This window comes from Paenibacillus polymyxa M1 (genome assembly GCF_000237325.1).
GTDB lineage: Bacteria > Bacillota > Bacilli > Paenibacillales > Paenibacillaceae > Paenibacillus > Paenibacillus polymyxa_C.
In genome coordinates, this window is record NC_017542.1 from 1,225,857 (window position 1) to 1,283,527 (window position 57,671).

General features: G+C 45.6%; 56 protein-coding genes, 1 pseudogene and 1 other annotated feature (2 of these 58 cut by a window edge). Of the genes and pseudogenes, 34 read left to right on the forward strand and 23 right to left on the reverse strand.

All coding sequences use genetic code 11. The annotated features are described in order from the left end of the window. Nucleotides 1-387 carry the end of an aldo/keto reductase gene (locus PPM_RS05250; protein WP_013369691.1) on the forward strand. Its footprint begins 477 nt before the window's first position, so only the last 387 of its 864 coding nucleotides appear in the window; its start codon lies beyond the left edge, outside the window; it ends in the stop codon at nt 385-387. 15 nt (nt 388-402) lie between these two features. Further along, nucleotides 403-939: a mismatch-specific DNA-glycosylase gene (locus tag PPM_RS05255; protein WP_013369692.1), complete on the forward strand. Its 537-nt coding sequence runs from the start codon at nt 403-405 to the stop codon at nt 937-939. A 95-nt stretch (nt 940-1,034) separates the two neighbouring features. Here the strand turns inward: PPM_RS05255 and ald are convergent, their stop codons facing one another. Continuing rightward, nucleotides 1,035-2,165: an alanine dehydrogenase gene (gene ald, locus PPM_RS05260; RefSeq protein ID WP_013369693.1), complete on the reverse strand. Its 1,131-nt coding sequence runs from the start codon at nt 2,163-2,165 to the stop codon at nt 1,035-1,037. 380 nt (nt 2,166-2,545) lie between these two features. Between ald and PPM_RS05265 the strand changes: the two genes are divergently transcribed. From PPM_RS05265 to PPM_RS05295, 7 genes are all read left to right on the forward strand, one after another. Then, nucleotides 2,546-4,210, forward strand: a complete 1,665-nt coding sequence (locus PPM_RS05265) for a PucR family transcriptional regulator (protein ID WP_013369694.1) — start codon at nt 2,546-2,548, stop codon at nt 4,208-4,210. A 101-nt stretch (nt 4,211-4,311) separates the two neighbouring features. Next, a complete protein-coding gene (locus tag PPM_RS05270; protein ID WP_013369695.1) occupies nt 4,312-5,835 on the forward strand; it encodes a copper amine oxidase N-terminal domain-containing protein in 1,524 nt (507 codons plus the stop codon). Between the two features lie 245 nt (nt 5,836-6,080). Beyond that, nucleotides 6,081-7,391, forward strand: a complete 1,311-nt coding sequence (locus tag PPM_RS05275) for a galactokinase (protein WP_013369696.1) — start codon at nt 6,081-6,083, stop codon at nt 7,389-7,391. A gap of 113 nt (nt 7,392-7,504) precedes the next feature. Then, entirely contained in the window at nt 7,505-8,422 is a 918-nt protein-coding gene (locus PPM_RS05280) for a PD-(D/E)XK nuclease family protein (protein ID WP_013369697.1), read from the forward strand. Between the two features lie 177 nt (nt 8,423-8,599). Then, nucleotides 8,600-9,274: an SGNH/GDSL hydrolase family protein gene (locus tag PPM_RS05285; RefSeq protein WP_013369698.1), complete on the forward strand. Its 675-nt coding sequence runs from the start codon at nt 8,600-8,602 to the stop codon at nt 9,272-9,274. A gap of 127 nt (nt 9,275-9,401) precedes the next feature. Continuing rightward, on the forward strand, nt 9,402-10,745 hold the full coding sequence (locus PPM_RS05290; protein WP_013369700.1) for a hemolysin family protein: 1,344 nt from the start codon (nt 9,402-9,404) through the stop codon (nt 10,743-10,745). Between the two features lie 261 nt (nt 10,746-11,006). Then, a complete protein-coding gene (locus PPM_RS05295) occupies nt 11,007-12,281 on the forward strand; it encodes a methyl-accepting chemotaxis protein (RefSeq protein WP_013369701.1) in 1,275 nt (424 codons plus the stop codon). 89 nt (nt 12,282-12,370) lie between these two features. On the opposite strand, the gene PPM_RS05300 is transcribed toward PPM_RS05295, so the two are convergent. After that, the gene (locus PPM_RS05300) at nt 12,371-12,583 is read right to left on the reverse strand and encodes a hypothetical protein (RefSeq protein ID WP_013369702.1); all 213 of its coding nucleotides are present in this window, start codon (nt 12,581-12,583) and stop codon (nt 12,371-12,373) included. Between the two features lie 140 nt (nt 12,584-12,723). On the opposite strand from PPM_RS05300, the gene PPM_RS05305 reads away from it, so the two are divergent. Further along, nucleotides 12,724-13,506, forward strand: a complete 783-nt coding sequence (locus PPM_RS05305) for a TIGR02206 family membrane protein (protein WP_013369703.1) — start codon at nt 12,724-12,726, stop codon at nt 13,504-13,506. Nucleotides 13,507-13,629: 123 nt separating this feature from the next. Here the strand turns inward: PPM_RS05305 and PPM_RS05310 are convergent, their stop codons facing one another. Further along, nucleotides 13,630-14,421, reverse strand: a complete 792-nt coding sequence (locus PPM_RS05310; RefSeq protein WP_013369705.1) for an SDR family oxidoreductase — start codon at nt 14,419-14,421, stop codon at nt 13,630-13,632. A gap of 203 nt (nt 14,422-14,624) precedes the next feature. Here PPM_RS05310 and PPM_RS05315 point away from each other — a divergent pair, with 203 nt between their 5' ends. Both PPM_RS05315 and PPM_RS05320 read left to right on the forward strand, forming a co-directional pair. Further along, the gene (locus PPM_RS05315) at nt 14,625-16,058 is read left to right on the forward strand and encodes a hypothetical protein (RefSeq protein WP_014599522.1); all 1,434 of its coding nucleotides are present in this window, start codon (nt 14,625-14,627) and stop codon (nt 16,056-16,058) included. A 117-nt stretch (nt 16,059-16,175) separates the two neighbouring features. Continuing rightward, nucleotides 16,176-16,847 carry an MgtC/SapB family protein gene (locus PPM_RS05320; RefSeq protein ID WP_013369708.1) on the forward strand — a complete coding sequence of 224 codons (672 nt, stop codon included), beginning with the start codon at nt 16,176-16,178 and terminating at the stop codon, nt 16,845-16,847. Nucleotides 16,848-17,063: 216 nt separating this feature from the next. Here the strand turns inward: PPM_RS05320 and PPM_RS05325 are convergent, their stop codons facing one another. Then, on the reverse strand, nt 17,064-17,741 hold the full coding sequence (locus PPM_RS05325) for a peptidylprolyl isomerase (protein WP_013369710.1): 678 nt from the start codon (nt 17,739-17,741) through the stop codon (nt 17,064-17,066). A 330-nt stretch (nt 17,742-18,071) separates the two neighbouring features. Beyond that, complete coding sequence (locus tag PPM_RS05330) at nt 18,072-18,329, reverse strand: YqkE family protein (protein ID WP_013369713.1); 258 nt, start codon at nt 18,327-18,329, stop codon at nt 18,072-18,074. A 131-nt stretch (nt 18,330-18,460) separates the two neighbouring features. Between PPM_RS05330 and PPM_RS05335 the strand changes: the two genes are divergently transcribed. After that, on the forward strand, nt 18,461-19,693 hold the full coding sequence (locus PPM_RS05335; protein ID WP_013369714.1) for an MFS transporter: 1,233 nt from the start codon (nt 18,461-18,463) through the stop codon (nt 19,691-19,693). An 87-nt stretch (nt 19,694-19,780) separates the two neighbouring features. Continuing rightward, the gene (locus PPM_RS05340) at nt 19,781-19,960 is read left to right on the forward strand and encodes an aspartyl-phosphate phosphatase Spo0E family protein (protein ID WP_013369715.1); all 180 of its coding nucleotides are present in this window, start codon (nt 19,781-19,783) and stop codon (nt 19,958-19,960) included. A 67-nt stretch (nt 19,961-20,027) separates the two neighbouring features. On the opposite strand, the gene PPM_RS05345 is transcribed toward PPM_RS05340, so the two are convergent. Beyond that, nucleotides 20,028-20,930, reverse strand: a complete 903-nt coding sequence (locus PPM_RS05345; protein ID WP_013369716.1) for a DMT family transporter — start codon at nt 20,928-20,930, stop codon at nt 20,028-20,030. Nucleotides 20,931-21,085: 155 nt separating this feature from the next. On the opposite strand from PPM_RS05345, the gene PPM_RS05350 reads away from it, so the two are divergent. After that, on the forward strand, nt 21,086-21,946 hold the full coding sequence (locus PPM_RS05350; protein WP_013369717.1) for a TrmB family transcriptional regulator: 861 nt from the start codon (nt 21,086-21,088) through the stop codon (nt 21,944-21,946). Nucleotides 21,947-22,085: 139 nt separating this feature from the next. Here the strand turns inward: PPM_RS05350 and PPM_RS05355 are convergent, their stop codons facing one another. Both PPM_RS05355 and PPM_RS05365 read right to left on the reverse strand, forming a co-directional pair. Then, nucleotides 22,086-23,168, reverse strand: coding sequence for a bifunctional 3-deoxy-7-phosphoheptulonate synthase/chorismate mutase (locus PPM_RS05355; RefSeq protein WP_013369718.1), 1,083 nt, complete (start codon nt 23,166-23,168; stop codon nt 22,086-22,088). Between the two features lie 83 nt (nt 23,169-23,251). Next, nucleotides 23,252-23,525: a binding site (T-box leader), on the reverse strand. A gap of 371 nt (nt 23,526-23,896) precedes the next feature. Continuing rightward, nucleotides 23,897-24,157, reverse strand: coding sequence for a hypothetical protein (locus PPM_RS05365; RefSeq protein ID WP_013369720.1), 261 nt, complete (start codon nt 24,155-24,157; stop codon nt 23,897-23,899). 183 nt (nt 24,158-24,340) lie between these two features. On the opposite strand from PPM_RS05365, the gene PPM_RS05370 reads away from it, so the two are divergent. Together PPM_RS05370 and PPM_RS05375 are read left to right on the forward strand one after the other, a co-directional pair. Continuing rightward, nucleotides 24,341-24,628: a hypothetical protein gene (locus PPM_RS05370; RefSeq protein WP_013369721.1), complete on the forward strand. Its 288-nt coding sequence runs from the start codon at nt 24,341-24,343 to the stop codon at nt 24,626-24,628. 131 nt (nt 24,629-24,759) lie between these two features. Then, a complete protein-coding gene (locus tag PPM_RS05375) occupies nt 24,760-26,649 on the forward strand; it encodes an ATP-binding protein (RefSeq protein WP_013369722.1) in 1,890 nt (629 codons plus the stop codon). 99 nt (nt 26,650-26,748) lie between these two features. Here the strand turns inward: PPM_RS05375 and PPM_RS05380 are convergent, their stop codons facing one another. The 4 genes and pseudogenes from PPM_RS05380 to PPM_RS29875 all read right to left on the reverse strand — a co-directional run. Further along, nucleotides 26,749-26,985 (reverse strand): NHLP leader peptide family RiPP precursor, encoded by a 237-nt coding sequence (locus PPM_RS05380; protein WP_013369723.1) that lies wholly within the window; start codon nt 26,983-26,985, stop codon nt 26,749-26,751. 75 nt (nt 26,986-27,060) lie between these two features. Then, nucleotides 27,061-27,996 (reverse strand): hypothetical protein, encoded by a 936-nt coding sequence (locus PPM_RS05385; RefSeq protein ID WP_013369724.1) that lies wholly within the window; start codon nt 27,994-27,996, stop codon nt 27,061-27,063. A gap of 178 nt (nt 27,997-28,174) precedes the next feature. Further along, nucleotides 28,175-29,248, reverse strand: a complete 1,074-nt coding sequence (locus PPM_RS05390) for a polysaccharide deacetylase family protein (RefSeq protein WP_013369725.1) — start codon at nt 29,246-29,248, stop codon at nt 28,175-28,177. 118 nt (nt 29,249-29,366) lie between these two features. Further along, nucleotides 29,367-29,486: pseudogene (locus PPM_RS29875) on the reverse strand (1,4-beta-xylanase); the annotation flags it as partial. A 333-nt stretch (nt 29,487-29,819) separates the two neighbouring features. Between PPM_RS29875 and PPM_RS05395 the strand changes: the two are divergent. Next, entirely contained in the window at nt 29,820-30,296 is a 477-nt protein-coding gene (locus PPM_RS05395; RefSeq protein ID WP_013369726.1) for a hypothetical protein, read from the forward strand. 50 nt (nt 30,297-30,346) lie between these two features. On the opposite strand, the gene PPM_RS05400 is transcribed toward PPM_RS05395, so the two are convergent. The 3 genes from PPM_RS05400 to PPM_RS05410 all read right to left on the reverse strand — a co-directional run bounded on the left by PPM_RS05400 (nt 30,347) and on the right by PPM_RS05410 (nt 32,131). Continuing rightward, nucleotides 30,347-30,841, reverse strand: a complete 495-nt coding sequence (locus tag PPM_RS05400) for a PepSY domain-containing protein (protein ID WP_013369727.1) — start codon at nt 30,839-30,841, stop codon at nt 30,347-30,349. A gap of 86 nt (nt 30,842-30,927) precedes the next feature. Beyond that, a complete protein-coding gene (locus PPM_RS05405; RefSeq protein ID WP_013369728.1) occupies nt 30,928-31,434 on the reverse strand; it encodes a DJ-1/PfpI family protein in 507 nt (168 codons plus the stop codon). Between the two features lie 247 nt (nt 31,435-31,681). Beyond that, complete coding sequence (locus PPM_RS05410; protein ID WP_043885890.1) at nt 31,682-32,131, reverse strand: AbrB/MazE/SpoVT family DNA-binding domain-containing protein; 450 nt, start codon at nt 32,129-32,131, stop codon at nt 31,682-31,684. A 202-nt stretch (nt 32,132-32,333) separates the two neighbouring features. Here PPM_RS05410 and PPM_RS05415 point away from each other — a divergent pair, with 202 nt between their 5' ends. Both PPM_RS05415 and PPM_RS05420 read left to right on the forward strand, forming a co-directional pair. Further along, nucleotides 32,334-33,734 carry a helix-turn-helix domain-containing protein gene (locus tag PPM_RS05415; RefSeq protein ID WP_013369730.1) on the forward strand — a complete coding sequence of 467 codons (1,401 nt, stop codon included), beginning with the start codon at nt 32,334-32,336 and terminating at the stop codon, nt 33,732-33,734. 226 nt (nt 33,735-33,960) lie between these two features. Further along, complete coding sequence (locus tag PPM_RS05420; RefSeq protein ID WP_013369731.1) at nt 33,961-34,215, forward strand: aspartyl-phosphate phosphatase Spo0E family protein; 255 nt, start codon at nt 33,961-33,963, stop codon at nt 34,213-34,215. Between the two features lie 201 nt (nt 34,216-34,416). On the opposite strand, the gene PPM_RS05425 is transcribed toward PPM_RS05420, so the two are convergent. Continuing rightward, the gene (locus PPM_RS05425; protein ID WP_013369732.1) at nt 34,417-35,640 is read right to left on the reverse strand and encodes an acyltransferase; all 1,224 of its coding nucleotides are present in this window, start codon (nt 35,638-35,640) and stop codon (nt 34,417-34,419) included. A 218-nt stretch (nt 35,641-35,858) separates the two neighbouring features. Here PPM_RS05425 and PPM_RS05430 point away from each other — a divergent pair, with 218 nt between their 5' ends. The 4 genes from PPM_RS05430 (at nt 35,859) to hcp (ending at nt 41,589) form a co-directional block, all read left to right on the forward strand. Then, nucleotides 35,859-36,866, forward strand: coding sequence for a substrate-binding domain-containing protein (locus tag PPM_RS05430; RefSeq protein WP_013369733.1), 1,008 nt, complete (start codon nt 35,859-35,861; stop codon nt 36,864-36,866). A gap of 34 nt (nt 36,867-36,900) precedes the next feature. Beyond that, entirely contained in the window at nt 36,901-38,901 is a 2,001-nt protein-coding gene (locus PPM_RS05435) for a cache domain-containing sensor histidine kinase (protein ID WP_013369734.1), read from the forward strand. Further along, nucleotides 38,852-40,153, forward strand: coding sequence for a response regulator (locus PPM_RS05440; protein ID WP_013369735.1), 1,302 nt, complete (start codon nt 38,852-38,854; stop codon nt 40,151-40,153). Before PPM_RS05435 ends, PPM_RS05440 begins: the two co-directional genes overlap by 50 nt. Before the next feature lie 143 nt (nt 40,154-40,296). Next, a complete protein-coding gene (hcp, locus tag PPM_RS05445; RefSeq protein WP_013369736.1) occupies nt 40,297-41,589 on the forward strand; it encodes a hydroxylamine reductase in 1,293 nt (430 codons plus the stop codon). Nucleotides 41,590-41,632: 43 nt separating this feature from the next. Here the strand turns inward: hcp and PPM_RS05450 are convergent, their stop codons facing one another. Beyond that, the gene (locus PPM_RS05450; protein WP_013369737.1) at nt 41,633-41,980 is read right to left on the reverse strand and encodes a helix-turn-helix domain-containing protein; all 348 of its coding nucleotides are present in this window, start codon (nt 41,978-41,980) and stop codon (nt 41,633-41,635) included. Between the two features lie 210 nt (nt 41,981-42,190). On the opposite strand from PPM_RS05450, the gene PPM_RS05455 reads away from it, so the two are divergent. The 5 genes from PPM_RS05455 (at nt 42,191) to mmsB (ending at nt 47,264) form a co-directional block, all read left to right on the forward strand. Continuing rightward, nucleotides 42,191-42,694, forward strand: coding sequence for a hypothetical protein (locus tag PPM_RS05455; RefSeq protein ID WP_014599524.1), 504 nt, complete (start codon nt 42,191-42,193; stop codon nt 42,692-42,694). Between the two features lie 46 nt (nt 42,695-42,740). Then, nucleotides 42,741-43,067, forward strand: coding sequence for a nucleoside triphosphate pyrophosphohydrolase (locus PPM_RS05460; RefSeq protein ID WP_013369740.1), 327 nt, complete (start codon nt 42,741-42,743; stop codon nt 43,065-43,067). Nucleotides 43,068-43,448: 381 nt separating this feature from the next. Beyond that, nucleotides 43,449-44,534, forward strand: a complete 1,086-nt coding sequence (gene chvE / locus PPM_RS05465; protein WP_013369741.1) for a multiple monosaccharide ABC transporter substrate-binding protein — start codon at nt 43,449-43,451, stop codon at nt 44,532-44,534. Nucleotides 44,535-44,566: 32 nt separating this feature from the next. Then, nucleotides 44,567-46,117 carry a multiple monosaccharide ABC transporter ATP-binding protein gene (mmsA, locus tag PPM_RS05470; protein WP_013369742.1) on the forward strand — a complete coding sequence of 517 codons (1,551 nt, stop codon included), beginning with the start codon at nt 44,567-44,569 and terminating at the stop codon, nt 46,115-46,117. Beyond that, nucleotides 46,101-47,264: a multiple monosaccharide ABC transporter permease gene (mmsB, locus tag PPM_RS05475; protein WP_013369743.1), complete on the forward strand. Its 1,164-nt coding sequence runs from the start codon at nt 46,101-46,103 to the stop codon at nt 47,262-47,264. The genes mmsA and mmsB overlap by 17 nt, the downstream gene beginning before the upstream one ends. Nucleotides 47,265-47,368: 104 nt before the next feature. Here mmsB and PPM_RS05480 read toward each other — a convergent pair whose 3' ends face one another. Together PPM_RS05480 and PPM_RS05485 are read right to left on the reverse strand one after the other, a co-directional pair. Then, the gene (locus tag PPM_RS05480; RefSeq protein ID WP_013369744.1) at nt 47,369-48,274 is read right to left on the reverse strand and encodes a glucose 1-dehydrogenase; all 906 of its coding nucleotides are present in this window, start codon (nt 48,272-48,274) and stop codon (nt 47,369-47,371) included. Nucleotides 48,275-48,353: 79 nt separating this feature from the next. Continuing rightward, nucleotides 48,354-49,106, reverse strand: coding sequence for an MBL fold metallo-hydrolase (locus PPM_RS05485; protein ID WP_013369745.1), 753 nt, complete (start codon nt 49,104-49,106; stop codon nt 48,354-48,356). Between the two features lie 158 nt (nt 49,107-49,264). On the opposite strand from PPM_RS05485, the gene PPM_RS05490 reads away from it, so the two are divergent. Beyond that, a complete protein-coding gene (locus tag PPM_RS05490) occupies nt 49,265-49,690 on the forward strand; it encodes an Lrp/AsnC family transcriptional regulator (protein WP_013369747.1) in 426 nt (141 codons plus the stop codon). 62 nt (nt 49,691-49,752) lie between these two features. On the opposite strand, the gene PPM_RS05495 is transcribed toward PPM_RS05490, so the two are convergent. After that, nucleotides 49,753-50,229, reverse strand: a complete 477-nt coding sequence (locus PPM_RS05495) for a GNAT family N-acetyltransferase (RefSeq protein ID WP_013369748.1) — start codon at nt 50,227-50,229, stop codon at nt 49,753-49,755. A gap of 130 nt (nt 50,230-50,359) precedes the next feature. On the opposite strand from PPM_RS05495, the gene PPM_RS05500 reads away from it, so the two are divergent. Beyond that, nucleotides 50,360-51,283 (forward strand): EcsC family protein, encoded by a 924-nt coding sequence (locus tag PPM_RS05500; RefSeq protein WP_013369749.1) that lies wholly within the window; start codon nt 50,360-50,362, stop codon nt 51,281-51,283. Between the two features lie 112 nt (nt 51,284-51,395). Here PPM_RS05500 and PPM_RS05505 read toward each other — a convergent pair whose 3' ends face one another. The 3 genes from PPM_RS05505 to PPM_RS29885 form a co-directional block, all read right to left on the reverse strand. Then, entirely contained in the window at nt 51,396-52,664 is a 1,269-nt protein-coding gene (locus tag PPM_RS05505) for an MFS transporter (RefSeq protein ID WP_013369750.1), read from the reverse strand. A 207-nt stretch (nt 52,665-52,871) separates the two neighbouring features. Next, nucleotides 52,872-53,153: a hypothetical protein gene (locus PPM_RS29880; protein WP_228392887.1), complete on the reverse strand. Its 282-nt coding sequence runs from the start codon at nt 53,151-53,153 to the stop codon at nt 52,872-52,874. Further along, on the reverse strand, nt 53,150-53,563 hold the full coding sequence (locus tag PPM_RS29885; protein WP_014599526.1) for a hypothetical protein: 414 nt from the start codon (nt 53,561-53,563) through the stop codon (nt 53,150-53,152). Before PPM_RS29885 ends, PPM_RS29880 begins: the two co-directional genes overlap by 4 nt. 287 nt (nt 53,564-53,850) lie before the next feature. Here PPM_RS29885 and PPM_RS05525 point away from each other — a divergent pair, with 287 nt between their 5' ends. From PPM_RS05525 to bglX, 3 genes are all read left to right on the forward strand, one after another. After that, nucleotides 53,851-55,620 (forward strand): acid phosphatase, encoded by a 1,770-nt coding sequence (locus PPM_RS05525; protein WP_013369752.1) that lies wholly within the window; start codon nt 53,851-53,853, stop codon nt 55,618-55,620. 276 nt (nt 55,621-55,896) lie between these two features. After that, the gene (locus PPM_RS05530; protein ID WP_013369753.1) at nt 55,897-57,303 is read left to right on the forward strand and encodes a sucrose-specific PTS transporter subunit IIBC; all 1,407 of its coding nucleotides are present in this window, start codon (nt 55,897-55,899) and stop codon (nt 57,301-57,303) included. 18 nt (nt 57,304-57,321) lie between these two features. Beyond that, nucleotides 57,322-57,671: the beginning of a beta-glucosidase BglX gene (gene bglX / locus PPM_RS05535; RefSeq protein WP_013369754.1), read on the forward strand. 1,909 nt of this gene lie beyond the right edge of the window; the window shows 350 of its 2,259 coding nt (coding positions 1-350); the start codon lies at nt 57,322-57,324; the stop codon falls past the right edge of the window.

Here is a 57,671-nt window from a genome sequence, read left to right on the forward strand (position 1 = left end):
AATGGCGAAGCCTGTGCTGTCAACCAAGTGCTGTATCACGCGGCTTCACGAGGTATCGAATATGATCTGCTTCCTTGGAGCCGTACGCATGGTGTACCTGTAATGGTCTATTGCCCGATTGCTCAAGGGGGACGCCTGCGTCGAGGACTGCTGGACCATCCTGTTATGGTAGACATTGCTGCCAGCCACGGAGTAACTCCATCGCAAATCGCACTCGCATGGGTCATACGGGACGGTGATGTATGGGCAATTCCCAAGGCGGTACAAGAATCGCATGTACGAGAAAATGCAGCGGCGGCGAGCATTCAGCTCACCCCTGAACAACTTCAACAAATAGACGAAGCTTTTCCTCCACCAACGAGGAAGCAGCCGCTGGATATGGTTTGAGGAAGGAGGGGCCCGATGACAGAACCAGAGACAGAACTACACGAGGTAGATGATCATCTCGACTATGGATTATCCGTTGTATTTATCGGCTTTAATCCCAGCTTGAAATCAGGCGAGGTAGGACATCATTACGCTAATCCGCGCAACCGCTTTTGGCGCATACTGGAGGGGGCCGGCTTGACGCCTCGCTTATACGATCCATCGGAAGATCGAGAGCTGCTAAAGCTAGGCTACGGTTTTACCAACATTGTCTCTCGTCCCACTAGGGGAGTGGAGGACATCACACGAGAGGAGTACGCCGAAGGACGTCTGAAGCTGCATGCGAAGCTAATGGAGTACCGCCCGAAGGTCGCTTGCTTTGTCGGCAAAGGCGTGTACACCGAATATAGTAAAAAATCCAAAGCAGATTGGGGATTCCAGCCTGAACCGCTAATCCCCGAAATGCATGAATTTGTGGCACCTTCGTCTAGTGGACTGGTGCGCATGTCGTTGGAAGAAATCACGGATATTTATCGCCGTCTCCAAATGTTCCTTTCGTCAGAAGCCGTCTAAATGCGGTTAAATATGTTAGATGTAGTTAGCATACAAAGAACCATACACTTCAATCCCTACTGGGAAAAGTGTATGGTTCTTTGTGCTGCTTTTTTCTATTGTAAGGTTTTGGTCTGCCATGCCTGTTCCACAGGAACATAAGGATACCCCAGATCACGGGCGACTGCTTCGTAGGTGATATGTCCATTCAGGACATTGGCACCGCTAAGCAGCGGCTTGCTTCTGCGAAGCGCCTCTTGCACACCAAGATCTGCAAGTTGGAGAGCAAAGGGGAGCGTTGCGTTGGTCAGAGCGAGCGTAGAGGTTTGCGGTACCGCGCCTGGCATGTTCGCCACTGCATAGTGAATGACGCCATGCTTTACATAGGTTGGCTGATCATGTGTCGTGATGTGGTCAATCGTCTCAACAATGCCACCTTGGTCAATGGCGACATCGACGATGACTGAACCGGGTTGCATCGTCTGCACCATGGCCTCTGTGACAAGCCGCGGGGCTTTGGCACCGGTAATCAGGACAGCACCGATCAGCAAATCACTTTGCGCCACGGCTTCAGCAATGTTGGAGGGGGTGGACACCAGCGTATGGAGCTGATTGCCAAAAATATCGTCCAGTTGGCGCAATCTTGGCAGGCTCAGATCGATTAGTGTCACATCTGCCCCGAGACCGATAGCGACCTTGGCAGCATTGGTGCCGACCACCCCTCCCCCAATAATAGTCACTTTACCGCGTTTGACCCCCGGCACACCTGCCAGTAGGATGCCTTTACCGCCTTTTGGTTTTTCCAACAGCTGTGCTCCGATTTGTACAGCCATTCGGCCTGCAACCTCGCTCATGGGGGTAAGTAGCGGTAAGCTTCCTTCCACATCTAGCGTCTCATAGGAAATGGCGGCTACGCCGTTGTCTGTTAAAGCCCGGGCCAGTGCGGGCTCGGCAGCCAGATGCAGATAGGTGAACAAAATCAAACCTGGCCGAAAATACCCGTATTCAGAGGGGAGCGGCTCTTTTACTTTGATAATCAGATCCGCCTGGGACCACACATCTGCGGCTTGCTGCACCAGGGTAGCACCCGCAGTGGCATAATCTCCGTCTGTAAAGCCGCTTTCAACCCCTGCATGGCTTTCTACAAACACTTGATGTCCGTGTTGAATCATTTGAGCAGCACCCGCAGGTGTCAGAGCGACACGATTTTCATTGTTTTTAATCTCTTTCGGAACCCCAATTCTCATTCGTCTCACCTCTCCTAAAAATAATTGTTATCCAACGGCAAATGATTGTTTTTAGGGCAGCTACGCTGCAGAATCAATGTTTGTTGATCGTGTTATCCAACAGCCAAGCATTGTTCTAGGGCAGCTATGTCTGCTATGTTTTAGTGTTGGATACGACCAAACGAGTGCAGAAAATGGCACTATCATTTGTGCAGTCTGCTGATTAGTTACATGGACTCAAGCCGATAAATGCAATTCGTGTTAGATTAGGTACAGTTTACAAGGGGAGCGACTCCTTCGCATCATACATTTTGTCGGATTATCTGACTTAAAGGCTCGACTTTTTGATGAATATATGTCATATAAAATGACATAGAAACATACACATAAGGAGAATGCCGATGAAAGGTAAAAAAACATTTACCATTGCGGATGTGCTGGAACGTCCTGTTTTCCGGCGGGCGAAGCTGGCAGCGGGGGAACAGGGCGTAAATCGCCGTGTGGGTTGGGTTCATGTGCTAGAAATCACAAATGTATCCCCCTTTGTGAGCCGTCATGACCTGATTTTGACGACCGGCCTGTGGTTAATCCGGAAGGGGGAAGAGCGCGCCGAGTATATGGAGCAGCTGATCCGCTCGGAAGCCGCGGGATTGTGTGTGGAGCTGGGCACGAGCATCTATGAGATCCCCCCTGAAATACTGGAGTTGGCGGAACAGCATCACTTCCCGGTCATCGTATTTGAGCAGCCGGTGCGTTTTGTTGAAATTACACAAGATATTCACTCTCTACTTATTAACCGACATCATGAACTATTAAAAGATCTGGAGCGATTTTCACGTCAGCTTCAGCAGGAAACCCTACGCAGCACCGATATGAACGCCCTCTTGCGTGTGCTTCATGACTATGCTGCCCGGCAGGTCATCTACATGTCCTCCATTGATACCAATCGATTTGTACCCTCCGTCCAGCCGGATGTGGCAGACCATATTGCAGATTTTTATGCCCATGAAGTGGAAACAAGTATGACTGCCGATCGTGAAGGGCACCTGCTGTTTCACCTGAATGAATCCACTGCTGTCTTGTTTCAGCCTGTTGTATGCTTCGGTCAGGTGTTTTCCGCTGTAGGTGTAGTACTGCATAATGAAATGCCGACGGAAGAAATGTCGCTGCTCATTGATTACACAGCCAAGGCAGCTGCTACATTGGTACTGAGAACACAGTTTCTTGAAGACCGATTGCTACGTAATCAAAATGAACTGATTCAGGATGTATTGAACGGCCAGCTTCCCAATGAAGAACAGGCCCAGACCCGGATGGGACTGCGATTGTTAACGAAGGGGCGGTATTTATTTTGGGCAGGAGTCATCGAGGTAGAGCATCAGGACAAGGACGCAAGTCAGGTGCGCAAGGAATCCATCAATCAGGATGTATTAGTGCTGCTTCGTTCTCTGTTGAAAAAAGAAGCGTTGCACAATCTGTTGATGATGAAGGGAAGTCAATGCTACATCCTTTGTGCAAAGGAGGAATTAACGCTGCGTTCCATAGCGCAGATGAAAAAAGTGCTGGCCCATACGGTTCAATATATTCAGAACTATGCCGCAGGACAGCTTGATAAAGTGCGCATTCATGCAGGCTTTGGTAAGGTAAGGCACCGCATGACAGGGACGGACCGCAGTTTTGAAGAGGCATATCAGGTCATTGAAGTCGCGCGAAGCGTCCCGGTCATGAAGGATCGGCTATTTTACGACAGCATCGGAATCTATCAATTGTTGAAGGCGGTGCCTCGAATTCCTTTTCTACAAGAATTTGTACAGGACCATTTGGGTGAGTTGATTGCGCATGATCGTGAGCATCATATGCAGCTTCTGGATACCCTGGATGCCTACTTTCAATGCCATGGCTCCAAGCGTGATACCGCCGGAATTTTGTATATTCATAGGCAGACTCTTTATAATCGGCTGGATAAAATTAATGAAATCGTAGAAGGGAATTTGGCAGACTCTGACAAACGTCGCTGTCTGGAAATGGCACTTCTGGCTTACCGGATGCTTCAGGCTGAAAATTGATCCTAAATAACTAGCTCTATTTTCCATTCTACTCATTTACAATGCGTATCAACACTGAGATAATAGAAGAGATAACGGAAATATCTTGAAAGGGGATTAATATGAATATAAAAAAATGGATTGCCGTCCCTCTTATTCTGTTAATGGTAGCTTTGACAGGTTGCCAGGCAGTAGGCGGATTTGATGTAAGTAAAAATTTATTGGGAACACTTGATGTGAAATCCCAGCAGTCAACGGAGAAAATTTCTCTTAAGTTGACTCCAAAAGAAGGTATCACGCAAGGAGATCAACAAATCATAGATTTGATTAATTCGATTTCGGTGACTGTAGATGAAGCCAAGGTACAATCGGAGGAAGTTGCTTCCGCCAAGGGTACTTTGCATATTGATAAGTATAATTTGCCATTTGAGCTTGCTTTGGATCGCCAAGGTATGGCTATTCATCTGGAAGGTGCCAAAAAACCTTATTACATATCTTTGAACTCGCAAGAGAGTTTGAGTGGTCTGCCTGCCGGGTTTGATCCGTATGTATATTCCAAAGACGTGAGAGATCTGACCAAAACAGCCGCTGCACTTATGCTCAAGCATGCCCCTAACCCTTCGACCATTTCTGCAACGTCTGTAACCGAAGAAGTATACGGTGAAAAAGACAAGGTGAAACTGACTCGTCTCCATACAGAACTGCGCGGTGATGAACTGGTTGCATTGGTAAAACCATTCCTGGCGAATCTGGCCAAGGATGAAGCTGGCTTAAAAGAATTGATCGGTCAAGCTATTGATATGACTAAAACTATCGCTTCCAGCATAGCAATTGAGGGTAGTGATAAAGTAACAACAGAACTGAATGAAAACAAAGAAAAGCTGGTCAACGAGGCTTACACTGAGGTTAAAAAGTATTTGGACTTGGCTGTGGCACAGTATGATGTAGGAGTCAGCACTATGTATGCAGAGGCACCTGAAATCAAAACAGTTCTGAGTGCAAACACTGTGCTGAAAAGCGACATGTATTTTGATGAAAAAGGAAATGTTCGCAAAGCGCTGACAGACCTGACAGTTGCATTGCCAGATGTAGACGATCTTCCGGTGAAGTCCTTTACCGTTCTGACCGAGACCCAATCATGGAACGTCAATGGTAGTGTAACGGCCGATAAAGTAGATCTTTCTAACGGCGTTATTGACTTGAATGCACAAGCTGAATTAACACCGGGAGCGACACTGCGCAATTTTGAAGCGAATTCTCCGATCTACAACATTTTAAAAAATGATTTGGAAATTACAAAAGTAGAAACAATTTTCGATCCTAAAGACGATTACTACGTATTGGAGAATCGTGGAGGTACGGCTTTCATCCCATTGCGTGAACTGACAGGCGAATTGAGCTCAGAATTAAAATGGGATGCGGCTGCCAAACAAACAACTGTAATTGATGATATTACTGGTAAGACGATTAAGCTAAAAAGTGGCTCCAAGCAGGCTGTACTGGAAGGAAGCACATTGACGTTGCCGCAAGCTCCATATACGGATGAATATGGCACATTGTATGTTCCTTTCAAATCTGTTGCAGAGGCACTTGGCGCTACTGTAACTCGTAACAATGCTGGAGAATATGTGCTGAAACGCGATTAAAAAAGAAATCCAGAACACCATTCTTCTTCTTAACGGTTAGTGTATGGAATGAATCAGGTGTAAATACAGGAACCAGCCCGGATTAGGGGCTGGTTCTTTTTTAGTTATATTGGTAAAATGCTCATAAAAGCGATTAAAATAAGCGCTTACAGATTAAAATTGTGCCATACTTTTACACACGGAAAATTGAGATAATTAAAGCATCATTCTGCGTGGAAACAGACATACAAGTAGGGGGATATACGATGAAAGATATGGAGCTATTGAATTCTAGCGAGGGACAGATTGTTCTCGCACGGATGTACGGCCAACAACAAATTTCCGAGCAAACCTCTCGATATCAATCACTTATACAGGCGTATCAGGAGCATTTTGGTGTAGGGGATATTGAATTGTTTAGTGCTCCGGGGCGCTGCGAAATTGGAGGGAATCATACAGACCACAACCACGGGAAGGTGCTGGCAGGCAGTATTACACTTGATACGATCGCTGTAGCTGCTAAAGTAGAGGAATCCGTTATAACATTCTTTTCTGAAGGCTACAAAACGAAATACGTCATTGATTTAAACGACTTGGCGCCAAAACCGGAGGATGACGGTACGATGTTGCTGATCCGTGGTATTGCAGCTGGTTTGCTTGAATTCGGGTATCGTATCGGAGGCTTCCAAGCTTATATATCAAGTAATGTATTCTCTGCTTCAGGATTAAGCTCTTCCGCTTCGTTTGAAATGTTGATATGCACGATATTAAATCATTTTTATAACGAGGGAGCGTTAGATACTGTTGCTAAATCCAAAATTGGTCAGTATGCGGAAAACGTCTATTGGAACAAGCCTTCAGGGCTGCTCGATCAGATGGCTTGCGCATATGGCGGTTTGATTTCCATTGATTTTGAAAATCCCAAGGAACCGATCATCAATCCAGTCCATTGGAATTTTGAACAAAATGGCTACTCCCTGGTTATTGTAAATACAGGTGGAAATCATGCTGATTTAACCGATGATTACGCAGCGGTGCCGAACGAAATGCGTGCAGTGGCTCAGTCTTTGGGCGCTTCGGTTTGCCGTGACTTATCGCCTGAGAATCTGTATGACAATCTCAAGATGGTCAGGGAAAAAGCTGGGGATCGGGCAGTGCTTCGTGCTTTGCATTTTTTTGAAGAAAATAAGCGTGTGGATGAGCAGGTGAAATCGCTGGAGGAAGGGCGCTTTTCTGATTTCTTAAAGCTCATCACCGAATCCGGTAATTCTTCATGGAAATGGCTACAGAATGTATATAGAAGTGGGATTGATCGGGAACAAGACGTATCGGTTGCCCTGGCTTTAACGGAAATGTATTTAAAATCAATTGATAATAGCGCATGCAGGGTACATGGTGGTGGCTTTGCTGGTGTGATTTTGACGATTCTTCCCAATGATCATGTGGATGATTACAAGGAGTGGATTAGCGGAATGCTGGGAACTCCAGTACTCGTAGTCAACGTCCGTGAGGATGGTGCTGTTAATGTAAGTGAATTGATCAATGCTGAACGGACTCGTAGCGAGAATACTAACTAGTCAGTCAAAGACTTTAACCTATGGGTTAAAGTCTTTTGTCGTTTTTATGACCGATACAGCTTAGGCATGCGTTATAATAAAGAGATGGAAGTTCTAATGAAGGAGGGCCTGTCATGGCAATATATCCGTCCTGGTCCTATTCACAATCGAGGGCCCAAACGTTCGACGAATGCTTACGCAAATACTATTATCATTATTACGGCTCGCATAATGGCTGGAATTCGGCACAGGGCACTGAAGAACAAGTTACGTTGTATCGGCTTAAGCAACTGAGCAACTTATATATTTTATTCGGGAATATTACACACCAAATGTGTGAATCGGTCATACGCGGGTGGATGGAAAAAGGGGCTGTCCCGCGTACAGCATTTCTGGAGACCGCTATGAAGAACATGTTGAATGACAGCTACAAGGAATCGTTGCACCGTGAGCTATGGCTGCAAGATCCCAAAAATCGGGTCATGCTGGCAGAGATTTATTATGATGATGAAGTGCTTCCGGAACGGATTGCCCGGATTAAGGAGCGGCAGCACGCGGTGGTACACAATTTGTACCGTACCGCGGTTTGGCGTGAGCTGCAACAGGGCCAAGCCCGAATTGTTGAGGTGGAAAAATGGGATACGATGCTCCTACATGAGACAAAAGTATATGTCAAAATGGATTTGCTCTATCGTAGAGACAACGGAGACATGGTTATTGTAGATTGGAAAACAGGTAAGGAAGGCGACTTCTCCGACCAGTTATTTTTGTATGCTTCCTATGTGCAGGAGCATTATCAGCTTCCTTTGGAGAAGATTGAGGTACGGGTAGAGTATTTGATGACAGGAGAGCATGAAGTATATCGCCCCACACCAGAGGATATCGAAAAGGTAGTTGGCAATGTAGGACGTTACATCGAGGAAATGAAGTCCTGCCTTGATGACGATTACTATAATCGACCCAAGCCCGAGTCTTTCTTCACACCGATGCCTTCTCGCAGAGTATGCGGGGGCTGCAATTTTCGCGAGGTGTGTAAGTACCGAGCGGTCTGAAATCGAAAAATCAACATAAAAACGGAGTAGGTGGAATGGTGCTGTACAAGCAATGGAAAGCACCATTCCACCTGAGTAGTAGCTATAACTCTCCCAATTCCTGAAACCGCTTTCCAATTCGGAAAATACGAGGTATGATAAGGGTATTATTGGAAATTACGAGGAGGACAATCGAAAATGTCGAGTACAGGACACACACGTATTCTTTTTCAAGGAGATTCCATTACAGACGGAGGAAGGGGACGGAATGAGGACGCGAACCATTGGCTGGGTCAGAGCTATGTGTATCTGATCGCTGGGGCACTTGGGAGTCGACTGGCTGATACACAGCCGGAATTTGTCAACCGGGGAGTTTCGGGGGATCGGGTTTCGGATTTGTATGCACGTTGGAATGAAGACACGTTTAGTCTACAGCCGAACTTGCTGAGTATTCTAATCGGAGTGAACGATGCCTGGCGGATTGTGGAGCAGGAGCCGTCCGGGGTGACGGACCGATTTGAACGAGCCTATTGCCACCTGCTGGAGGAGACACGTGAAGTGATGCCTGATACCGGGCTGGTGCTGTGTGAGCCGTTTATTTTGAAAACGGGAGCTACCGAGGCGCGCTGGGACATTTGGCAAGAAAAAATAACGGGCTACCAGCGTATTGTACGTCAACTTGCCGACAAATATGGGGCCGTATTTGTGCCGCTCCAGAGCATGTTGAACGAAGCTGCTACCAAAGCGGACGCCTCCTATTGGCTGCATGACGGGGTTCATCCGACAGCGGTTGGGCATCAGTTGATAGCTGATCAATGGATAGATATTGTGCAAAAGAGTCCACTGGCGATTCGTCAACCAAGTCGTACATAGTCTACATCCTTGTCATTTTTGGGTAATACACGATTATGGACATCATTACTCTTGTTATGATTCCATCCAAAAATGAATGTCAAAGGGGGTGCTTCTTGCTTCGTCATCAACGGAGTAAGAGAGGGCTATGGAAACGATAAATATCATTCTAGTTATTTTACTTATCACCTTAACTGCTTTTTTTGTGGCCTCAGAGTATTCCATTATTCGTGTGCGGGTATCTCGTATCAATCAATTGGCCTCAGAGGGTAATAAAAACGCGAAAGCCGTTAAAAATATTCTGTCTCGGCTTGATGAGTACTTATCCGCTTGTCAGCTTGGTACAACACTAACTTCAATGGCGCTAGGCTGGTTAGGGGAATCTACAGTTGAGAAGCTGCTACATCCCCTGTTTGTGTTGGCGCATATTCCGGCTGGACTAACGGGAGTACTCTCCTTTTTGCTGGCTTTTCTGATTTTGACCTATTTCGAGGTGGTCGTCGGGGAACTGGTACCCAAAACCTTTGCCATACAAATTGCCGAACCGATGGCATTGTTTTTTGCCCGTCCGATTACGGTATTCTATAAAATAACGTATCCCCTGAACTGGGTGCTCAGTCGTTCTTCACGTGTCATTACGGGGCTTTTTGGGCTGAAAAAGGTATCTGAAGAAGATGCAGCACTCAGTGAAGCTGAGCTTCGACTAGCGTTATCTGAAGGCTTTCGTAGTGGTGAAATTACACCGACAGAATATCGATACCTGAATAATGTATTTGATTTTGATGACCGTGCGGCGCAGGAAATTATGGTACCACGCATCCACATCCGTTCCATCTCTCATCAGGCAACAGTAGCCGAGTTTATGGAGCTGATCGAGGACAAGGTCTACAATTTTCTGCCTGTAGCTGAACATGGGGACCGGGATCGTATTATCGGGATGATTCGCGTTAAGGAAGCTCTGCATGATTTGGCCCGTGGGCATAGCACAGGAAATACAACGATGGCTTCTTACATTCATCCGGTACTTCAGGTGATTGAGACGGTGCAGGCTCGGGATCTGCTGATTCAGATGCAAAAACGACGTATTCCAGTAGCGGTGCTGGTGGATGAATATGGTGGAACGTCGGGGCTTGTCACCCTAGAGGACATTATGGAAGAGATTGTTGGAGACATTCCTTCCTATACGGATACCGAAACCCCCGCAGCGCTAACACCACTCATTACAAAAACAGATGATCATCGTTACATACTCAAATCACAGGCGCTTATCCATGAGGTCAATCGGCGCTTGGAGACAGATATTGAGGCCGGGGACGTATATACGATTGGCGGTTGGATGCTTTCAGAACGTTTTGATATCCAGCAAGGAGACAAGCTGACCAGCGGATCATGGGAGTTTACTGTACTGGAAAAAAACAGTCACCAAATAGACACAATTGAAGCGGTTAAAAAGGCAGTTGTTAAACAAAAGGATGACAGTTATTCTCAATGATGGAAAATGAGATTACAAAGAAATAGATCGATTTAGATGTGACGAATGGCCTGAACGTAAGCGGCAGCGCGATTCGTCCACTTTTTTTGACGCAGTTTGCTGCCTGAATAGCATGTTGTTTTTGTAGTTAGGTCAGGGGACTTAAGGCTCTGCATCTTTATGCTTATAAATATAGGTGTCTGTGAAAAATACTACTAGAAATGTAGCAATTTTATGGTAAAATGGAATCAAATTTGAGTTTTTTGGGGTGGGCTACAGTACATGAAGATGTCACTAGGTACGAAAATGGTTACTGCATTTGTCTCAATTTCAGCAATAACCTATGGAACAAGCGCTTTTTTTATTTTTGTACTCAAGGACTGGCTTGCTCATGGTACACAGGAATGGGTATACACCTCGATCATTTTGTTATTGGGTGTCCTGTGGAGTGGCATTTTGGGCTGGTTGATCTCAAAATTACTTACACGGCCAATTGTTAGATTGGCCAAGGCGGCAGAGGAAGCTTCGTCGGGCAACCTGTCTGTCGTAATTCCAGAGCGCCGTTCAGATGATGAAATCAAAGTGTTGTACGATGCATTTCGGCATCTGATGCTGAACATTAAAGATATGTTCAATGAGATCTCGTATAGCACCAGAACAACTTCGCAAAGTGCAGAAAATCTGAGCTTGGCTATTGTACAAGCTACGGCGCAAATCGAGTCCATGTCTACGGTGGTAGAAGATATTTTGGATGGCGTGGAGCAGCAAAAGCAAGCATCTGCCCAATCAATTAAAACAGCGGATCGAATGCTGGGCGATTTTAAAATGATGCGTAGCAAATCGGGACATATGCTGGAATTGTCAGGCCATATGGAGCATTCAGTGGATTCGACGCAGACTGTATTTTCATCCCTGATGGATGGAATGGGAGAGCTGACAGCTTCACATAGTCGTTCCCAGCAGGTGATTGCACGACTGGAAAAAGAAGCTTCACAAATTGAAGCGATTACAAGCACCGTGAAGGATATTGCCGAACAGACCCATCTGTTGGCGCTGAATGCTTCCATAGAAGCGGCACGTGCGGGAGAAGAAGGGAACGGCTTTGCTGTAGTAGCACACCAAATTCGCGCACTTGCCGCCCAAAGTACGGAGTCTGTACAGCAAATTAATGCTATCGTTAGCCGTGTACAGTCACAAATCGTAGAGACTGTGGAGTTGATGCATCAGCAAACGTCTTTGGTCAGTGCTGAGGCGGAACGGACAAGCTCTGTCGATCAGACGCTGAACCGTTTGAACGCTATTGTACGTGAATTTGTCGAAAGCATTCGTACTATGGAAGAAGCTGTAACAGAGCAGACGAATCGGGTGGATCAAACCTTTGAGCAGATTCATCGTATTCAGCAAATGTCAGGGGCGTTCTCTGAAGGTGCTCACAAAATTTATACGGCTGCTCATGAGGAGACGGCTATTATGCAGGAAATTTCATCCTCTTCCGAGGACTTGAAAGTGCTTACGAATAAACTCATGATGAAAACACGTGGAATCAACTATAACTAAAACCGTCATGTGAGACATGATGCATACCCATAAAACTTAGCCGCTACACACCGGAAAACGAAGCAAACGGGTTCTCCGGTGCGTGGTGGCTATTTTCTAATTTCAAAAAACTCACATTGTTTTCTGGGATGGTAAGCCAGATCACTGACGCTAGACTGCACAACGATGGTTTGATCGTCAAAACGGATTATAGTCCCGCCTGAGCCAATCAATTGGTCATCTTGAAATACCCGGATACGAAGATGACGTTCCAGTGCCTCGCTGAAATCCTGATCTGTAATTAGTCGGCGATTAATCGGCATGAGTGTTCTCCTTTGAATATAATATCTTTTATCATAAAGGTTAAGGTATTGAACAAGCAAGAAAGATGGCTAGAACATATTCGACTATTTGGTATAAAATAGAAGGTGCGAAAAAAGAAAGAGATCGAAGGGGGCATTCTATGGACTGGCTATGGTCAGGGTCTTGGTTCGATGCGTACGCGCCGGAAGGGTTCGAGGCTTTTACTCCGTCACATGGTTTGGCTATACTGGGACTCATTGTATGCGCTGTGTTGCTGTGGCTAACGCGGGGCTGGATTCGGTCGAATAAGCCTGTAAGTAAGGGAATTCGCTGGCTATTAATTACGGTCCTCGTTCTCTCAGAGGTGACTTTGAATATATGGTATGTGGCACAGCATATTTGGGATGTCCAGACATCATTGCCCTTAGAGCTGTGCAGTGTGACACTGCTGTTGTCCATCCTCATGCTTATTTTCCGCAGCCGCTGGTTATACCCGGTGGTCCTTTTTGCCGGAATTGGAGGAGCGCTTCAAGCCGTACTCACGCCTAATTTGGCTTATGCCTTTCCTCACTATCGTTTTATCCATTTTTTCGTAGCTCATAGTGCTATTATTTTGGCTGCCCTATATATGACCTGGATCGCAGGGCTCCGACCGACGTGGAAGGGTGTAAGGAAAGTTATGCTATTTCTCAATGGCTTGGCGTTGATGGTGTGGATTGTAGACCGTGCTCTCGGTGCCAACTACATGTTTCTGACCGGAAAGCCGTCGACACCATCGATACTGGATGTTTTGGGACCATACCCTGTTTATATTTTGGCAGAAGAGGCCATTGCACTGCTGTTCTTTTCTCTTCTGATGTTGTTGTTTGAGGTGCTGCCAGGAGGGAGATTGTATGTCCGCCTTCGCAAAGGAGCTGTGCATGGTGCTGACAGGGCGCTATAGAATTGTTGTGAAACGATGCACAAGTCATGCAAAAGCAGCCTTTTCCACTAGTAATGACTTGGGATAAGGCTGCTAGGAATGCCTAAACAGTAGTTTATATGGGGACAACGATCCCCTTTATGCTTAGCGCAGCAGCGATTCTGCTCCGTCTACATAGATCTCCGTACCCGATACATGAGATGATTCATCTGAGGCGAGAAACAGAACCAGATTGGCGACTTGCTCTGGCTCACCGGGAGCATCCTCCAGCGGATGCTCTCCGCCCTTCGGAAATTCGACTGGAATTTGTACCTTCTTCAAGTCTTCGGTAGGGTACGTGTTATCATCAATTTTCGTGTCGATGGCTCCTGGGCATATCGCGTTAACCCGAATTTTGTAACGTGCCAGCTCCAGCGCTGCCATTTTCATAAAAGCAACCTGAGCCGCTTTGGTGGAAGCGTAAGCTGAGAACCCAATACCCGAAAAGGTTCGGTTACCGTTGATGGAGCTGGTGATGATAATGCTGCCGCCGCGTTCCTTCAGGTATGGAACGGCATATTTAACGGTAGCGAAGGTGCCGCGTAGATTAATGTTCATCGTGTGGTCCCATTCTTCCAGCTCCATGGTCTCAATAGGGGCCATGGTGCCATTAATGCCTGCGTTGGCGAATACGATATCCAGCTTCCCGTATGTCTCCGCGACTTTAGCGAACCCCTGCTGAATCATGTCTGGCTTGGAAATATCACATTCCAGCACAAGTGCTTCACCGCCAACCTGTTCAATGATTGCTTTGGTTTCCTCTGCATGCTCGGGTGTCCGATCCAGCAAGACCACCTTGGCGCCTTGTTCTGCAAAACGAATTGCGGTTGCTTTACCGATTCCTGAACCTCCACCGCTGACCACTGCTATCTTTCCTTGCAATCTCTGCTCTGCCATTGACTATTCCTCCCATTCCGTTCATAAGCTAAACCTGACTCGTTATTCCAATACCTCTGAACGCTAATGATGAAACAGTAGCTGCTGCATTTCACCCCATTTGCGAAATATGGTAACATAGGCGAACCATTAGGAACATATAGCCCAAACCTGTAGATTCTGAGCAAGTATCGGAAAAACGTGAGTGACGGAGGTGGATCGAATTGGACAATAAGAGAGATGAGCGATCCGAATCGACAGACTCTATAGCACAAATCGGAAAAATGAAACCCTGGGCTCTGAACGGTCCCAGTATTCAAATTGATCCGTTGTTTCCCTATTACGCCAATCGGTCGCGGGATAGCATAGCGGATGAGATCGCCCTTGCGGGCTACCAGACCGTGCATTATTTTGTTGTACGTGAAAATGAAGTGGATGGAGCGCTTGTTGCTGCTTTTCAGCGCAGAGGCATCGCGGTGTGGGCGATGGTGCTGGGCAACGGTTCTTTTGGCGTGTCCCAGCTGCCGCCAGCGTGGAAGGAATGGCGTATGGAGTTGCTGCGCGAGCCCAACGACGGCTTTCAGCGGCTTTCGCATTTTGCCCACGAATATGTGGAATGGAAAAAGAAAGCCGCTGCCCGGCTCGTCACCGATATTCCGTTTGACGGCTTTGAGGTGGCGGAGCCTTATTTCCCCGAATGGAACGGGCTGCGCAGTGGAGTGTACGGGGATATTGGGCCACATGCACAGCGTGCCTTCCGTGCACGCTGCGGTGAGAACATTCCAAATTTCCGCGATAAGCATGCGCGGAATTACTACCGGAAGGTCCCCAATCTGTACGCGCAGTGGGTCGATCTGCGCGTTAACGCCGTGAATGGGCTCATCCATGAGCTGGTGAACGGCGCAGGCGGTGTGCGTGATGTCCGGCCGGACATCTGCGTGGCGACATGGTCGCTCGCTGTGAGTGGGCGTGGCGATATTCCCGGTCAGCTGCGGGAATGGCAGGGCCTGGATGCGGTAGCCATGATCGGGAGCGTAGCTCCGGATATGCACGTACTCCAGACCCATTGGCCGGACTGGATGCGCCGCCGTCTGCCGCCACAGTATATTCACGGCTATGCTCGTATCGCGCAGTCCATACGCGCCGCTTATCCGGACCTGTCCCTCGGAGTGCAGGCAGATATCGGTTCACTTGCGCGGATGGTTCGAGACCGCAAGTGGACGCGACAGTTCGGGGCTACCGCCCTGGAGGGCGACTACAACGCCTGGACTGCCTATGAATATCATCTGGGAGGCTACATGTACGATGAGCCTCCAATACCTCTTAGGGCGGAACGTTCAGCCGAAGATGAGGTGGTTATTTCTTTCAGCAAGCGAATTACTACGCCGTCTTTAGATGAGCTGCGTATTTGGAGCCGTGAGGACAACGCAGATTCAACTCCCGCTTTGAACCGCAAGCTAACAAATGATTCACTAACACTACTAGAGCTTGTGGATGCAGCAGCAGACGGAAACCGTCTATTGCTCCGTATACGCAATTTACCATCGAGGGCATTTAGTATGCGAGTAGATGGTGTACAGGATACACCAGAGTTGTGGCTACTCAAGGGGAGAAAGGCACATCGCAATCTTCCCGAACATGAAGTGAAGGTTCCTTAAAATTTGGGTAATAACAAAATAACAGCTGTATAACGGCTCATTTGCCGGTGCATCATGAATTATATATATTAAGGCAACATCTTTTCATAACTTAAACAATAGTGGAGTGAAAAAGGTATGTGGGATTGGGATTACCTGATTCGGGTCATGTTTGCCGGATTGTGCGGCGCGTTAATCGGCTATGAACGCAAAAGTCGGATGAAGGAGGCCGGCATTCGCACACATTTCATTGTCGGGATCGGGGCGTCACTTATGATGGTGGTATCCAAATACGGTTTTCAGGATCAGACTGTATGGTCCAACCTGTCGCTGGACCCTTCCAGAATAGCAGCACAGGTTATAAGTGGAGTCGGTTTTATCGGCGCAGGAATGATTTTTACACAAAAAAATAGAATCAAAGGGCTTACCACCGCTGCGGGCATCTGGACTACCGCCGGGATTGGTATTGCTGTCGGTGCAGGAATGTATGGGCTTGGCGCGGGTGTAACGCTGTTTATTTTGGCGGCTCAGTCCTTGCTCCATAGTCGTTTTTATCAGATGGCTACCCCGTCCACACGGCAAGTAGTTGTTCAGGTTGAAAATGAGCCGGGCGTACTGAATCAAATTAAAGAACTGCTGGAGAACAGAAAGCTGACCATTCACAGCTTTCACGCCGAGCGTATCAATAACGGTGAGCAGTTGATGGTTCATATGCTTCTAAAGCTGTCCCGGTCAGAGGGAGTGGAGGAATTGTTGTCACTGCTGCAAGAGATGGAAGGTATCCGTTCAGTCGAGACCAAATCCAATTAGACGACTTTACGGCTCATTTAGTATCTTTTTGTCGAACGCTGACAGACTCATTTAACAGTAAAATACTTTAAAAATAATGATTGAAAACGCTTCCTTTTGTGTATATACTCTTACTACATCACAGAGTCAGCAGCTTAGAAAGCATCAGGGGATAAGCAACAACGACCTCATGCGTATGCACAAGGTCGTTGCTGTTATCCCGTTTTGAAAGACAGGTTATTTTACTTTGACGGGTTCTGGATATTTTTTACCTAGCGTATCTACAGTAACTTTTTTCATTGTAGCTGGTTTGGTAGGTTTGTCATTGCTATCCCGTTTGGAGTTGACGATAGCGTCGACCACGTCCATTCCGGACGTTACTTTACCGAAAGCGGCATATTGACCGTCGAGGTAGTCCGCATCGGCAACCATGATAAAAAATTGCGATCCGGCCGAATCCAGATCCGCCGAGCGGGCCATGGATAATACGCCACGTGTATGTTTGAGTGTATTGTTAACGCCGTTGCTCTTGAATTCCCCTTTGATACTGTAGCCGGGGCCGCCTGTACCGTTACCTTGCGGATCACCACCCTGAATCATAAAGCCTGGGATGACGCGGTGGAAAATGGTACCGTTATAAGCTCCCTTTTGCACCAAGGAGATGAAATTGTTAACCGTGTTCGGTGCTACTTCCGGATACAGCTCAAGCTTGATTTTCTTGCCATCGTTCATGACAATCGTGACAACTGGATGTGAAACAGTCTTGCTTTTGTCTTTAGTTGCAGCGGGCGTTGTAGTGCTTGTCCGGCTTGCGGCTTCCACATCGGCCGCTTTTGTGCCACATCCGGCAACCAGCACGAGCATGATGGCCAGCAGGCACAATGTGTACCATGGGCGTATCGATTTTCGGTTCATTAATATTCCTCCTGAAAGGTTGGATGGTGTAACATCCTAATTTATAGTTTGGGGACAGCGCAGAACACTTTTCCATTTACTATCATACCTTTTTTGTTGGGGATAAGGAAATACGGGTTTGAAAGCCGTATTCTTGACCCATACTGCTGCTATTCCCAAGGAAAGGGGCAGGATCATGATGGAGGTAGACAAAAAACTGGCTAAAGGTCTCATATGGGGTATGGCGTTCAGTCTGCCGGTTTGGGTAGGGGTGCTGTATTCAGTACAACATATTCGTGACTGGCTATAACATAAAGTGTAAAGATAGGCCAAAACCGCAATGGTTTTGGCTTATTTATATTTGTGCCAGTCCAAATCGCTGTTATTCAACAGGTGTTCAAAGTTGTTGTCCAGCTTCTTTTGTTCAGCTTTTTTTGCTTCGAGGGCACGTTGCCGTTCGTCTTCTTTACGCTTGTCCTGTTCTGCTTGCGCTTCATTGGCTTGAGCCTTAAGCTTGTTCAGCACGTCCTGACTCAACAGATCCTTTAACGTAGCAGGTTTGTCCTGAGCCGCAGGAGCAGCGAAAGACGAATTTCTCTTTTTAGCCATGTCATCATCTCCATTCCATTCGATTATATCAGCTTCTTCGTGGTTGTTCCACGATGAAAGGCTAAGGTCTACGGTAGACTTTTCTAATTTAGAGGGTAATAATGGAATGAACAGAAGGGACGTGTGGCAGCATGCATCTATATTGGAAGCGAAACCTGATTGTTTTGTGGATCGGAGTATTGTTTTGCAGCATGGCCTATTCCGTGTCGATTCCGTTTTTACCTATTTTTCTGAATACGGAATTGGGTGTTAACGATCACCTGGAACTATGGTCGGGGATTGCCTTTGGAGTTACTTTTTTAGCGAGCGCGTTGATTGCTCCGTTTTGGGGTTCGCTGGCAGATAAGTATGGGCGTAAGCCGATGTTGATTCGATCAGGCTTCAGCCTGGCTGTATTGTATCTGGTATGTGCTTTGGTGACAGACCCATATGTATTTGTAGGAGTTCGCTTGTTTCAAGGACTCCTCTCCGGATTTATTCCTGCGGCGATTGCGCTGGTCGGGACGGGCTCGCCTGAAGAAAAAACGGGCTACGCCCTTGGCATTATGGCGACTGCTGGAGCGACGGGCAGCATTATAGGGCCGCTGATTGGCGGTGTGGTGAGCCATTATTATGGCAATCGGAATGCCTTTTATTTCTCTGCGGCACTTGTATTGGTATCTGCGTTCATCGCGACGTTTGGCGCTAGAGAGGATAGCTTCAAGGGCACCAGTACCCGCTCGCATGTTCGTGATGATATCAAAGAGGCTATTGCTAATCGTCCGTTGTACTTTTTGCTTATTCTGGCTGGATTAAGTACCTTTTCCGTCATGATCTTGGAACCGTTAATTACGGTGTATGTGCTTGAAATGGGCGTGGATCGCAGCCATGCGTCTTTAAGTTCCGGGATTGTATTCTCAGCTGTAGGCATTGCGGCGGTGCTGATGGCTCCCCGATGGGGCCGGATTGGAGGGAAAATCGGCTTCGCCCAAGTGCTGCTGATTGGACTGATCGGTTCGGGAATCGGGAACATCTTGCAGTTTTTTGTAACCAACTTTGTTGGTTTTGGTGCGCTTCGGTTTGGATATGGATTGTTTTATGCGTCTGTCATGCCGGCGATCAATGCAATGACTGTGGAAGTCACCAAGCCGGAGTTTCGCGGACGAGCCTTTAGCCTGAATCAATCAGCTACCCAGCTCGCGACGATGGCGGGACCGCTGATTGGCGGCATGCTTGGCAGTTGGATGCCCATTCGCTGGATCTTCGTATTAAACAGTGGCATCTTGCTGGTTGCAGCGTTGTTGCTATGGGCGAAGGGAAAAAACGTTTTCCCGATTTCAGCCCAAAATAACGCAACGGATCAGAATATTCATTCTGCCGGATAGGCCAATTAGATAATTATCCCAAACCCTTATTTTTAGTATATTATTCATAACCCTTTACACTGATCATATGACAGGGAGGGATATATTATGATAAGAGACGACATTTTGCGTCAACAGCTTGAGAATGCTCGTCAAAAGCTGTATATTTTGCAAGCAAAACATGGTTTTAATCATGCTAGTGTGCTCAAACAGTCTGTAATTATGGATAACCTCATCAATCAATATAACCACCTTTTTTATATAAAAGAAAAAAAGCCGACTGCCTAGATATAGCCGACTGGGCGAGAACTTTTAGAAAGGCCACTCGCCCTAGTATTGTAGGACTGCAATATCTTTAGGTACGGCTTGTTTGGTGTGCACTCATCAAGACCCCTAGAATAACGACCAAACCGCCAATGATTTGGCGCCATGTAATCGTTTCGTGCAATAGTAAGACAGAGAACAACACCCCAAATATCGGAACCAAGTTCATTAAAGAAACGGAACTGCTCGGTGACAGCTTGATTAATCCGTAATTATAAAGCAAAAATGCGATAACAGAGCAGAACACACCCAGATACATGAGCAACATAAACGATCCCGTTGTCGGAGCCTGCCAACTATCCTTTTCCAATAAGGCTAACGGTATGAAAAAGATACTACCTGCAACGGTTTGATAAAAAGATAACGTCACCGGCGGATATTTGTCCACAACCTTACGCGTCATGAAAGTGTAAAACGCCCACGCAAATCCAGTTCCAATCAAGATTAAATTTCCGATGAGTTGATTCTTACCATCCGAGCTTTCGCCAACGGAGGTTAAGAAATATACCCCGATCATGGCCAGTGCTATGCCGCAGATTTTATATTTGGATAATTTAACTTTATACAAAATAAATTCAAGCAGCGATGTAATTGCCGGATACGATGCGACAATTAATGCTGCGTTGGAAGCGGTTGTCAGGCTAACCCCTATATTCTCCATTGAGAAATAAAGAGTGATTCCAAGAACCCCACTAAACGAAATCGTAGCCAAATCCTTTGGCTTTACTTTGACATGTTCTTTTTTGATTAGCAAAACGATACCTAGTACGATGGAAGCTATGATAAATCTGGATAGACCCAAGGTAAGAGGAGGGAACGTCGTATAGGCTGCTTTGGTGGCAATAAACGATGTGCTCCAGATCAATAAGGCTAGAATCGTAGAAGTATAGTAAATCCGGTTGCTTTCGCTGTGATGAGCTATGACTTTGTTCAAGTTGTATCCTCCCTGAGTTCATCCCCTATGAAAGTATCATAGTAGCTACTATAGTTACTACTATGAAAATACTACTAAAAAGATAGTTTGTATATCAGTTTTTGTCAAGGGGAAGTGATATAGTAAGGAAGAACATGAATTGAGGAGAAGACGTCATGAAATCAAAACCAAACATATTAGAAATTCTACGTGATTTGAATTTTAGTGAATATGAAGCCAAGGCTTATGTGACTTTATTGGAAAGCTCTCCACTTTCGGGATATGCCGTTTCATTGAACTCTGGAGTACCGAGATCCAAAATTTATGAGGTTTTGTCGGGGATGGTCAACCGTGGGGACATCATGGTAAGTCAAGAAAATACACCTCTGTATGTGCCGCTTCCTCCACATGAATTGATTGCCCAGAGAAAACGCAAAGCAGAACAGATTTTTAATGTGGCGCAAGAGAGTTTGGAGCAGTACACAGCATCGTTTCAAAATAGAGAGAATATTTGGAATATTTCGGGTTATGAAGCCATTATCAATCGCATCAACGAAGGTGTGAAGGGAGCAAAACACCGAATTTTACTGGAAATTTGGAAAGAGGATGCCGAGGTGTTCCGGGATGCCTTAGAGCAAGCTGCTCAGCAAGGAATTGAGGTGATCCTTGTAGCATATGGTGATCTTAACTTTGATTTTGCTACTGTTTACCGTCATGATATGAGTGAGGAGATTACGTCCGAAATCGGTGGTCGGTGGATTGTGCTTAGCGTGGATGACCGGGAGGTTGTAGCTGGCATACTTTCACTTGGTGATGACAGCCGCGCTGCATGGACGCTACACCCAGGCCTTGTAATGCCGATTACGGAAGTGATTATTCATGATATTTATATCATGGAAATCCTATATGAGTTCCGTGAAGAATTGGAGGCAAAATTTGGCCCTAATCTAATCCATCTTCGCAATAAATTTGCTATGGGTCCGAATGGAAAAGGATATTATGTTCCTTTGACTGAAAAGAGCATTAAACGTGTATAGAGATTGTCCGAGGTCCGTTGTGCAAAAATAAAAGGCCCATGGAATATGATTCCATGAGCCTAATTTATTGAATGCTGTGTTTAGGATGATAACCACTTAGGCATTCTTTTTATTGAAGGTTTTAGGCATAAAACTAGTTTTACGCTTTGAATAAACCGGATTCTTTGACTTCAGACAGGAAGTTGTGGAACTCAGGTATGTTCAGCTGTTGCTGAGCATCGGACAAAGCGACTGCCGGGTTCGGGTGAACTTCTACCATGATGCCGTCGGCACCAGCTGCCAGGGCAGCCTTGGCGCAAGGAGCCAGGATGTCCTTACGTCCTGTAGAGTGAGTTACGTCCACCAGTACAGGCAGATGGCTTTCCTTTTTCAAAATCGGAACAGCGGAAATATCCAGCGTGTTACGTGTCCATTTTTCATACGTACGAATACCGCGTTCAATCAACATGACTTGTGTATTGCCACGGGAAACGATGTATTCAGCAGCATGAAGGAACTCTTCCATTGTGGCAGCCAATCCGCGTTTGAGCAGAACCGGAGTTCTGGTTTCACCCGCAGCTTTAAGCAATTCAAAGTTGTGCATGTTGCGCGCGCCAATTTGAATGATATCGATGTATGGGATGGCTTCCTCCAAATGTCTTGGATCGACGATCTCACTGATTGTAGCCAGCCCGAACTCGTCGCCAACGCGTTTGAGAATTTGCAGGCCTTCAATACCCAGCCCTTGGAAATCATACGGAGATGTACGCGGTTTGAACGCGCCACCACGCAGAATCGGCACACCGGCTTCCTTGAGAGCCGCACCTACCTCGCGAGTTTGTTGGTAGCTTTCCACCGAGCAAGGACCTGCAACCATGATGGAGGCTTTGCCGCCCACCAGTGTATCTTTAACCTTGATAACCGTGCTATCCGGCTGATTTTTGCGGCTGACAATCAGATGTTTTTTGTGTTCTTCTTTTTGATAGTTCAGAGAAGCCTTGAAAATATTTTTGAACAGCTGGCGAATCGTAGCATCGTCGAAAGGTCCGCGATTAGCTGCGATCAGCTTGTCCAGCATTTGTTGCTCACGCACTGGATCAAAGTCAGGTACTCCTTGAGCTTCTTTCAATTTTCCTAGCTGTCCTGCCAGTTCAGCGCGTTGGGACAGCAGCTCCAGCAATTGCAAGTTTGTAGCATCGAGCTGTTCCCGCAACAGCTCCAAAGAATTTTCATTGGTTGACATACAGTACACCCTTCCCGATTTAAAAATTGTTTTTCTTTCAGCCCATAGACTTTTGCAGAAAATAACACAAAAAGGCACTCGTCGCAAGGGACGAATGCCGTGGTACCACCCTAATTACAGAAGTATACATGCAAGTCGTCAACGTCATTCAATCGACGGCAGTAACCTCTGAGCTTGATGCCCGTAACGGGGGCTTCCGGAAACCTCTACTGCGGTCAAAGGAATGAATCCTTCTGTCGTCGGTTCAAGGCTCGACTCGGGAGTGAATTTCAACGCGGGATTGCGGTACGCTCTCAGCAATACGTACCTTTCTGTGGGAATCCGATGACGCTTACTTGTCTCCGTCTATGTCTTTGTTCATGGTATTCAAAAGATTTGACCTTATTTTAAACAAAGTGGATGCAGAAGGCAAGCCCTGATTTCCGATTCTAGTTTTTGCATTCCCTATCTGTGCTATCATCTTGCTTGATCTCTAGGTTCGGGCTTCGCTGATGCGACTCCTCGTGGGTTATCTTCGGCTATGCCATCGTCCGTATGAGTTTTGTCCGCAGTCCTGCGGTCATCCTCTTCTACAGGATTCAAGGTTTTATAGCGTTTGTACTCCATATCAGCTTGAGACATCGGATCTTTATACATAGGAGATTAGTCAACTCCTTTCGGTATATACACTTCATTACCCGCATAGCAAGATGAGAAACCGCTTTCTTATCTCCTATAACATGCAGTAATTAATCCAGAATATCGTCACTGTCCAGTTGCTCTTCTTCATCCCCATCGGTACCATTCAGCAAATCTGTACCATGCAGGAATTCAGCAGGCGCAGAGGGATCAACAGGACTGTTCGGTGTCAGTTCATCGGCATCAGGTACGTCCTCCAGAGGAGTATCAGGCCCCTCGATCAGATTCTCCCAGTTTGTTTCTGCATTTTGCAGGGAAGGCTCAAAATCATGATCCTGTAGCTCAGTCTTTTGATTGTCGCGATTTGCCATCTAACTCAGCTCCTTTGCTTTTTGTTGCTTATTTCGACCTTACCCAAACCGCAGAACGGCTAAACTTAGAGTTAGTGTGTCTGTAAAAAGTTAAAATCATGCGAATAGGGATATGCTCTTTCCCAATAAGCGTTTTTTTGGTAACTGCTGTGATATGATAAAGAGGAGTTGGAGGGATATGAATTGGAATGGTACATGTTTGGTCCGATGATTAGCCGGATCCGAGTAGGTCAAAAGGCATCTACTCCAGGCTATTCGCGTACCGTTATTCGGCGTCCGGATGGTTTATACTGGACAGACGGCGGACAGGCCGGAAAAATAGTAGAAATACGCGATTATTTATTCTCCGATATTTGGACGATCTATGAGGATGAAGAATGTGAACCTTGGATAGGGCTTAGAGAGCAGATGGAGCAACGCGAACAGGAAATGATCATTAACCAATATGAAGATTTTACAAATAATGATTAAAAAGAACATGATACCCTTATTTTGAAGAAGGTATGAACATCATCGTATAGAATAATATAGTTTCAGGAAGATAAAATGTTAAAACATATACAAATTTGTAAATCCTACTACGTAACTTTGAGGTGCTTAATATGAGGCATGTGCCCAAAGCTGTCGCCGCTCTGCTAGCGGTCATTGTGATACTATTGTCGCTGGACCACATCGGCTATGCGGCCAAAATGACCCCGGAAAGGGAGTATAAGATACCCTCCTGGGATATGAGATGGGGAGCAGAAGACGAGGATGGCTCTTTAGATGAGGTAACTGATCACAGTAAGGTCTGGATGCATATTGAAGATGATACACAGCTGCTCAAGCAGCCAGGCAATAGAGGCACCGCCTGGATTCGTATTAAGCTACCTTCGTTAAATGATGAAACACCAGCGGTGCTTTTTGAAAATATTTATGGCAGGCACATTACACTGTATAAGGATGGCACCAATTTTTATGAATCGTACCGTGGCTATAATTATGAGAATAATCGTATTCTGATTCCGCTGAAGCCAGAAGACAGTGGTAAAACATTATACATATGGACGGAAAGCAGTAAGAATAGACTGGGCATTATCGGAAATGTGATGACTGGTGATTATCGTGACTTGTTGGGAAACTTGGTCAGAATGGATGTCTTGGATATTGTACTGGGCAGTACATTTATCTTTATCGCCCTGGTGCTATTGATCTGCTCGTTTTTCCTGTTCCGTCCAAGTATGGCCATGTGGTTGTCCCTAAGTGCGATTGTATTGTCGATCGGTCTGATGATTGTAACGTATTCACCGTTTTTATATACGTTCTATCGAGGCTATGGCAAGCTGTATTTACAACTTTTTGATGTGGCGCTATTTATTCTGTTGCCTTCATTAGCCTTCTTTTTTGAGCAAAATATCAATTCAATTTTACTGATTCGGAAATTCAGAAAATTGTTAACCGCCTACTCTTTGTTCTGCTTCATCATCATGATTGTGAATTTAGGAGCACAGGAGCGACTCAACGATGTATATTATTTCTTCAGTGTAATCGTCCTCGGTATATTGCTCGTAGCTTTGATGGTACTTTTGGTATTTGCTTCGATTCGCATGGCGCTTAAGGGAGACCACGAAGCGATCATTTTATCGACAGGCTTTGCATTTTTTGCAGTCATCACGATCGCAGAACTCAGCTGGTTCTTTATCCGGGACGGACACTACAATATGTTTTTATGGAAATGGGGCGTGTTCGGTTTTGTCCTGGCATTGATTGCGATCTTGGGCAGAAGGCTGGCGGAAAAGCACAAGCAGGTGGTTCGGTATTCCAGAGAACTGGAGATGTTCAATAATGAGCTTCAACGTTCAGAGAAAATGGAGATTATTAGCGATTTGGCTGCATCTGTAGCTCATGAGGTACGCAATCCGCTTCAGGTTACACGTGGATTTCTTCAGTTGATGAGCAAGCAGGAGGATGGTAAGAACAAAGACTATCTGCATATCGCTCTGGAGGAGTTGGATCGAGCGTCCGCGATTATTACTGATTTTCTGACTTTTGCCAAGCCGGAGTTTGACCATACCAAAACGTTGACCATATTGGATGAGTTCAAACATATAGAAGGAATTATCAGTCCAATGGCAAATCTGCAAGGTGGTAAAATTTCGCTGGATATTCCCCAGGAAATCAAAGTGCGCGGGAATTCCTCCAAATTCAAGCAGGCATTTATCAATATTATCAAAAACAGTATTGAAGCGTTGCGAGAACAGGGACATATTCATATATGGGCTTATGTGGACAATGGAGAAGCAGTCATTCATATTCGGGATAATGGTGAAGGGATGGATGCTCAGACCTTATCCAGACTAGGTGAGCCTTATTTTTCGAATAAGACTAAAGGCACGGGTTTGGGGATGATGGTGACCTTTCGGATTATTGAAACGATGAATGGTAAAATATCTTTTACAAGTGCAAAAGGGGTGGGAACAGAAGCGACCATCCGCTTCCCCGTAGCCGGATAACATCCGGCTTTTTTGCGTTCGGAGAAAACGGAGGGAAGCTTGCTGAGCCCACCCGCTTGAGATTAAAAAGTATAGATTAAATAAGCTACAAGAACCAATCTACCACATCGCGCGAGGTTTCTGGGATGTAGCGAGCACGCCTGAAGGGTTTGGAGGGATAACCAGATAAAATTGATCAGACGTTTCCTCTACCGTTTTGATTTGGATATGATCGGGGATCACGACTCCTAACACATCACGAATTGCAGATTTGGGATCTGCCATCAGTTTCTCTCTGAAACTGGCATCCTCCCAAGCTTTTTGAATGACTTGTGTTTGAAGAACTTCAGTAGCCATCAAAAATCACCCTCTCATTCAATTGGTTATAATTACCTAGTCAGTATACCACGTAAGACTCAGAAAAATCTAGCATTATTTCATATTTTTGGAGAGCCAATAATCAAGCCCGCCTCTTCGCAAATGTGAGCGTCCGCCTTCAATTTCTGCTGCCTCTTCGCTGAGCTCTGTTGCGATGGAATGTGCGAACCTATACAGACCGTGGATGGAAGGCTCCATCGTCTCTAGCTCCTGGACTGATTGATTCGCAATGTTCGCATAGCTGGCGAGCGCCCCGCGTACATAAATCGCTTCCTGAATTTGTTGTGGTCCTAGTCCTTCACAGTACGCCGTCTTTTGTTCGGCGCTGATATGGGACAATAGGCAGTTATAGCTATGTTCCACCAAGTCTTCTGACCAATCTGCCCAATCATCCGACATTTGGAGCACGAGCAAGCTCAAATCTGTCATATGGGTAACAGTCTGGATCAGATCGGCATGATCTGCGAGCAATAAGGCACCCGTTCCGGCCATTTTTAATGGGCTGGCTTTTAGTGCGACCTTATTTCTTTCACCTTGAAAATAGTCCTCTGTTCCTTCGGATATCACACTAACGGCCCATTCGTCCACATACGTCCTGGCATATGACCAAAAAGGAGAGGTTGCCGGAAAAAGCTCCTGATAAATGTTTAGACACTCGGTATAGAAAAGCTGACTTAAGGCAAGTTGCGTTTTACGGTTGTCTGCTGCTGTGTCCATCACGTCGTCTTGAATTAAATAATGAGCCATGACGAACACGTTGCCGAGTGACAGCTTGCGACATGTTTCGGGAGACAGTCCGGTCAGTTCCTGCAGCCAAAATGGAAGCAAATAGCATATGTAATTACGCGTACTGTCTTCCCGCAACGGATTAAACCGCGCCAGGTAGTCTAACCCCTCTTGCTGAAAGGGAACCGGAAATGTGGCCGTCCGTTCCTCCGCTTGGCGGAATACCTTTTCCAATTCTTCTTTGTATGCAAAATACCATTCCATGGCTACCACCCGCATCTCTTATAAATGTTTTTGTAGCGACTTATAGTTGTTATCCGCCATTATATAAGAGGTTGCGATATTGCAATATTATGTTATTTTTACATTGAGAATTATGTGAAAAAGATATCAACAAAAATCCCGGTCGGGAAGATCCCGCCGGGATTTTGTTTTTTTAAAATTAGATGATCTCCAAATAGTCAAGATAAGCATCCCATGTCCCATCATCGGCTGTTACAACAAGCTCAATCTTTTGATTTCCGGTGCCATGGTTGACATTTTTTAAAGTATAGACCGCAGGACTGCTCCCGCCGAAGTAGAAGGTACCCTTCGTTTGTCCACCAATTTTCAAGTCAACTTTGGCCATGTTGGAATTATTTGAAGCACCCCGGAGTGAAAAACTATGGGTACCGCTGGTGAAATTCTGTGTGAATTTCACCGAATCATTGTTCGTGTATAAAGCCACTCCGTTGAACGGCGAGCTGATATTTGAAGTGTACTGACCGCTCTTCGTCATATTTACTGCTTCGATTTTTGTGCTCGTGTTTGGCGGTGTTTCGTTGTTTTTGCCGTCAGGCGCTACCGCCCGGCCATTGCTTGGAGAGATCATACCAGAGCAAAGGTTGCGGTTTTTGAGATTCTGTGCGATTTGTGGGATCGCTTGGAGTGTAGTCTGATACTGATCATGCATAAGGATCACATCGCCGTTTTTAAGTCTGCTTGCGGCAGCTACGATCTGTGCGGTGGAGGCGCCGTTCCAGTCCTGGGAGTCAACGTTCCATAACACTTCGGTAAGACCGTTTTGGTTCTCAATGGATTTGAGGGTTCCATTGGTCTCGCCATACGGAGGACGGAACAACTTTGGTGCCGTGCCAGTAATAGACTGTATTGTTTGCTGTGTGCGTGTAATTTCCGATGACATCTGTGATGCGCTCAGTTGCGTCATATGCGGATGTGACCATGAATGGTTACCGATCCACATGCCTGCTGCTTGTTGTTCACGTACGAGCGAAGAATTATTCTGCGCGTTTTGTCCAAGATTAAAGAGCGTTGCGCGTAATCCGTTTTGCTTCAGGGCACTAAGCAGTGCTCTGGTATTAGAGGGATTGGGGCCATCGTCAAAGGTTAACGCTACATAACCGTTCGAGCAATCAGCCGCATGCGCCTGATTGTTGGAGATTACCAGCGACCCTGTGAATAAAGACACGGTGATTGACATAATCGCCGTCCATTTTCCTAATTTAGCTATAGACAAGGTTCTTCCTCCTAACAATTTTAATAAACAGTAAGGTTAGTTGATTTTAGAGTCGTTCCGCCCTTAGGATTATCTGTCGTTAATCGTAATGGTATTATTAGTTACATTGGCACTGCCGTACGCATAAATAAGAATTACCATTTGGTTGGTAGTTGGCGCTGTAGTTTACAGAAATATTTCCGATTTGCTGGTGTGTCTTGGTTTCGTCGAATTTCTTGCCTTTACGGAATAATGCTGACTGTGATGCAATGCATTCTGTAGTAGCTTGATACAACATTTATTTCCAAAAATATAGTTGTAATCGATTACAAATTAATATTATCATGTTACCCTTCATATTTAACCTGAAAAACTTCAAGTTATATTGTAGAAAGTTTAGTTGTTTATTTTTGCTCACTCTACACGATAGTGTTCTCAAGGAGCGCGTGAAGATCGAAGGTTGGGTGTAATTGTGATAGCAATGCTCATGAGCTCTTTTTCCCGTCTTATGGTTACTTAACAGGCGAAATACGAATAAAAAAAGCTGAAAGAGAAAATATAGATGAAAAAGGGTGAAAGGAGGGTCCACAACATGAAAAAACAATGGAAATTGACCGCTGCTATCCTATATGGAGGAGTAATGATGTTTGGTGCTACAAGTGCCGCAGGAGCATACAGTATGGAATCAGAGCATTCGTTGCAAGCTCTCACTCCCAATAATTCAGTCCAAGGGGAAGCCCAACAGTGGAATGTTGAACCACAGGACGATGACGGGCACGGACATGTGCACAGACATAGACACGGTAAAAGACCTGGCGGCTTGAATCACCATCTCAACGAGAAAGTAGCTAGGCTGCTGGGCATCACTCCTGTCCAGTTAGAGAAAGAGCTGGGACAGGGGAAATCGTTGGCCGAGGTTGCTAAAAGCAAAGGAATTCAAGAGGATCAGCTCATTGATAAATTGAAGAACGAAATGACCGTGGATTTGAAACGGCTTGTGAACCGTAAAGGTCCGATTACATTTGACCGTAAATCTGGAACTTCGAATGAAGCTCAATTGAAGCAATAGTCTGGGAGTAAAATTGTTTTACAATAAAAAAGGATGGGGAGAACCCATCCTTATATTTCAACTTCCTTATCATTTACGATGTCATATTTAGTTACTTTACCAGTGTATTTGTCTACGTAATAGAATCCATAAGTTGCAATGTGATCAGGGAAATCTTCGAAAGCTCTTAAAGAGTATTTTGTTCCTTCGATCCCTTCAACCATTACGTGTAAATTATATTTAGTAGCTTCGTTTTTTATTTTATCCAAAAGAATATCGAGTGCTTGATTTTCTGTAATAATATTTTGCTGTTTCCCTAAATAGAGTTTATTACTCTTGATGCTGATTGGTCTGCTTTCGGCAGTTCCAATATCCTTAACAGAGATGTACGTGTTTCCGTTGTAAATTAAGCCCTCGGCAGTGTTCTTTTTTGTACCCTCTAAAAATACATCAAACTTTTTCACAACAGCATTTACACTTGTTCCAGACGCAGCCATTGCGGTTGCACCCGTAATCATCATCCCTACGGTTAAGCCCACGAATAGCCCCTTTAATTTGTCATTCATTCTAATTACCCCTTTTATGTATGTAAATTTATTTATTAATAATATCCCAAATATCACCATACATAAAGTGATTGTTGTGAGGAGAGTCAGCTATCTTTAAAAAGCTTAAAAAAGTCTATCGTTTCATTAAAATCATCATCATCCGTATAAATGTTCATGACCTTGCCTATTTCGATTGCAAAATCTACATACTTATTGGGTTTAGCAGATATGATATTCTTGTGTATCTCCAGACCCGATGGATGACTCACATGATTTTTAGGAGAAACACCTGCTAGCTCCAATAGTTCCGTGGCAGAACAAATGGTCGCGATCACTTTATGATCATTATTCAGTGCTTTAATGAGAGCTAGAAGTTGCTTGTTTGTCTTTAATTGAGTGTTATCTCCACCAGGTATAATTAGGAGTTGGATGTCCTCCGCAGACACTTCATCAAGGGCTACCGCAGGCGTAACTTTAAAATCCTCATAGGAAATGACAGGATCTTTGGATACTCCAATCGTAACAATATCCCCTTTGGTTTTCATAAAATAGGTTGCTAGCATAATTTCAAAACTAACATACCCATCATAAATTAGAACATGTGACTTCATTTATACACCCACTAACCATTTTTCTGTTTTAAGTCCGTTAAAAGCGTTTTTAGGAAGTTTACATATAGTCAGAATATATCATCTTAAAGAGTTTAAATCCATATTTTACAGCAATATCATTTGGAAGTTTTGGAATCTAATTTATTAAATTTTGGTCATTATGGTTTCGAAGTTAAAAAATAACCAGTCGCCTTGAGATAAACAGCGACTGGTAATTGGAGTTTACTGGGATCAAGTTAATCAACACCTATAATAGCTTTTTAAGCTGAGATATACGGCTTTGTGACACGCCAAGCCATTCAGCATATTCGCCTTGCTGGGCTGTTGGATACTCACGCATAAGTCTTCTTAGATGTTCAACCAAATGTTGCGACGATGATCGTTTTATGCTTTTCTCACTATCTCCAGCTTCCTTAACAGCAAGAGCAGGTATTGGACAATCCTCGATGTTTCCCTTCAAATCTTGTATGCATTTCTTACATAAAAATGAATGTCTGAAATAGCTTAAATCCTGGACCGAATGGCATATGTGGCAGCAGACTCCAATATACTTCCGCATACTTAACAATCCGGTTTCAACATCCAAATAAAATTCTAAAGACTCGCCAGCTTGAATACCCATAGAGGTTCGCAATTCCTTTGGAATAACAATCCGGCCTAACGTGTCCAAGGGACGTGTCATACCTGTATTTTTCAAGTGACCTTCTCCTATCATAATAATCTATCATCCAATGATCTCCTAATAAAAATATAAAAATCTATAAAGTAAAAGTATTTATTGATGTTCCAAAAGATGGTATTATCATGAATGAAAAAACAGTAATTATACTATTTGTTTCAAAACTATATGAATTATTGAAAATGGGAATCTATGAAGATGCTGAAAGGGTGGTTTATCCATGGAAATCACACCTACGATACAGGCAGAAGTTCAAACCTATCTGAAACGAAAAGGCTTAACCATGACCGAGTTTGGTCACACGATCGATTTGAATGTAGGTACAGTTAGTGGTATTGTGACGGGCAACCGGTCTATGTCTGTTCACCAACTGGATAGTATTACTGCGGGAATGAATTTACCACCGGATTATTTTTACGAACGATACATTGAAGAATGCATTGAAGAATGTCCGCTAAACTGGAAAAAAATCAGTCCGTTCCTGTACCGATGCATTGAGCTAGGGCGATTGGACTGCTTGCAGCGAGTTGTCATTCTGTTATTGGATAACCCTAATTATCTGCCATCGCTCTTTGAAGTCGCCGAAAATGTATACCAAGACGGTTACAACGAAGCAGCCGCTTACTTATACAAAAAGGTAGCTGAAAGTGAGAAGCAGCAGCATTCAGAGCGATTGGCGATCTGCCAATATCGCTTGTTCCAAATCAACGTCGGACAGGATCGGGCTGTAAACCTTCAGGCTGCCATCGAATTTGCCCCTTTTGTGGATCGTTTAGACGAGATAGAGCAGTTGGATGCTTTAAAAGATTTGGCAAATGTCTATAGGTCATTAAGTATGTGGGACAAGGTGTATGAATTTGCACATCGGATGGGTCAGTTAGGACAACTCCAATATCATTTGGTTCACAATTCCAAGCGAAAAGGAACAGAGCCACGAAAAAAGCTAAGCAGACCATTGTTTGTATACATAGCCTACGCCGAATTGATGTGTGCTAATGCTTGTGATGCAAAAGGCGATCATGCACAAGCATTAGCACATCTTCGTGGTTATTCCGATCTAAGCTGGGTGAAGGAAAATGATCCAGATACACTCCATTGGCTAGAAAAATTTGAGCATTGGGCAAAAATTAATACCTGTGTTAATAAGCTTATGTCTGGAGATATTAGTGTGCTGCCAGATTACGTTGAACATATATCTGGAGAGCAACATATATTTGCAGAACTTTTAAATGTCATAGAAGTAGCTAATCGTTACAACATCGATATTGATCATATTCTTCAGCAGTTTGAACCCCAAATTACAGTCTATCGTGATCAAGAATATACGAGTACATTAACAGAGCAGCAAGTCATACTCGAAGAAACTGTACGATTCTGGTATAAGTTAGCTAAATACAACCTATATAAAGGGAGATACCTTTATGGGTTTAAATGCTTAATAGAAGCTTTGAAAAAAGCTGGTATAATTAACCACGCACTACTTATTTCCAATTGTGCAGGCTTATTTTTCTGTTTCAGTGAGCTTGCTACTCCTGAAATGCAGGCACAATTTTATTCTGCTTATAAGGAGGTGTGGGAAAAAAATGATCAAGAAGACAGTTTTAATTTTGGCAACAATTAGCTTTTTACTGGTAGTTGGATTACCAGTTCCAACTGAAATCCCAAGCGCTAACACAGTCCAAGTTCAAGGACATATTGGCACAGCTTAGTCGATTTTTTTGTTTTTTTCATTGGCCAGCTTATTGCTGGTCTCTTTTTGTATTATTTTGTAATTTTTTGCTTCAAAATTGATCCTGACGTATTTGTACATCCCTTCTTAAAATGAGATTCAGTAGGAGGTATGTAGGATGAACAAAGATGAAACGGTAACGTTAACTCAACAAATCGAACATGCCAGACAACACTTGCTTGATCTTTACGCAGAGTATGGCTTAGGACATGCTTGTGTACTGGAGCAGTCTATGCTTTTGGATGAACTAATTAATCAGTTCAACCGTATGTTTCAGACCAGGAAGCAGCCTCACCCGGTTTTGGACCAGATCCTTAACAACGACGATGGTATGTTCAGTTTATCCCCCCATTCTTTTTATGCAAAACTGTGACTTCTCCCACGTAATGCTTATAATTATTCTATATAATGACTTATTTTAAAACAAAATACATATCCATGTCATAAAATGTTAATCAGTTACGGACATGATTCAGCATGCTTAGACAACAAAAAAAGCAGAGCTCAATACGTGAGCCCTGCGAAAGTCCTTGAGGGTGTTCGAATCCCCCATATTGAACGCTGAAGCAGAAGATTAGCTAAGCTCCTGTGTGCTTTTGGAAGCACGTTTGGAGGAGAGGAACTGAAAATTAGGCCGCCAGTTCAATCGCTGTCTGCCTTTGGAGCCAACAATCCAGTTGCCGCCAGGCAGATGGGCAAAGAACCAACTGATGCCCAGGGAAACACTTGCCACGACGACAAACGTAATGAGCGTAGCTGTAAAATGATGATCACCCAGTGCAAGCGGACGAGTGTAATAGGATATGAAGGATAGCACGAGTGCATGGGCCAGATATCCTCCGAAGGAGTAGCGTCCAATCCAGTTAAGCATACGGCGAAACGGCTCGGTACGCGGGTCTTTTTGCAAATGAAGCAGCAGTCCGTACAACAAAAGCAACTGCGAGACAATCAGCACGAAGGTGCTTGGCTTTAAATAGGTAGAAATATTGAGATTGATCGTATCGCCAGACTGGATCAGCATCGTGTGACCCATGAGCATGAACAGACCAATAAAAACAAATACATTCCATGGCAACGTCTGCTGGGCCAATCCCCGCCAGGTGTCCGTCATATAGGCGCACACTGCGCCCAGCATAAAATAGAAAAAATACATAACAAAGTTATAAGTGCGGTAATCTAACAAAGTCTGCCCAAAGGACGGCAACCAAGCGCTCCATGCAGACATGTCATAGTAGGACCATTGTAACAGCAACGCATAAGCCGCAGCAGCAATCAGCATCACAGCCAAAACAAGCTGCTTGCGCTTTTTGGTGCTATAACGACGTAGAAACGTTCGAATCTGCTCGGTTGCTTTTGCAAATAAAGGAAACCAAATATAAAACTGAAAGATCATGACCACAAACCATAGATGATATCCGCTGACAGGGATGATCATTTCCTCGAACATACCTTTGTAAAAGGATAAATTTCCCCACTGCGCGGTTGACCAGTTCTGAGTACACACCCAATAGACAACCGTCCAGCAGAGAAAAGGAACATAAATATCTCGAAACCGTCTGCCAATATAACGGGAATAGCCAATCGGTTTGTTACCATTATAAAATAACAGCGTCGCAGACAGGAAAACGAACGTCGGTGTGCCAAAACGTGTCAAATGGTACAGCATCGCGAGCATAACGGAATCCGGCTGTTGGATGTCGCTGCGATAAATATATTCGCCAATGCAATGCTGAAGCACGACAGCGAGGTAGGCAAGACCCCGTAGTTCTGTCCACTCTGCGATACGCGGCTTGCTCATCCATATCACTCCTTTTCCTCAAGATTCGCACATGTTTTTCCTAGCACAATTGTAGGTATTGTACCGTAGGAACATTAGTGCAGGATTAACGCCACCTGAAAGTAAGAAGAGTGAAGTAGTTCCAATTTAATATGATTGCGTTTACAATCTAAGTGAAACCAGAATAAATTAAAGTGAATTTATAACTTAAGGATACGCACAGGAAGAGGAGAGGAAGGATGAAGAAAACGCTGCTGGTGTACATGCTGCTGATTGCAGCCTTTGCTCTCTATGTGTTCAGATATGAACAAACCGGGCGGTTGAATGGAGCTTGGGAGGAAAAAGGGCTACGAGGCAGTATCGGAGAAACGTATATGATGATTACGTTCCAGTCCGGTTTGGAGTATTGGAAAAGCGGGCTCAAGGGCTTCGAGGATGCTGGGGATGCCTTGGGGGTAACGGTGGAGTATCGGGGGGCTACCCGGTATGATGCACAGGAGCAGACGACGGTCATTGAGCAGGCGATTGCCCGTAAACCCGCAGGCATTGCCATATCAGCGATTGATCCCCACTCCCTGATCCCGGTCATTAATAAGGCACTGGATGCCGACATCCCTGTAGTGCTGTTTGACGCCGGAGCGCCGGGGAGCCGGGCATATACTTTTTTGGGCACAGATAATTATAAGGCAGGCGTGACCGCTGCGGAAAAAATGGCAGAGCTGTTGGGACGTGAAGGCCAAGTCGCTGTTCTCACACTGCCCGGGCAGCAAAATCATGAGGAACGCTCGCGCGGCTTTCGCGATACCATTCAGCGGCAGTATCCTGCCATGAAGGTGGTGGAAGTGGTAGATGGTCGTGCTGACGTGATGGTGTCTAGGGATGAATCGCAAAGGCTAATGAAAGCTTATCCGAAACTGGCGGGTATTTTTGTGACCGAAGCCACCGGAGGAACAGGTGTGGGTGAGGCAGCACTGAGCCAAAAAAGCAGTCATCCGCTGAAGATTATTTCTTTTGATACGAATAAAGCGACACTGGATATGATTCGTGATGGGACCATCTCGGCAACGATTGCCCAAGGGACATGGAATATGGGCTATTGGTCACTTCAATATCTGTTCCATCTGCATCATCATTTGACGATTCCTGCACCTTCTTCGTCTGGAGATAACACCCCGCTGCCCGTGCGGGTGGATACTGGGATTTCCGTCGTCACCCGAGCGAATGTAGATGATTATTATGCAAAATAAATATTGGAAGCGCATCCACTTAAGGATGCATCAAATGATGCCGAGGTTACGCTTGCGCAATATGCCTTTACGCTATCAGCTCATGGTGCTGTTCTTGCTGTTTGGCATCGTGCCTTCGCTGGGACTAGGCCTGCTGGTGAATTGGACGGTGGAACGGATTATTGAGCGGCAGGTGGAAAATCATACGATGCAGTTGATTGGCAAGGTGAACGAAGCACTGGATACCAAAATGGAAAATTTGCAGAACATGACGTATCTGGTTGCCTTTAATCCTGATATTGGGGAGTTTTGGAAAGGGCGGACGCTGGCCGATGGCCACGCGGGTCATACAAGTGGTGCAACGCCAGAAAATCAAGGGAAGCAAGCACAGCAGCCTCTCCTTAACCAGGCACCTGGCTCCAAGCAGGCAGTAAGTTCCGTACAGGAGCAGGATACCCTATATGAAATGAAGCAATTTTTGCAGGGCTTTACCACCTTATATCCTGAAATTGCAGGGATTCTGATCGTGAACGAAAAAGGCGATTATATCAGCAATGAAATGTATGCTCGAAGCACGCGTAGCCTAACGGAAGAAGACTGGTACACACAGGCGGCGCAGCATGCAGGTATATTCACGGTGCTGGGACAGCCAAGTCACCGTAATGTGACCACTCATGTCCGGTATAAGGACAGTGAAATTGTCTCTGTCGTTCGCTCGGTCACGGACCCAGAGACAGGACATGTACTGGGTGTGATTATGATCGATCTCAAGCTGCGGGCTGTGTCGCAAGCCGCCAGAGATGTAACCTTGGGCAAAAGCGGGTATGTCATGGTGACAGATGCCAAGGGACGCAGTGTATATATGCCAGATATGCCTTTGATTGAGCGCATTCCGCCGCAATGGTTCGGGACAGAGGATAGCGGAATGTTTACCCGTGAAGCCGGAGGTAGGGAATTGCTCTTCATGTTCCAGGCTTCCGAGTTCACGGGCTGGAGAACAGTGGGAGTATTCCCGGCACGCGAATCTACACTGGAAGTGCGGCAAATTCAGTTCTACGTCGTCTGTTTTGTTTTCATTGTATGTCTGTTTGGTTTAACGGCATCCTTGCGATTGTCCAGTTCCATCGCGCAGCCGATTTTCCGGCTTATGTCTTATATGCGTAAGGCAGAGACAGGGGATCTTACGGTTCGCCAGTGGAGTGAGCGCGGGGATGAAATCGGAATGCTGGGCCGTAGCTTTAACCGGATGCTGGAGCAGATCCGCCGTCTCATGTTGCTTAGTGAACTAAGGGAACGGCAAAAACGGGATGCCGAACTGCGCAGTCTCCAAGAGCATATTAAGCCGCATTTTCTATACAATACGCTAGATACAATTCATTGGATGGCTCGGAAAAATGGAGCAGACGACGTATCCGACATGGTGGGGGCGTTATCGAAATTGTTCCGCCTTGGACTGAGCAAAGGGGATGACTTTATTTCGCTGCGCTCTGAGGTTGAGCATATCACGAGCTATATGCAAATCCAGCAAACCCGTTATCGTGATCGACTTCGCTGGGAATTGAATGTTCCCGACGAGCTGAAGGATCTGTTTGTATTGAAGCTGATGCTTCAGCCTGTAGTGGAAAATGCGATTTACCATGGTATTAAGGCCAGACGCGGTCCAGGCACAATTTGCGTAGAAGCTAAAGCCGAGGACGGCAAGCTGCTGCTGACGGTACGTGACGACGGTGCAGGGATGACGGCGGAGCGTCTGTGTGAGCTGCGTGAATGGCTGGAAAGACCGCTGGAGGCGATGGAAGGAAGACGGAAACAAAAGGAAGTTCGTACAAATGGCAGAAGTTACGGCATGCTGAATGTACAAGCACGTATCCGATTGTCTTTTGGCGAGGAATATGGAATTACATTGGACAGTAAAGAAGGGACAGGTACCTGCGTTACAATCACTCATCCGTTGCTGCTGGATATGGCGCAACTGAAGAAGCCTTATGACAAAGGAGAGGGTCAGGATGACGAAATCCAAGGGAACAGACAACGCGACAACGGCGAGTCTGATTGACCAAGCCATACCAGAAGTAAGCATAGCCACGGCTAAACGTTATCAAGTATTGATCGCAGATGATGAGCCGATCATTCGTGAGGGGATTCGGGACTGCCTGGACTGGACGGCTTTGGGCATGGAGGTTGTAGCAGAGGCCGAGGACGGTGAAGAAGCGCTGAAGCTGGTTGGTCAGCTTAGCATCGACATTGTGCTGGTCGATATGAATATGCCGTTCATGGATGGGATTGAACTGATTCGGCAGCTGAGGGAAGGACGCTCGGAGTGCCGTTGCCTGATCATTTCCGGGCATGATGAATTTGCTTATGCACAGGAAGCTGTCCGGCTTGGCGTAGAAGATTATATTCTGAAGCCGGTAAATGCGGATCAGCTTCACGCTGCATTGTCACGGCTTCGTCAGCGACTGGACGAGGAGCACAAACGCGCCGCCTATGTAGAACAAGCTGCCGGGCAGATTGAACGGAATATTCCGCTGCTGCGTCAGCGATTTTGTCTGGAATGGCTGGAAGGACAGCACACGGGAAAAGACGTCATGGAGCAGTTGGCGTTTTTACGTCTTCCATCCCGGCCACCTGTTCAGATCGGTGTCGTACGGTGGCCTGCGGCAGAGGCCCGGCAGACGATTATGCGCGAGAATGACCGCCAGTTGTTTCTTTTTGCCGCTGAAAATATTATTGGCGAACTGCTGGAGGACCGACCGCATGTGTTGTTCCGCGATGCGAACGGACTGATCGGCATATGCCTGTGGCAGGAGGCACCCGAGACGATCGGCGCTTCCATGGAGCAGGCGATTGGACGTTACCTGAATATAGCGGTTCATACGCATGTGGAGTCCAACGAGGGTGGGCTGGAAGGCGCAATCAATGCGTACCGGGTGAGCCGGGATCGGGTGTACGGTGAAGCGCAGCTATCTCCCATCGTACGCCGGGCACGGCAGCTTATTCAGGAAGGTTATGCCGATCGCGAGCTGACGCTGGAAGCTCTTGCCTCGCGGCTACAGGTATCGGCTGTATATCTCAGCCGTGTGCTCAAAAAGGAGCTCAACGACAGTTTCGTGACCCTCGTCACGCGTGCCCGTATCCGCAAAGCAGTGCAGCTACTGGACTCTACGACATTGTCTGTGCTTGATATAGCAGAACGTACGGGATACGATAGTCAGCACTATTTTAGCACTGCTTTTAAAAAAGCCATGGGCGTGTCTCCTGTGCAGTACCGTAAGGGCGGGGGAATTCAGGAAAATTCGTCGGAATAGGAATGTTGGATTGCGGAATTGCCTTGCGCCCTCTCATGATAATCTGTGCTAAAAAGTGTGTGTGTAATCACACCCGCACGTTCAGGGGTTTGTTACGCTGTAGATAACGAACAAATATCTATCAATATTTGGAGGAAAACGATATGTTTTGTTATCAGTGTGAACAGACGCCGAGCGGCGGGTGTAAAGTCATCGGAGTATGTGGGAAAAATGAGACGGTAGCAAGCTTGCAAGATACAATGATTTTTGCATTAAAAGGGATTGCTGCCTATGCGACACATGCTCGTCAGTTGGGATATACCGATCCTGAGGTGGATCGGATCACGCATGAAGCGTTATATATGACCTTAACCAATTCTAACTTTAATGTACAAGAGCATTTGGAGATGGCGATGAAGGTCGGAAATGCTGCTGTACGGATCATGGATGTGCTGGATCGTGCGCATACGGATCGTTTTGGCATTCCACAGCCGATTACCGTCAGCCAAAATAAAATCGAAGGCCAATGCATCGTCGTGACCGGACATAATTTGTACGCGCTGGAAGAATTACTGCGTCAGACCGAAGGAAAGGGCATCAATATCTACACTCACTCGGAGATGCTGCCTGCCCACGGTTATCCGGCGTTGAAAAAATATGCACATCTCAAGGGCAATATCGGCAAGGCCTGGTACGATCAACGCAGATTGTTTGAGGAATTCCCAGGGGCGATTCTTGCTACGACGAACTGTGTTATGCCGATTAAAGGCACCTATGCAAACCGCTTCTTCTCGTATGAAGTAGCAGGGCTGGAGGGTGTTGCCAAAATTGTGAACGACGATTTCTCTCCACTGATTGAACGCGCGTTGGCTCTGCCAGCCGCAGATGTAGACTCTGAACAGGTGCTTACGACAGGATACCATCATGAGACAGTCATTGGGCTGGCACCTGAGATCATTCAGGCAGTCAAAGATGGACATATCCGCCGTTTCTTCGTCATCGCAGGCTGCGACGCACCAGGCAAAGGCGGTAACTATTACCGCGAGCTGGCTACATCCTTGCCGAACGACACGGTCATTTTGACCACGTCTTGTGGTAAGTTCCGCTTTAATGATGTGGACTACGGCACCGTTGGAGATACTGGCATTCCGCGTTATATTGATTTGGGACAATGCAATAATTCCGGTTCTACTGTGAAAATCGCTCTGGCATTAGCCGATGCTTTCGGATGCACAGTGAATGAGCTGCCTGTCAGCATTGTGCTGTCCTGGTTTGAGCAAAAAGCGGTTGCCATCCTGCTAGGCTTGTTCAGTCTTGGTATCCAGGATATTCGCATCGGACCGAAACCGCCTGAGTTTATTTCTTCTGGTGTATTGGATGTGTTGGTGGAGATGTTTGGCTTGAAGCTAATTACGACCGCAGAGGAAGATATGAAAGCGATGCTGGCGTTGTCGTAAGAGGTAGGTAGGGAACTGCAGAGTGCAGTTCCTTTTTTTTGTTTCATCGTTCATCCATTCTCATAAATATATCCGTAAGAATCTTTAAGGCCAGCTCAGTATCTTTGGATTCACGAGTTCTTAGGAGAGACAAAATGGCTTTTATACTCGAATCTTCTTCGGTAAGCTCATCATTTTCCTTCACATATGTAAGCAATTGATAGACGCCCACGTTCAATGCTTTCGCTATTTTCTCCAGATTTTTCAAAGATATATTTCTCTCCGCACGCTCGATGAAACCAATATAACTCGAATTGAATCCTGCTTGTTCGGCTAAAGCTTCTTGCGAAAGCCCTTTGGACTTTCGAATATCTCGGATACGTGTACCGACTAATTCTAAAAGTTCTGACATGAATACACCTCTCTATAGTTAGAAGTGTAGAGAAAGAGTTACATCTAATTAATATGCGTTAGTAAGTAAATTGAATTAAAAACTACTATATAGTAATATTCATTATGAAGCTTGTCCGATAGCTAGAAAATTATACATTTTAGTGGTCCATTCATATGCTACGTTGCTCACACTGTTTATGAAATTCTAATTCAGGAGTTGATTCCCCCCATGAAACATTACTCCTTAAGCAACCAACTACATAGTGAAGCTGATTTTAAATTGCCTAAGTATAGTGACACCCACATATTGAATTGCATGCTGGATTTTCAAAACCTTGCCCAACACCAAATACAGCTTGCCCAGATGATGCGCGACCATAATCAATGGCTAAACTGCCTCATTCTTTGCGATCGCGCCATGTTTTCAATGGCGAAGGCCATATATGTACATCGAAATCAAATCATACCTTTATCCATCAGCCTATCCATGAACGATCTGCTCAGGCTAATTCGCTCGGATGCGGAGCCGTGTTTAGATATGGTGCTGTTTATGGGTACCGTGCATTATTTGGTTTCTGGAGAGGATGAAGCATCCGAGGAGACGATGAAACAGGAGGAAGTAGACCTGTTGCTTTATAAAACAGACTCTATTCTAGAGCGTCTATCACGGCGGATTGTAGCTAATCCATCGAAGCGCTATCCGTCTATTTTTAAAGAAACCTCGTTACATTAAATTGTTGAATTTTTTAAACTTCATATCAGAAAGGGTGTTATTTGATATGCCTACATACAACAAGCTGGTGCGGGACCGGATCCCGCATATCATTATGTCTCAGGGTAAGGAAAGTCGGACACGCATTTTAGACACAGAGGAATATAAGCAGGAACTGCGAACGAAGCTTCGTGAAGAGACTGAGGAATATTTTGCAGCGGACAAAGATCAGGATGCGCTGGAAGAACTGGCGGACATGCTGGAAGTCATCCGAGCGCTGGCGGAAGTACATGGAGCGAATGTAACCGAGCTGGACAAGCTGCTGGCGGCCAAAACCGAGGCACGAGGCGGATTCCAGGAGCGGGTGTTCTTAATTGATGTCGATGAAGTTTAACGTCAAGCTCATTCGGATAACTTAGCGGATGAGCTTATAGCTGGAATACAACATGCCTCCGGGGTAAAGCTGTTGGCTCCGCATCTAAAATAGCTTTTCAATCAATTGCAACTACCCTCCATTGCCCCTCATTGTTTTTTATTAAAGTAATACCTTCCCCCACACAAAGGTTAAAATTTTATAAAAAAAGTTCAAAACCTGCAAAGACCTTCCCCAGCCTGGAATGATACCATGTGTTTGCACATAAAAAAAGGAGAGGTACTCATTGCCTCACTTATGTAAGCGCTATCTAACTTCTAGTCTAATTAGCACTGACCTGAGGATTTTACAAAATCCTTACCTTCAAATGACCTGCATCACATGAGGAAAGGGGAACTTCATATGAAAAAAGGAGCTGTTGTTGTTTGGCTTCTGGTTTTGGCCCTGATGCTTTCGGCCTGCAATCTGGCGGAGAGTGGAACGGGCAGCAAGGAAAAAGGCTATGTGGGTATTTCCATGCCGACCAAATCGTCCGAGCGTTGGGTAGGGGACGGGGAGAATATGGTTCGGTTGTTTCAGGAGCAAGGCTATAAAACGGATTTACAGTATGCCGAGGATGTGGTGGAAAATCAAATTTCCCAAATCGAAAATATGATCACCAAGGGCGTCAATGTAATGGTCATCGCTTCGGTCGATGGGAACACGCTGACGGATGTAATTCAGAAGGCACACGACCAAGGGATTCAAGTCATTTCTTACGACCGTCTGATTCGCAACACACCGTATCTGACGTATTATGCGACTTTTGATAACTTCAAGGTGGGCGTGTTACAGGCGGCATATATTGAGAAGAAGCTGGGCCTCAAAGAAGGCAAGGGCCCTTTCAATATCGAGCTGTTCGGCGGATCACCGGATGATAATAACGCATACTTCTTCTTTAATGGTGCGATGTCCGTACTTAAACCATACATTGATTCCGGCAAGCTGGTTGTGCGCAGCAAGCAGATGACGATGGCACAGATCGCTACGCTGCGATGGGACGGAGCTTTAGCACAGTCGCGGATGGATAATCTGCTGAGTGCCTACTATTCAGGGGCCAATCTGGACGCGGTGCTCTCCCCGTATGACGGCATTAGTATCGGTATCATTTCATCCCTCAAAGGGGTCGGATATGGATCTGCGAATAAGCCACTGCCGATCATCACGGGACAGGATGCAGAACTGGCTTCAATTAAATCTATTGTGGCTGGTGAGCAGACCCAAACCATATTTAAGGACACCCGCAAGCTGGCTGAGCAAACGGTCGTGATGGCCAACAGCATTTTACAGGGCAAGCAAGCGAAAGTGAATGACGTTAAATCCTATAACAACGGTAAAAAGGTAATTCCTGCGTACTTGCTTGATCCGATCTCGGTGGATCGGACGAATGTGGAGAAGGATATTGTCGGCAGTCACTATTACACCAAAGAGCAAATTGGTCTCAAATAAGAGTAAGAATCCAACCGAAAGGAGCGTATCCCATGACTGGAATCATTTTGGAAATGAAGGGAATTACCAAAACCTTTCCTGGCGTAAAGGCATTGGAAAATGTAAATCTCAAGGTCAAGGAAGGCGAGATTCACTCGCTGTGCGGCGAGAACGGTGCGGGCAAGTCGACGCTAATGAAGGTACTGAGCGGTGTATATTCGCATGGAACCTACGAAGGGGATATTATTTTCCAAGGCAAAACGTGTGAGTTCAAGGATATCAAGCAGAGTGAGGAATTGGGCATCGTCATTATCCATCAGGAGCTGGCATTGATCCCGTATCTCTCGATTGCGGAAAATATATATCTGGGCAACGAGCGCGCTAGCGGCGGTGTGATTGATTGGAAAGAGACTTTTGTGGGGACACGCGATCTGCTGTCTAAGGTCGGTTTGAGTGAAAATCCCAATACATTGGTTACGAACATCGGGGTCGGCAAGCAACAGCTGGTCGAAATTGCGAAAGCGCTCTCTAAAAAGGTAAAGCTGCTTATTCTGGATGAACCGACAGCGGCATTGAATGAGGATGATAGTGAAAATCTGCTTAATTTGATGCTGGAGTTTAAAAAACAGGGCATTTCCTGCATTCTCATCTCCCACAAGCTGAATGAGGTCGCAAAGGTGTCGGATTCGATTACGATTTTGCGAGATGGGAAGACGATTGAGACGCTGGATATGAAAAAGGATGAGGTCACAGAGGATCGGATCATTAGCGGGATGGTTGGACGCGATTTGACCAGCCGTTATCCAGAGCGTCATGCCAAGATTGGCAAAGTTGTGTTGGAAGTGAAGGACTGGACGGTGTATCACGAGCATCATGCAGACCGCAAGGTGCTGGATCAGGTGAATCTGAATATTCGCAGCGGTGAAATTGTCGGTATTGCCGGGCTGATGGGAGCAGGACGGACCGAGCTGGCGATGAGTATCTTTGGCAAGTCATACGGACGCAATATCTCGGGTCAACTGATTAAGGACGGTAAGCCGATCCAGAACAACACGGTTACGGACGCGATTAACAACGGTTTTGCCTATGTGACGGAGGATCGCAAGGAGTATGGCCTCATTTTAATGGATGATATCAAGCGCAATATTTCGTTGACCGGTCTGAGCAAGCTGACGAAAGGCGCTGTGGTCAATGAGCAGGAGGAAGTCGTCGTTGCAGAGGAAATGAAAAAAAGCATGAACATCAAAGCGCCGAGCATTTTACAGAAAACCGGTAATCTGAGTGGCGGTAATCAGCAGAAGGTAGTACTGAGCAAATGGATTTTTGCCGGACCGGATATTCTGATTCTAGATGAACCGACGCGCGGCATAGATGTGGGTGCTAAATATGAAATCTACACGATCATTCATCGACTTGCCGCTGAGGGTAAGGGTGTGCTGGTCATTTCGTCTGAGCTGCCAGAGGTACTAGGCTTGTGTGACCGGATTTATGTCATGAATGCCGGGCGGATCACCGGAGAGGTTAGCCGTGAGGACGCATCGCAGGAAACGTTGATGAGATATATGACCAAGTCAGGAGGCGTGAAGCATGGAAACCATAACTAAACTATTTAAAAATAACATCCGCCAATATGGAATGATGATTGCGCTGGTCGTCATTATGATCTTGTTCGAGGTGCTGACAGGCGGCTTGCTGTTGAAGCCGATTAATATTACCAATCTGATTTTGCAAAACAGCTACATTCTCGTGCTGGCCATCGGGATGGTGCTGGTTATCATCACTGGGCATATTGACTTGTCCGTCGGCTCCATAGCCGCTTTTGTCGGTGCGGTTGCCGCCATTATGATGGTCGATTGGCAGCTTCCAGCGTGGATCGCTGTGATTGCAGCTTTGCTGGTCGGAGCGTTAATTGGGGCATGGCAAGGGTTCTGGGTCGCTTATGTACGGATTCCGGCATTTATCGTGACCTTGGCGGGGATGCTGCTCTTCCGCGGATTAACAATGATCGTGTTGGAAGGCCAGTCGATCTCTCCTTTCCCGGGAGGATTTCAGAAAATCAGTTCAGGTTTCCTGCCGGATTTTTCAGCTACCGGTTATAACCTAGTATCCATCATTGTCGGCATTGCTCTTACGGTATGGTTTATTGTGAATGAACTTCGTGAACGCCGTTCTCAGCTTAAATATGGATTTGAGGTTCCACCACAGGCGTTATTTGTACTCAAATTGATCGTAGTGGCTGCTGTGATTAATCTGTTCACCTTCATGCTCGCGAGCTATGCGGGGATACCGAACATTCTTGTCCTGCTGTTCATCCTGATCGTGGTATACTCCTTTGTCATGAACCGTACGATTATGGGTCGTCATGTGTATGCATTGGGTGGAAATGAAAAGGCAGCGGGCCTGTCCGGTGTTAAAACGAAAAAAGTAACATTCTGGGTATTTGTCAACATGGGCGTATTGGCTGCCATTTCCGGTCTCATCTTTGCTGCACGTCTGAACGCGGCTACGCCGAGAGCGGGTACGAACTTTGAACTGGATGCCATCGCAGCTTGCTTTATTGGTGGAGCTTCGGCGTCAGGCGGGATCGGCACGGTTTTTGGAGCCATTATCGGTGGTTTGGTTATGGGCGTACTGAATAACGGTATGTCTCTGATCGGCCTCGGTATTGACTGGCAGCAAGGCATCAAGGGCTTGGTACTGCTGCTGGCGGTTGCCTTCGATATTTACAACAAAAACAAAAGATCAGTTTAAGCTTATATTCAATATTGTAAAATAAGCAAACCTCCAGTCCCACTTGAAATTGTGGCTGCTGGAGGTTTTTGCTTTGTTAGGTTTATGGCTATCAGCTAACCCAACTAAGTCGTCACCATTTGTCCGCCGTTCACATGCAGCGTCTGGCCGGTAATGTAGGAGCCATCATCCGAAGCCAGCAGGACATAGGCAGGAGCCAATTCATAAGGCTGCCCGGCCCGCTTCATCGGCGTATTGCTGCCAAAGGTACGAATGACTTCAGGCGACTGTGTGGCCGGATTCAGCGGAGTCCAGATCGGACCGGGAGCAATGGCATTCACGCGAATACCTTGATCGACCAGATTATTAGCCAAAGCACGCGTGAAGCTGACAATGGCTCCTTTGGTAGCTGAATAGTCAATCAGATTCTTTTGCCCAACATAGGCTGTAACCGATGCCGTATTGACGATGCTGGCCCCAGCCCGCATATACGGCAAGGCTTCTGTAGTCATATGGAAGAACGAAATAATATTCGTGTCAAACGTGTCACGAAGCTGCTGTTCACTGATATCCAGATACGATTCGCGCACAAACTGAACACCCATATTATTAATGAGGATATCAATACGACCGAAGGTTTCCATCGTTTTTTGAACAACCAGACAGCAGTTGCTTCTTAGCCTTAGATCACCCGGAATTAACAAACAACGTCGGCCAAGCCTGTGAATGACATCACGGGTTTCCATAGCATCTCGATGCTCATCGAGATAGGCAATGACCACATCGGCTCCTTCCTTGGCAAAAGCCACTGCAACCGCGCGACCAATGCCGCTGTCCCCGCCGCTAATAATAGCCACCCGATCCTGAAGCTTTCCCGTGCCGATATACTTTGGATTATCAAATATAGGGCGTGGAACCACCAGGTATTCCAACCCCGGCTGTCTATATTGATGCTGGGGAGGAAAAGCAATCGGAACTTCTTTACATTGGGTTTCTTTACCATAATAAGGATATTGATATTGGCAATTCATTTAATAATCCCTTCTTTTAGGCGTTTTGAAATCCAATATATTCGAAATAGGCGCAAACGGTGAATCGGGAGTTATCACCTTATGCCGAAATCGTTGCTCCATCTGCCGGAATATGGACACGCTTCTCCAGACCTTCACGATTGATATGTTCCGTAAGCTCGGAGCGAGTCAGTACACAATGGTTGATTGCTTCCATATGGACAGCAACGACTTGTGTGTAAGGGGCATGCTGTGCAACAGCCGTTACATCTTGGGCAGTCATAATAATGGGATCACCCACCGTAAACCGCGCTCCTCCAGCGTTCACGATCGTCCAGTCAGGGCGGAATTTATCCAGTGCTTCCGCGACTTCACTGCACCAAATGGTATCCCCGGCCACATAGACGACAGGCTCACCTGGAGCCTGAAATACAAAGCCAGATACGGCTCCCATCTGTTCCCCGATTTCTCCGGTACCGTGATGCCCGGTTGTACGGGTAATCTCGATTTTCCCGACTGAGCCAGCCACCGAAATCGGAGTAACCTGTGTAAAACCGTCAGCCATGATTTGTTCTTCATTTCCGGGCTGGCAGAAGACAGGAATTTGTTTGTCCAGCCAGCGTACTGCCGCCGGGTCCCAATGGTCTGGATGCAAATGCGTGACGATGACCACGTCAGGCTGTCCAAGCGTCTGCCATTGTGGTGGCAAGGGAACCAGCGGATTGCGGAAAGTGTTTTCCGTATTGGGAACTGGTGGATTTAGGCCAGCATCACTCAGCATCGGATCAATCAGAAATTTTACTCCAGCGTATTCGATCCATAAGGTTGCGTTGCGGATTAGTGTGATTTTCATATATAGAAGCTCCTTTAATCGTAAATGTTTTTTGACCGAGTGTATTTTCGGCCGTTCTTTGTTTCTGCTACAATCATATCTGACGCAAGAAGATGCAGGCTACGGCCTGCTGAAAGGAAAACCAGCATTCTCGTTTCATCATGAAAGGAAAAATAACTATGGAACTATTCGTACCTGATGACACCGACCTGCGCATTCTTCATCATTTAATTGAAGACAGCTCTTTAACGCACAAGGAGATTGGTCAGCTTGTTCATTTGACAGGCCAAGCAGTAGGGACACGTGTTCGAAAAATGCAGGATGCAGGTATTATTGAAGGCTATACACTGCGCTGGAACCCGGAGAAAATTGGGCAGACGATTCATGCCTTTATTACGGTATTTTTAAATTCAGGAACGACTCACAGTGCTTTTCAGACTTTTGCACGGGAGCATCCCTCTATTGTCGAAATCCATCGGGTAAGTGGGGAAGGCTGTTATTGGATGCGGGTGCGCATGTCATCACAGTCAGAGTTAAATACCATGCTGGATGAACTTACGAAGTTTGGTAACTACAAATTGAGCTTTTCCATTGGTGAAATTTAATAGTAAAAGCTTTCGGCATTTGTGCCGAAAGCTTTTGTTTACGAGGGCAATTGAAGTCAGCGTTATAGGCTCATTTTAAAAATATGCTGTAAGCCGTGTTGTCCCATTTTAGTGTTACCTTCATTGATAAAGCCGCATTTGAGATACAGATTTTGGGCAGCTTGATTACGGGCATTGACGCCCAGTACAATCTCGCGAATATGTGGAAAGTGTCTAGAGATGAACTGTGGTAGCAGAAGCAGCCCTTGTTTAGCGAACCCTTGTCCCTGATCTGCATAATGAATAGAAAACGCACGTAGCAACAGTGCCTCAGAAGTATTCGTATAGTCTGCTAATTCATCTCCATCGTATAAAATGAAAAATCCAACCGGCCTTCCAGTAGCCGTAATGACGACGGGATGGCGGTGTGGGTCTTCCTTGGCTAGTGCCAGCATTTCAGCTGGCATTCCAGTAAATTGCTTCTGCACCTCAGGCAAATAAAAGGTATGTAAAATAGCATCATGCTCACAATGGTAAGGGACAAGCTCTACATTATTCATCATTACACTCCGATCTGTACAAATTTCAACTTACTATACATCTCGTTGCTAAAAAAAGAAACCTGAACTCGCCTTACTTACGTATTATCCATACATAAACTAGCATAGTCAAAAGGAGACGTCTACGCTTATGAAGCAGCTTATAGAATATCGGGAAAGTCAGGATGTATTGCACCAAGAGCTGAAGCATATTGAGAAGTGGGAGAAGGAGCAGAAGGATATTTTTTTCTGGGAAAAAATCGGCAGATGGCCCTTTATGCTGCTGGATCGACTGACGCCCAAAATCATTAAAGACAAGCTGGAGCAACTGCTTAATGAGATGGGCAGCTTCATTCAGAATGGCGGCAAATATTTGGTGAAAGAAGAAACAGTTCTGAGCAAGTTAAACAAGACGGCCCGTGAATATATAATTCAGCAAAATGGTGCAGATTTCGCCTCGGATCCGGAGGATCAGCTCCGTGCCGGGGAAAATGCAGATGCGGAGCATAGTGAGGAATCCACGTGGGATTTGAAGCAGGCGGCAGAGCTCCCACTAACGATCATGGATCAGACTGCGGACGATATGACGTCGGGACGCATTACCTTTGCCACCGCTCAGGGAGCAACCACGGGGATTGGCGGTGTATTTACAATTGCGGCGGATATCCCTATTTTGCTCGGCTTGTCACTCAAGGTGCTTCAGGAAATCGCTTTGTGCTATGGCTTTAACCCCCATGATAAGCAGGAACGCATTTTTATTATTAAATGTATGCAATTTGCTTCATCCGATATTGTGGGTAAAAAGGCTGTATTAGAGGAACTGGCCTTGTTCGATGATCCTTCACGTCAGGCACAGGTTTTTTCCCAGATGCAGGGATGGAAAGAGGTCATTAACACCTATCGCGATCAGTTTGGATGGAAAAAGCTGCTGCAAATGGTCCCGATTGCAGGCATTTTGTTTGGCTCCATTGCCAATCGCAGTGCGATTAGTGACGTAGCTGAAGCGGGGAAAATGCTGTATCGGAAGCGTCGTATTTTAAAGCGTTTAGCAGAAGTAGAGAATGGGTTGGAGTAGAAGTAAGGAATAGAGGAGAGATGAAGAATGGGGTAGAAATGAGGAATGTAGCTTGAGTTAGTTGTTTATGAAGGTGTGCAGCGGCCAATGATGGCCGCCACACGGTTGCCTGTTACACTTCGACTCCATTTTCTTCCGCCCAGCGATTCAGGGTTTTGTCTGTAGGAAGTAAGAAGGTTAAAATGCCGAGCAGTGGCAAAAAGCCGCACAGGAACATGATGTTGGTGATGCCTACTTTGTCGATCCAATTGCCGAGCACGAGTGCGCCCACACCGCCCAGACCAAAAGCCAGGCCTGTAATGAGACCGGACACCGTCCCGATTTTGCCAGGCACGAGCATCTGTGCATATACGACTGTGACCGAAAAGCTGGACAACATAATAAATCCGATAATCGCCAGCAGGATCGCCGTCCAGAATTGGTTGGCATAAGGCAATAGCAGCGCCAGCGGTGCAGCTAATACCATGGACAGAAAAATCATATTGCGTTTACCAAAACGGTCTGCCAGCGGGCCGCCAAAAAAGGTGCCCAGCGCTCCAGCTCCGAGGAACAGGAAAATGTACAGCTGTGCGTCAGCCAATGGCATTTTAAATACTTCCATCAGGTAAAACGAATAGTAACTGCCGATCGAGGTCGAATACCACGAACGAACAAATACCAGCAGAATGAGGACAATCATGGCAAACATAATACGGCTGCGCACTTCGGGTTTCATGCGGCGTGTCGCCGTTTTTTTGCGTGCAATGCCTTCTGTACGCAGGACGTTACCGTACCAGCGGGCAATGAATGATTGCACTACAATTCCGGCTGCCGCAATGCCTGTGAACCAGATAGCGCCAAACTGCCCCAACGGGATAAAAATCCAGCTTGTGAGCATCGGTGCCAGCGATTGACCTGCATTGCCGCCGACCTGGAAAATGGATTGTGCCAATCCCCGGCGTGATCCTGCCGCCATATGGGATACACGCGAGCCTTCGGGGTGAAAGGCAGCTGAGCCTAAACCCACGAAGATGACTGCGATTAGCACCGCTTTATAATCGGCTGCATAGGCGAGCAGCAGCATACCAGTGAGCGTAAAGCCCATACCGATAGGAAGGATAGCGGGCGTAGGCCGTTTGTCCGAAAACAAGCCAATTACAGGCTGCATAATTGAAGCTGTAAAGTTGATGGCGAATGAAATCCAGCCGATCTGCGTGTAGCTCAGGCTCATAGATTCCTTCAAGATCGGAAAGATCGCTGGAATGACCGATTGAATCGAGTCATTGAACAGATGGACGAAACTGATCGCAATCAGAATCGCAAAAACGGTGCCTTTCGCTTGCGGCCCCTGGAGGGGGAGCGATTGGCCCGTTTCTTTTTTTGTAGCAGATTTAGTAGTCATGGCAACCTCCGGATATGTATGTATATTTTAAGATATAGGAAGCAATCCGTTTGCAGCAAATGGCTGAAAGTGGGATAAAGTCCCCCTTTACTCATCGCTGCTTGCCCATTCTGCTGGATACTCTTTATTACTCGATCCTCTAATTCACAATAGATTATCTTGCACTGAGTGCATTGTATCTGTATAAGATATCCTTTACTTATCATTTTAATCTCTAACATGCATAAATGGGTTCAACTCGTCTTCAGGGATTATTAGATTTCCACAGTAGACTATATTGGAATGAAATTCCCATTCGCCATATGCTACTAAATGGTTATCATCCTTAACTCTTTTAATTAATGCCCAAATCCCAAGATTACTTTGTGCGTTTGCATCAAGAAGAATCCAATCCTTGTATTGAAACAGCTGAGCCTCTCCAAACATATGAAATGAATCCAAATATCCTGTTCCATCACGGGGCGGCATTTCATTACATACATTTTTCAAAAAAAGGACTTGCTCCACTCTGACATGGATCCAAGCTCTTTTTTCATTTTTGGATATGATGTCTTCAAATCTACATTTAATAAACGCAGAGAAGCTGATCTCATCAGGTTGTTCTTCCCAACCATTAAAATGTGAATAAGCAGGTCAGGTCTGAATAAAGTCCAAAAAGTTTCTCCAACGGACATATGAAAAGGAAAATATACTTGTACTTTTTTTAAGTCACCTTCTGCCGGGGGGTTCAATGCTCTTTCCCATATCTCACTATTTAGATCTGGAGTATCATGTTTGAAATCTGCCCAGTCCATAGTATCTTCGATGGCTACAATCTCAAAATCTTTGTTTTCTAATAGGGGTTTATCTGGTACCTGTTGACACGCTCCACACTTGAAAGCAATAGTTTCCTCGTTCATAAGACAACCTACCTTAATTAAATTTTATGCTCTACTGCTCCAACTATATTGATCATAAGGACACATCAACATGGTGAAAGTATTACAAACACCATAAAACTATTTCTATGTTGAATGTTGCTGATATTCCTTTTACATATAAATAAACAAGAAGAATTTAACAAAACTAAGCTCTTTATTTAACAAACTTAAGATATGATTCTTTATGTCATACAACTTGTTGTATAGACAATAGCTACGTAGAAGCAGTACGAAGAGCACAAGACAAGAGAGGATCTGATTTGAGAATGAAATTGCTAAGAAAACCACTATCAGTGGCATTATTATCTCTACCTTTACTTCTAGGTTCTCTAGGTGGAAGTTATGCGAGTGCGGCCACGCTGCCAACGACAGTAACTCCAACAGAACCGTCATGGGGATATTTTGTAGATCATTATAAAAATAATAGTGCTGCTAATAAGACGGAAAGCTCCAATCCGACTCTCGGGCTGCTCTCTGAATTTAATAGGCTTTGGACTCCCGGCGCTACCTGGGACACGGGCACCAAGCTAAACAGCAATGTACTGGATGCTAATATTCAAAAAGTAATTGATATCGCTGCCCGTCGCACTTCCAGTGAGGCCGATGCGGCTTATTTGGATGATCGTCGAAATCAGAGCTACAGTGTAATCGACGGTCTGGGTTCGCTCACTGATGTATATCGAAAGAAGGCAGGCGCCACGACAACAATCAACGACGTCCCGGCCGATGCTACAACTAAAAAATATGAAGATGAGGGAACAAACGCAGGGGATACAAGTTCCAGTCTCGGCAACGTCGTGAATTTGGTCAATACCTTGCGCGGGGACTACTCTACGACGAACCCGGCTAAGTCTTACTTTAGTTATCCTCGTCCGTTTCGCTGGAGTGATAATTCAGTAGTTGTTCCAAGTCTGATCCCCGCTCTCAAATCTGATGCTACTAATGATGGCGGCTTTCCTAGCGGTCATACCAATGCTGCGTATCTCAGTTCTATTGCCATGGCCTATGCCATGCCGGAGCGTTATCAGGAATTACTGACACGAGCTTCGGAGCTGGGCAATAATCGTGTTGTTGCTGGTATGCATTCACCACTTGATGTCATGGGAGGACGTGTCATGGCAACAGCGATGGCTGCGTCCATCCTGTCTGATCCAGCCAATAGCAGCTTGAAGAAAGCAGCTCATCAGGATGCTCATGAACAATTGCTGTCCCAAAAAGGTACAGCCCTAGATCGTTTCAGCAACTATGCTACAAACAAGAAAAATTATAATCAACGATTAACGTACGGATTCAGCCCGATTAATCCAACGACGAAGCCAATGACAGTGCCTAAGGGAGCGGAGGTGCTGTTGGAGACACGCCTACCTTACCTTGACAGCACACAACGCCGTTGGGTATTGGCTACCACGGGGATTCCTTCCGGCTATCCTGTGCTTGACGATGCCGAAGGATGGGGCCGATTGAACCTGTTTTCCGCCGCGGATGGCTATGGTGCTTTCGTCAATAATGTTACAGTAAATATGGACGCCTCCAAAGGTGGTTTCAACGCATTGGATCGCTGGCGCAACAATATTTCCGGTGTTGGAAAGTTGACTAAAAAGGGAACAGGTACGTTGAAGCTTATGGGTAGCAATGTTTATTCCGGCGGTACACAGATCGATCAAGGCATACTCGAAGGTAATTCGGAGGCAGCTTTCGGAAGTGGTGCAGTTACGAATAACGGGGGAACTCTTCTTAAAAACAATTCTGGAAAGCTGATTGTTGGCGGGAATTACAAACAAACTGCCAAGGGAAAACTTGAACTCAACCTAGGCAGTAAAAATGACGTACTTAAAATTAAGGGAACAGCACAACTTAACGGGAAATTACGCCTGAATTTTTCTAACAAATATGTACCAGCTAGCGGTGCCACCATTTTAACCTACGGTAAACGCAATGGGGCATTCTCTTCCATTGAAGCAGCAGGTCTACCAAGCAATTATAAAGTGAAGGTTGTCTATACAGCCAATAGTGTTCAGTTAAAAGTCACGAAGTAACCAAATAGGACAATTTAAGGTGCACCTTTGGAATACACCGGATAAACCATGAAGTTATCCAGTGCCCATTCTTAAGGTGCATTTTTTGTTCCCGTAAAAAGTCCATTTCTCAGAGTTATTTATAGCCAAGGGTATAAAGAGGTCAAAATTTGACCTTAATGTAGTAAAATAATCGCGCTGTTTGAAAGCGCAGTCATGTTATTCTTAAGAAGCATATTAGTCCAAGTTTTAAAGGTACAGACTAACTAAGAGGAACAGAGGAAAGGAAGAAGACTGATGAGTCTTGAGAAAGAATACGTTAAAATAGCCCAGGATGTCATTAAAGGGCTTGGCGGAGAAGACAATATTATTTCTATGGCACATTGTGCTACACGGTTGAGATTGATTGTAAAAGACAGGGACATTATTGATGATGAATTTATTGAGAATATTGATAAGGCAAAAGGGGTGTTTTTTACCTCCGGACAATATCAAATTATTTTTGGAACCGGTACCGTGAACAAGGTTTACGAAGCAATGGTCGGCCAGAACGTATCTGCTACATCAAAGGCAGAGCTGAAAGAGAAGGCCTCAACACAAGATGACAACTTTTTCAAAAGAATGATCCGGGTTTTCGGAGATGTATTTGTTCCCATTATCCCAGCATTGGTAGCTACCGGATTGTTTATGGGAGTTAGGGGCTTGGTAACTCAGCCTGCACTGCTTCAGTTATTTGGACTTACACCGGATGATATTTCTGCGAATTTCATATTATTTACACAAATACTGACCGATACCGCGTTTGCCTTTTTGCCTGTGCTGGTATGCTGGTCAGCGTTCAGAGTATTTGGCGGGTCGCCGATCTTGGGGATATTGCTCGGACTCATGCTGGTAAGTCCTTCTTTACCTACATCCTGGGATGTCGCTCAACATGTGAAGGAACCTCTTTTATTTTTGGGCTTCATCAAAATCGCAGGCTATCAGGGTTCAGTTCTGCCGGCGTTCATTATAGGGATCGTGGGAGCGATGATGGAGAAGAGAATCAGGAAATCCGTTCCCGAAGCACTGGACTTGATTTTGACACCGTTTCTGACATTATTGCTCACACTGGTACTGGGCTTGTTCGTGATTGGTCCCATCTTCCATGAAGTAGAGGTTTTAATATTATCGGCAGTTACAGCTATTTTGAAGTTGCCGTTTGGCATTGGCGGATTTATTTATGGAGGCATTAATCAGATTATTGTCGTTACCGGACTGCACCATGCGTTGAACCTGATCGAAATACAGATGCTGGTGGATGGCGGCTGGAATATGGTTAACCCGATCAGTTCGGCATCTATTTGTGCACAAGCGGGTGCGGCGTTAGCTGTCGGCTTGAAATCCAAAAGATTAAAAACCAAATCTATTGCCTACCCGTCTGCCGTGTCTGCACTGCTCGGCATTACAGAACCCGCTATTTTTGGGGTGAACATTCGATATGGCAAACCATTCGTGATGGGCTTGATTGGGGGAGCGGTTGGAGGATTCTTCGCACGTATCTTTAATGTTCAAGCAACAGGTATGTCGATTACAGCTATACCTGGTTTGTTATTGTATCTGAATAATCAAATTTTTCTGTATGCTTTAGTTTGTGTAATCGGTTTTGGTGTAGCATTTGCGTTGACGTGGATCTTTGGATTTAAAGAAAAAATAGAGAACAAATAAAATTTAGTGGAGAAAATCATGGACAACAAAACATTGCTTGAAAAATTGAACAGCCTATCAATAGAAGAGAAAATCGGCCAGCTCATCCAACTAACCGGTGATTTTTTTGAAGGTGACATGGATACGGTTGTGACGGGCCCTTTGAAAAAACTAGGGCTAAATACGGATTATAATATTTATAATACGGGCTTCATATTAAACATCACCAACCCGGAAAAAATAATCCGGTTGCAAACCGATTATTTGGAAAAATCGGTTCATAAAATTCCGCTGTTATTCATGGCAGATATTATCTACGGATACCGAACCATTTTTCCGATTCCGATTGCTCAAGCATGTAGTTGGAACTATGAGGAGATAGAGAATGC

Bases quoted from the DNA above. Each gene is read 5' to 3' on its own strand.
- PPM_RS05310 (WP_013369705.1), bottom strand. From the start codon at position 14,421: ATGGCAGAGCAGAGATTGCAAGGAAAGATAGCAGTGGTCAGCGGTGGA.
- PPM_RS05400 (WP_013369727.1), bottom strand. From the start codon at position 30,841: ATGAATGACAAATTAAAGGGGCTATTCGTGGGCTTAACCGTAGGGATG.
- PPM_RS05275 (WP_013369696.1), top strand. From the start codon at position 6,081: ATGAAAGATATGGAGCTATTGAATTCTAGCGAGGGACAGATTGTTCTC.
- PPM_RS05450 (WP_013369737.1), bottom strand. From the start codon at position 41,980: ATGTCAGAACTTTTAGAATTAGTCGGTACACGTATCCGAGATATTCGA.
- PPM_RS05375 (WP_013369722.1), top strand. From the start codon at position 24,760: ATGAGGCATGTGCCCAAAGCTGTCGCCGCTCTGCTAGCGGTCATTGTG.
- PPM_RS05380 (WP_013369723.1), bottom strand. From the start codon at position 26,985: ATGGCTACTGAAGTTCTTCAAACACAAGTCATTCAAAAAGCTTGGGAG.
- PPM_RS05355 (WP_013369718.1), bottom strand. From the start codon at position 23,168: ATGTCAACCAATGAAAATTCTTTGGAGCTGTTGCGGGAACAGCTCGAT.
- PPM_RS29885 (WP_014599526.1), bottom strand. From the start codon at position 53,563: ATGAACGAGGAAACTATTGCTTTCAAGTGTGGAGCGTGTCAACAGGTA.
- PPM_RS05320 (WP_013369708.1), top strand. From the start codon at position 16,176: ATGTGGGATTGGGATTACCTGATTCGGGTCATGTTTGCCGGATTGTGC.
- PPM_RS05335 (WP_013369714.1), top strand. From the start codon at position 18,461: ATGCATCTATATTGGAAGCGAAACCTGATTGTTTTGTGGATCGGAGTA.
- PPM_RS05415 (WP_013369730.1), top strand. From the start codon at position 32,334: ATGGAAATCACACCTACGATACAGGCAGAAGTTCAAACCTATCTGAAA.
- PPM_RS05440 (WP_013369735.1), top strand. From the start codon at position 38,852: ATGACGAAATCCAAGGGAACAGACAACGCGACAACGGCGAGTCTGATT.
- PPM_RS05295 (WP_013369701.1), top strand. From the start codon at position 11,007: ATGAAGATGTCACTAGGTACGAAAATGGTTACTGCATTTGTCTCAATT.
- PPM_RS05405 (WP_013369728.1), bottom strand. From the start codon at position 31,434: ATGAAGTCACATGTTCTAATTTATGATGGGTATGTTAGTTTTGAAATT.
- PPM_RS05340 (WP_013369715.1), top strand. From the start codon at position 19,781: ATGATAAGAGACGACATTTTGCGTCAACAGCTTGAGAATGCTCGTCAA.
- PPM_RS05330 (WP_013369713.1), bottom strand. From the start codon at position 18,329: ATGGCTAAAAAGAGAAATTCGTCTTTCGCTGCTCCTGCGGCTCAGGAC.
- PPM_RS05300 (WP_013369702.1), bottom strand. From the start codon at position 12,583: ATGCCGATTAATCGCCGACTAATTACAGATCAGGATTTCAGCGAGGCA.
- PPM_RS05530 (WP_013369753.1), top strand. From the start codon at position 55,897: ATGAGTCTTGAGAAAGAATACGTTAAAATAGCCCAGGATGTCATTAAA.
- PPM_RS05395 (WP_013369726.1), top strand. From the start codon at position 29,820: ATGAAAAAACAATGGAAATTGACCGCTGCTATCCTATATGGAGGAGTA.
- PPM_RS05255 (WP_013369692.1), top strand. From the start codon at position 403: ATGACAGAACCAGAGACAGAACTACACGAGGTAGATGATCATCTCGAC.
- PPM_RS05350 (WP_013369717.1), top strand. From the start codon at position 21,086: ATGAAATCAAAACCAAACATATTAGAAATTCTACGTGATTTGAATTTT.
- mmsB (WP_013369743.1), top strand. From the start codon at position 46,101: ATGGAAACCATAACTAAACTATTTAAAAATAACATCCGCCAATATGGA.
- PPM_RS05290 (WP_013369700.1), top strand. From the start codon at position 9,402: ATGGAAACGATAAATATCATTCTAGTTATTTTACTTATCACCTTAACT.
- PPM_RS05490 (WP_013369747.1), top strand. From the start codon at position 49,265: ATGGAACTATTCGTACCTGATGACACCGACCTGCGCATTCTTCATCAT.
- PPM_RS05325 (WP_013369710.1), bottom strand. From the start codon at position 17,741: ATGAACCGAAAATCGATACGCCCATGGTACACATTGTGCCTGCTGGCC.
- PPM_RS05525 (WP_013369752.1), top strand. From the start codon at position 53,851: ATGAAATTGCTAAGAAAACCACTATCAGTGGCATTATTATCTCTACCT.
- mmsA (WP_013369742.1), top strand. From the start codon at position 44,567: ATGACTGGAATCATTTTGGAAATGAAGGGAATTACCAAAACCTTTCCT.
- PPM_RS05480 (WP_013369744.1), bottom strand. From the start codon at position 48,274: ATGAATTGCCAATATCAATATCCTTATTATGGTAAAGAAACCCAATGT.
- hcp (WP_013369736.1), top strand. From the start codon at position 40,297: ATGTTTTGTTATCAGTGTGAACAGACGCCGAGCGGCGGGTGTAAAGTC.
- PPM_RS05500 (WP_013369749.1), top strand. From the start codon at position 50,360: ATGAAGCAGCTTATAGAATATCGGGAAAGTCAGGATGTATTGCACCAA.
- PPM_RS05365 (WP_013369720.1), bottom strand. From the start codon at position 24,157: ATGGCAAATCGCGACAATCAAAAGACTGAGCTACAGGATCATGATTTT.
- PPM_RS05265 (WP_013369694.1), top strand. From the start codon at position 2,546: ATGAAAGGTAAAAAAACATTTACCATTGCGGATGTGCTGGAACGTCCT.
- PPM_RS05385 (WP_013369724.1), bottom strand. From the start codon at position 27,996: ATGGAATGGTATTTTGCATACAAAGAAGAATTGGAAAAGGTATTCCGC.
- PPM_RS05280 (WP_013369697.1), top strand. From the start codon at position 7,505: ATGGCAATATATCCGTCCTGGTCCTATTCACAATCGAGGGCCCAAACG.
- PPM_RS05460 (WP_013369740.1), top strand. From the start codon at position 42,741: ATGCCTACATACAACAAGCTGGTGCGGGACCGGATCCCGCATATCATT.
- PPM_RS05305 (WP_013369703.1), top strand. From the start codon at position 12,724: ATGGACTGGCTATGGTCAGGGTCTTGGTTCGATGCGTACGCGCCGGAA.
- PPM_RS05455 (WP_014599524.1), top strand. From the start codon at position 42,191: ATGAAACATTACTCCTTAAGCAACCAACTACATAGTGAAGCTGATTTT.
- PPM_RS05430 (WP_013369733.1), top strand. From the start codon at position 35,859: ATGAAGAAAACGCTGCTGGTGTACATGCTGCTGATTGCAGCCTTTGCT.
- PPM_RS05485 (WP_013369745.1), bottom strand. From the start codon at position 49,106: ATGAAAATCACACTAATCCGCAACGCAACCTTATGGATCGAATACGCT.
- ald (WP_013369693.1), bottom strand. From the start codon at position 2,165: ATGAGAATTGGGGTTCCGAAAGAGATTAAAAACAATGAAAATCGTGTC.
- PPM_RS05495 (WP_013369748.1), bottom strand. From the start codon at position 50,229: ATGAATAATGTAGAGCTTGTCCCTTACCATTGTGAGCATGATGCTATT.
- PPM_RS05270 (WP_013369695.1), top strand. From the start codon at position 4,312: ATGAATATAAAAAAATGGATTGCCGTCCCTCTTATTCTGTTAATGGTA.
- PPM_RS05420 (WP_013369731.1), top strand. From the start codon at position 33,961: ATGAACAAAGATGAAACGGTAACGTTAACTCAACAAATCGAACATGCC.
- PPM_RS05505 (WP_013369750.1), bottom strand. From the start codon at position 52,664: ATGACTACTAAATCTGCTACAAAAAAAGAAACGGGCCAATCGCTCCCC.
- PPM_RS05435 (WP_013369734.1), top strand. From the start codon at position 36,901: ATGATGCCGAGGTTACGCTTGCGCAATATGCCTTTACGCTATCAGCTC.
- PPM_RS05285 (WP_013369698.1), top strand. From the start codon at position 8,600: ATGTCGAGTACAGGACACACACGTATTCTTTTTCAAGGAGATTCCATT.
- PPM_RS05425 (WP_013369732.1), bottom strand. From the start codon at position 35,640: ATGAGCAAGCCGCGTATCGCAGAGTGGACAGAACTACGGGGTCTTGCC.
- chvE (WP_013369741.1), top strand. From the start codon at position 43,449: ATGAAAAAAGGAGCTGTTGTTGTTTGGCTTCTGGTTTTGGCCCTGATG.